The sequence below is a fragment of the Streptomyces sp. NPDC050674 genome (genome assembly GCF_040654575.1).
GTDB lineage: Bacteria > Actinomycetota > Actinomycetes > Streptomycetales > Streptomycetaceae > Streptomyces.
The window spans coordinates 115,343-171,651 of sequence record NZ_JBFAIG010000016.1; the positions used below are offsets into that span (position 1 = coordinate 115,343).

A 56,309-nucleotide genomic window follows, 5' to 3' on the forward strand; every position below is an offset into this window, starting at 1 on the left:
GATGGAGGTCATGCTGAAGTCGCTCGGCGAGATCTATCCCAAGGTCGACATCCGCAAGCACATCATCGGCAACCCGGTGACCGTCTCCTGGGAGAACGAGCCCTACTTCATGGGCGCGTTCAAGGCCAACCTGCCCGGCCACTACCGCTACCAGCGGCGCCTGTTCACGCACTTCATGCAGGACCGGCTGCCCGAGGACAAGCGCGGCATCTTCCTCGCCGGCGACGACATCTCCTGGACGGCCGGCTGGGCCGAGGGCGCCATCCAGACCGCCCTCAACGCCGTCTGGGGCGTCATGCACCACCTCGGCGGCACCACCGACCCGACCAACCCGGGCCCCGGCGACCTCTACGACGAGATCGCGCCCGTCGAGCTGCCGGAGGACTAGCCCCGGAGCGGCGGTCCGGCCAGCGGTGTGAGCAGCATGCGCCCCGCGAAGCCCACCGCCGTGTCCAGGCGTTCCGTGAACTCCTCCGCCACATCGGGGAGTTCACGCAGGACCCACAGCGCCCGGGCCGCCGTCCACGCGGCGTCCCGGGCCCGCTCCAGACTCCAGGAGCCGAGCAGATGGGTCAGCGGGTCCGCGATCCGGAACAGGTCGGGGCCCGGCATCAGATCGTCGCGGATGCGCTCCTCCAGCGACACGAGGAGATCGCCCACCATGTCGAACTCGTCCTCCAGATCGACGGGTGCGCAGCCGAGCGTACGGCAGGTGTCCACGACGGCCAGCGCGAGATCGTGCCCGATGTGCGCGTTGATGCCCGCCAGCGCGAACTGCAACGGCCGTACCCCGGGATGGCGGCGCAACTGGAACAGCGGCCGCCAGCAGGCGGGCGGACGCCCCCCGTCGGCCACCGTCTCGACGGCCTCCAGATACCGCTGCGCGAACCGTACGTCCAGCGTGATCGCGGCGTGGGTGTCCGCGAACCGCCCGGTGTCGACGCAGCGGTCCACCGCCTCCGTCACGGCGAGGTAGACGCCGTTGAAGACCGCCACCCCGTCCCTGGGATGCAGGCCGTCCCGGAGCGCGCGCATCCGGGAGATCACTGCGTCGACCGGAGTGTCCACGGCTGGGGGGACTTGTTCGCATCGCGGCATGCGGGCAGAGTCGCAGCTCTAGGCTGGCGGAGGTACCGGCGGGCCCGGCGCTTCCCCGAAACGGGGGAACACCGCCCGCCGCAGGGGGAGGGGGAGCAGCACCGTGTCAGGCTCGCGCGCCCGGCGCCTGGCCGCCCGCAAGGCCGAGCGCAGGCGGGCCGCCCGGCGCGCCGCCATGGTCGCGACGGCCTCGCTCGTGGTCGCGGCCGGCGCGGTCGCGGGGGTCCTCGCCGCGTTCGACGACCGGCGGGCCCCAAACGAGGCCGCGCCGCCCCAGGTGTCGGCGTCGCCGCACCCGGTGCCCCTGCCGGCCGTGCCGTCGTCCTCCGCGCCGGCCGCCGACCCGTCCGCCACCCCCTCGCCGTCGCCGACCGCGCGCCGTACGCGCAGCTCCGCGCCGCCGAGGACCGAGAAGAAGCGGGAGCGCGCCACCACCGTGGCCGGTCGGCTGTACCGCCACCCCGACTCCCAGGTGCTGGAATGGGTCCGCTCCCATGCCGGCGACCCCCGGCAGGCGGTCATCGCGTCCCGTATCGCCGAGCAGCCGGCGGCGGTCTGGTTCGCCGACTACTCCCCGCAGACCGTCACCGCCCGGGTCGCCGCGGTGACCTCGGGCGGAGCCGCGCTGGGCCGGGTGCCCGTCGTGGTGCCCTACGCGATCCCCGGCCGGGACTGCGGCGGCCACTCCCAAGGCGGGGCGCCCGACCTGGACGCCTACGACGCCTGGATCGACCGGTTCGCGGCGGGGCTGGGCTCCGGCGAGGTCGTCGTCGTCCTGGAGCCGGACTCGGTCGCCCAGACCGAGTGCCTCTCCGCCGGTGACCGCGCGGACCGCTTCGCCTCGCTGGCCCGGGCCGGCCGCGTCCTGAAGGCCGCCAACCCCCGGGCCCGGGTGTACTTCGACGCGGGACACTCGGGCTGGAACGCGCCCGGCAAGCAGGCCGCCTGGCTCCGGCAGGCCGGTGCCGCCTCGCCCGAGGCGTCCGACGGGATCTTCAGCAACGTCTCCAACTTCCACACCACCGCCGACGAGGTCGCCTACGACCGGCGGGTCCTCGACGCGCTCGGCGGACCGGCGAGCCTCGGCGCCGTGATCGACACCAGCCGCAACGGCAACGGCGCCCCGCCCGACGGCCAGTGGTGCGATCCGGCGGGCCGGGCGCTCGGCCGGTCACCGACCCTGACCACCGGCGAGGCCCGCATCGACGCCTACCTGTGGGTGAAGCTGCCGGGGGAGTCGGACGGCTGCAAGGGCAGCCCCGGGACGTTCACCGCGTCCTACGCCTACGACTTGGCGTCGTCGTAGGAGGAGGTGCCCTCGTCCAGCAGCGGCGTCTGCGTCTTCAAGTGGGCCGGGGCGAAGGCCCGCAGGGCGTGGTAGCCGGTGATGACGACGATCGTGCCGAGCGCGATGCCGCTCAACGAGAACGTGTCGGTGAACTTCAGGGAGACGTTGCCGACACCGATGATGATGCCCGCGGCGGCCGGGACCAGGTTCAGCGGATTGCGCAAGTCCACCTCGGCGTTGATCCAGATCTGCGCGCCGAGCAGGCCGATCATGCCGTACAGGATGACGGTGATGCCGCCGAGCACCCCACCCGGGATCGCCGCCACGACCGCCCCGAACTTCGGGCAGAGGCCGAACAGCAGGGCGAAACCGGCGGCGGCCCAGTAGGCGGCCGTCGAGTACACGCGGGTCGCGGCCATCACGCCGATGTTCTCGGAGTACGTGGTGTTGGGCGGGCCGCCGACCGCGGTGGACAGCATCGAGCCGACGCCGTCGGCCGCGATCGCCGTACCGAGCTTGTCGTCCAGCGAGTCGCCGGTCATCTCACCGACCGCCTTCACGTGCCCGGCGTTCTCCGCGACCAGCGCGATGACGACCGGCAGGGCGACCAGGATCGCCGACCACTCGAACGACGGGGCGTGCAGGCTCGGCAGCCCGATCCAGTCGGCCGTCCCCACGCCGGACAGGTCCAGCCGCCAGTGGTCGGTGAGCCTGCCGCTCGCGTCCACCGAGTGGATCTTGCCGAAGACCAGGTCGAACACCCAGGAGATGCCGTACCCGAAGACCAGCCCCAGGAAGATCGCGATCCGGGACCAGAAACCCCGCAGACAGACGACCGCCAGACCGGTGAACAGCATCACCAGCAGGGCCGTCCACTGGTCCTGCGGCCAGTACGTCGAGGCCGTCACCGGTGCCAGGTTGAAGCCGATCAGCATCACCACCGCGCCGGTCACGATCGGCGGCATCGCGGCATGGATGATCCGCGCCCCGAACCGCCGCACGGCGAGCCCCACCAGGAACAGCGCGCCCCCGACGACGAACACCGCGCCGGTGACGGTCGCGCTGCTGCCGCCCTGCGCGCGGATCACGGCCGCCACACCGACGAAGGACAGAGAGCACCCCAGGTAACTCGGCACGCTGCCCCGGGTGGCGAGCAGGAACACGACGGTCGCGACGCCCGACATCATGATCGCGAGGTTCGGGTCCAGACCCATCAGGACCGGGGCCACGAAGGACGCCCCGAACATGGCGACGACATGCTGGGCACCGAGCCCGGCCGTGCGCGGCCAGGAGAGCCGCTCGTCGGGGCGGACCACCGCGCCGGGCGCCGGGGTGCGCCCGTCGCCGTGCAGTTTCCAGCGGACGCCGAGATCCATGGTGCGGTTCGCTTTCGTCGTACGTGCGAGTGTCCGGACCATTGTCGGGGTGGGCTGCGTGTGGGGGTGACCGGGGTGTTCTGGTGTCGTGCCGGGTCGGGGGCCCGGCACGGGGTGGGCCGGTCACGAGCGGGCCGGCTCAGAGCCGCCGTCGGCCGACGCCCCACGTCGGCTCAGCTCGCGTGTCGGTCACGACCGAGGCCGGCTCAGGACCAGGCCGACGCAGGACCCGGCCGACTCCGGATCGGCCGGCTCAGGACCGGGCCGACGCAGGACCCGGCCGGTTCAGGACCGGCCCGTTCAAGGGCGCTGGTCGGCGACCGCCGTGTCCGGGTGGCCGATCTTCGTTCGCTCGCCGGGGCGCAGCACCCCCGCGAACGCCACCAGGCCGCACGACAGCGCCGTCACGAGGCAGAACGACACCATCAGGCTGGTCGCCTGGGCCAGCATGCCGATCGCGCTCGGCGCGACCAGCCCCGAGGTGTAGGTGATGGTCGCGACGCCCGCGATGGCCAGGCTCGGGTTGGCGCCGCTGCGGCCCGCCGCCGCGAAGCACAGCGGTACGACGACGGCGATGCCGAGCCCCATCAGCGCGAACCCGCTCATGGCCACCGCCGGATGGTCCGCCAGGACGATCAGCAGCCCGCCGAGGACGGCGAACACACCGCTCGCCCGCACCGTGCGCACGGCCCCGAAGCGGTCCACGATCTTGTCACCGGCGAGCCGGGCGACGGCCATGGTGAGTGTGAAGCCGGTCGTGCAGGCCGCGGCGAGACCGGGCGAGGTCTCCAGCTGCTCGCGCAGGTACACCGCCGACCAGTCCAGGCTCGCGCCCTCCGCGAACACCGCGCAGAACCCGATCGCGCCGATGAGCAGCGCCGAGCGGGGCGGCAGTGCGAACCGCGGCGGCGGCTCCTCGTCCTCAGCGGGCTGGAGGTCGAGCACCCACTGGCAGGACAGCACGCCGACGGCGGTGAGGATCGCCGCGGCCAGGACGTGATGCAGCCGGGCGTCCGAGCCCAGGTGGGCGGCGAGCGTGCCGGCCGCCGAGCCGACCAGGGTCCCCGCACTCCACATGCCGTGCAGCCCGGACATGATCGACCGGCCGAGGCGGTTCTCCACCTCGACCCCCAGCGCGTTCATCGCCACGTCCGCCATGCCCGCCGTAGCGCCGTACGTGAACAGGGCCAGGCAGAGCGTCAGCAGGTTCGGGGCGAGGGACGGCAGGACCAGCGACAGCGTCCACAGGGCGATCAGACCGCGCAGCGCGTTGCGGGCGCCGAAGCGGTGGCTGATGCTGCCGGCGAGCGGCATCGCCACGGACGCGCCGAGCGCGGGGAAGGCCAGCGCGATCCCCAACTGGCCCGCGCTCACGCCCGCGTGATCCTGGATCCAGGGCACGCGGGTCGCGAACGAGCCGGTGACGGCGCCGTGCACGGCGAAGACGGCGGCCACGGCGTACCGCGACCGCCTCACCTCGCGCTGTTCGTCGACCACGTTGCCCATTCTGCGGTCCCCCTCCGGGTCTCTGCCGTGCTCGTGGCTGGTCCGCGCGTAAACTATCAGGAACCCTGCCTGATAATAAGAGGGTCTCCCCGGCGGGCACGGCCGACGGTCCCGCCGATCTGGAAGGATCCCGGCATGCCCGCATCCCCGAGCACCGCCCGGGCCATCAACGACCGGCTCGCCCTGCGTCTGCTCCAGCAGGAAGGCCCGTTGACGGCAGGGCGGTTGAAGCAGCTGACCGGTCTGTCCCGGCCGACCGTCGCCGACCTCGTCGAACGCCTCACGGCCGCCGGACTGATCACGGTGGTCGGCGAGACGGGGGAGCAGCGGCGCGGTCCGAACGCCAAGGTCTACGGCATCGTCGCCGACCGGGCCCACCTGGCCGCCCTCGACGTCCGCACCGAGGGCGTCGCCGTGGCCGTCGCCGACCTGGTGGGCCGGGTGCTGGCCGAGGCTTCGGTGCCCATCGGTGGCGACACGGGGACCGGCCCCGCCGTGGAGCAGGCGGTCACCCTGGTGGAGTGCGCGGTCAAGGAGGCCGGTGCCGATCGCCTGCACACCGTGGGGATCGGGGCGCCCGGTCTCATCGACCCCGCCAGCGGTGAACTGCGTGACTCCACCGGGCTGCCGGAGTGGCACCGCCGGCTCGTCGCCACGCTCCAGGAACGGCTGCCCGAGGCCCGCGTCAGCGTCGAGAACGAGACCAACCTCGCGGCGGTGGCCGAACAGCGCGACGGGGCGGCCCGGGACCGGGACACCTTCGTCCTGCTGTGGCTGGGTCACGGAACGGGAGCGGCCGTGGTCCTGGACGGCGGTCTGCGCCGCGGCGCCTCGGGTGGCACCGGCGAGATCGGCTTCCTCCCGGTCCCGGGCACGAGGGCACTGCCGACCTCGACGGACTGCGAGGGCGGCTTCCACTCCCTGGCCGCGTCGGCGGCCGTGGTGGACCTGGCGGCCCGGTGCGGTGTCGCGGCCCCGGCGGGGCAGGAGGTCTCGGCGGTGGGCGTGGTGCGGGCGGCCGCCGGTGTGGTGCGGGAGGCGGTGGGCCGGGTGCGGGGTGCGGCCCTGCCGGGACGGACGGGCCCGGTGGCGGAGGAACCTGCACACGGCAGTGCACCCGCCGCCCGTTTCCTCGACGTCCTCGCCGACCGGGTGGCCGTCGGTGTCGCCTCGGTGGTCGCCATCCTGGACCCCGGGTGTGTGGTCCTCGGCGGGGAGGTCGGGCAGGCGGGCGGCGATGAGCTCGCCGCCCGCGTGCAGGACCGGATCGCCCGCATGACGCCGCTGCCCACGGAGGTGCGCGCCACCACACTCGGCGGCGGCGCCGTCCTGCGCGGCGCGCTGCTGTCGGCGCGTGACCAGGCTCAGGAGGAGCTGTTCGCACCGGGGGAGCGGGCGCGCCTGGGAAGGCCCGACGGCGGGCAAGGGCCGTCGTCACCGCCGCCGGGCCGGTCGGTGGGGGCCGGTCGGCTCTGACGCCGACCCTAGAAAGGACTAGACCACCCGTCAATAGGTGTGGACCAATGAGGAGCCTCAACGGGCCGGGTCGATGCGGAAGTTGAGCCGCCGGTCGCGCTCCGGCAAGGAGGCGGCACGTTCTGTGAGACAGCCCACACACCTCGCCCCTCTGAACGTGGATCAGGCGTGGCACACTGGCCGTGTACCAATAGCAGCGCACTCCGGGGTCGGTGAAAGTCCGAACCGGCGGTTACAGTCCGCGACCCGGTCGCCTCCAGCGACCGGTTGACCAGGTGAAATTCCTGGACCGACGGTTAAAGTCCGGATGGGAGGCAGTGCGCGGCGAGCGGGCATCCGTGCGCGCCGCCCAGAAGTCCGCCTTCGTCGGCGGACTCCGTCCGGCGTCGTCCTTGGTGTCCTGCTCGTATCTTCTGCCGTCATCGGCAGCCCCGGAGTCCGTGCCCGAAGAGGCAGGAGGACCCGGGAAGTGTTCACCGGAATCGTCGAAGAGCTGGGCGAGGTCACCGCCGTCGAGAACCTCGACGACGCCTGTCGCTTCCGCCTGCGCGGCCCCGTCGTCACCCAAGGCGCCAAGCACGGCGACTCGATCGCCGTCAACGGGGTCTGCCTCACGGTCGTCGACCACGAGGGCGACGAGTTCACCGCCGACGTCATGGCCGAGACGCTGAACCGCTCCAGCCTCGGTGCCCTGAAGGCCGGATCCCGCGTCAACCTCGAACGCCCCATGGCCGTCGGCGAACGCCTCGGCGGGCACATCGTGCAGGGCCACGTCGACGGCACCGGCGAGATCCTGGAGCGCAAGCCCTCGGAGAACTGGGAGATCGTGAAGATCTCCCTGCCCGCCGACCTCACCCGGTACGTCGTCGAGAAGGGCTCCATCACCGTCGACGGCATCAGCCTCACCGTCGTCGACGCCGGCCCGGACCACTTCACCGTGAGCCTCATCCCCACCACCCTCGCCCTGACCACGCTCGGCCACAAGCAGCCCGGTGACCCGGTCAACCTCGAGGTGGACGTCATCGCCAAGTACGTCGAGCGGATGCTCGGCGACCGCGCGCAGGGGGCGACCCGGTGAACACGCTGAACTCCGAGGCGTTCGTCCTCTTCGGCCAGCACATCCTCTGGTCCGACATGATCGGCAACCTCTTCGGCCTCGCGGCCCTCGCCCTCGGCTGGCGGCGCTCCATCTGGACCTGGCCCGTGCAGTTCCTGGCCGGCCTCATCCTCTTCGGCGCCTTCTTCGGCCACCTCACCGGCAGCGCCGGCAAGCAGGCGGTCGTCATGCTGGTCGCCCTGTACGGCTGGTGGCAGTGGCAGCGCGGCAAGGGGCAGGGCGAGGACGGACACATCGCCGTCCGGTTCGCCACCTGGCGCGAGCGCGCCACGATGGCCGCGGCGGCCGCCGCCGGCACCGTCGGGGTGGCACTGCTCTTCACGGCGTACCCGGCCCTGTCCTGGGATCCCTGGCCGGACGCCTACATCTTCGTCGGCACCGTCGTCGCCATGTACGCCCAGGCCCGCGGCATGGTCGAGTTCTGGTTCGCCTGGCTGCTCGTCGACCTCGTCGGCGTGCCCCTCAACTTCGCCAACGGCTACGCCTTTTCCGGCTTCGTCTACGTCATCTACGGCGCGCTCGTCCTGTGGGGCATGCGCGACTGGTGGCTTCGCTCGCGCCGGAGCGCGCGACCCACCCTGGAAGGAGCGCCGGCATGACCGCCCATCCGTCACCCGCCACCGCCCTGTACGGCTCCGACGACGTGGAGATCTTTGCTCTCGACCCCGTCGAGCAGGCCATCGCCGACATCGTCGCCGGCCGCCCCGTCGTGGTCGTCGACGACGAGGACCGGGAGAACGAGGGAGACCTCGTCATCGCCGCCGAGAAGGCGACCCCCGAGATCGTCGCCTTCATGATGAGCGAGTGCCGAGGCCTGATCTGCGCCCCCATGGAGGGCGACGAGCTGGACCGGCTGAAGCTCCCGCAGATGGTCGAGGACAACACCGAGTCGATGAAGACCGCGTTCACGGTCTCCGTCGACGCCTCCGCCGCCCACGGCGTGAGCACCGGCATCTCCGCCTCCGACCGCGCCACCACCCTCCGGCTGCTCGCCGACGGGGTCTCGGGGCCCGGCGACTTCGTCCGCCCCGGCCACATCTTCCCGCTGCGCGCCCGGCCCGGCGGCGTCCTCACGCGCAACGGCCACACCGAGGCCGCCGTCGACCTCGCCCGCCTCGCGGGCCTGCGCCCGGCCGGAGCGATCGTCGAGATCGCCGGCGAGGACGGCACCATGCTGCGCCTGCCCGAGCTGATCCCCTTCGCCCGCAAGCACGGCCTGACGATCATCTCCATCGAGGACCTGATCGCCTACCGCCGCAGCAGCGAGCCCACCGTCCGCCGCGAGGCCAGGACTCAACTGCCCACCGCCCACGGCACCTTCACCGCCTACGGCTACCGCTCCACCGTCGACGGCGTCGAGCACGTCGCCCTCGTGCACGGCGAGATCGGCGACGGCCAGGACGTCCTCGTCCGGGTCCACTCCGAGTGCCTCACCGGCGACGTCTTCGGCTCGGCCCGCTGCGACTGCGGCCCCCAGCTGGACGCCTCCCTCGCCCGCATCCAGGACGAGGGCCGGGGCGTCGTGGTCTACCTGCGCGGACACGAGGGCCGGGGCATCGGCCTGATGTCCAAGCTGCGCGCCTACGAACTCCAGGAGCGCGGCCGCGACACCCTCGACGCCAACCTCGAACTCGGCCTGCCCGCCGACGCCCGCGACTACGCGGCGGGCGCCCGGATCCTCGCCGACCTCGGCGTGCGCGGCGTCCGGCTGCTGACCAACAACCCCGACAAGACCGACGCGCTCCTCCGCCACGGCATCGCGATCAAGGCCCGCGTGCCGATGCCCGTGAGCGCCGGCGAGCACAACCTCCGCTACCTGCGCACCAAGCGGGACCGGATGGGCCACGACCTGCCCTGGCTGGACACGACCACCGTGCCGGCCTGCGGCAACCAGTAACGAAGCACAGAGGGAGCAACGTGAGCGGCAAGGGTGCACCGGAGCTGTCCGTACGCAATGTGGGTGACCTCAGGGTCGCCGTCATCGCGGCCCAGTGGCACGAGAAGGTGATGAACGGCCTGGTCGACGGCGCCCTGCGCGCCCTGCACGACCTGGGCATCGACGAGCCGACCCTGCTCAGGGTCCCCGGCAGCTGGGAGCTCCCGGTCGTCGCCAAGGTCCTCGCCGGCCGCGGCTACGACGCGATCGTCGCCCTCGGCGTCGTCATCCGCGGCGGAACCCCCCACTTCGAGTACGTGTGCCAGGGCGTCACCCAGGGCCTCACCCAGGTCTCCGTCGACACCGGCGTCCCCGTCGGCTTCGGCGTACTGACCTGCGACACCGAGGAGCAGGCCCTGGACCGTGCCGGGATCGAGGGCTCCAGCGAGGACAAGGGGCACGAGGCGGTGACGGCGGCGGTGGCGACCGCGGCGACCCTCCGCTCAGTATCCGAACCCTGGCACTGACGAAAGCCGTGTGTGGCATAGGCTGAGCGTCACCATGTCCAAGAAGACGTTCGAGGAGCTCTTCACCGAGCTCCAGCACAAGGCCGCCCAGGGCGATCCCGCCACTTCCCGCACCGCAGAACTGGTCGGGAAGGGCGTCCACGCCATCGGCAAGAAGGTCGTCGAAGAGGCCGCCGAGGTGTGGATGGCCGCCGAGTACGAGGGCAAGGAAGCCGCCGCCGAGGAGATCTCGCAGCTGCTGTACCACGTCCAGGTGATGATGGTCGCCCGCGGCATCTCCCTCGACGACGTCTACGCCCACCTGTAAGCCGCACCCGTCCCCGCACGCCACCACGCAAAGGAAGCCGACCTCATGCTGCGCATCGCCGTCCCCAACAAGGGTTCCCTGTCAGGCCCTGCGGCGGAGATGCTGCATGAGGCCGGCTACCAGCAGCGCCGGGAGTCCAAGGAACTGCGGATCGTCGACCCGGTGAACGAGGTCGAGTTCTTCTACCTCCGCCCCCGCGACATCGCCATCTACGTCGCCTCCGGGCAGCTCGACATCGGCCTCACCGGCCGCGACCTGCTCATCGACTCCGGCGCCGACGCCGAGGAGATCCTCGCCCTCGGCTTCGCCCGCTCCACCTTCCACTACGCCACCAAGCCCGGCACGATCAGCGGCCTGGCGGACCTCACCGGCAAGACGATCGCCACCTCCTACGAGGGCATCGTCGCGGCCCACCTCGCCGAGCACGGCATCGACGCCTCCGTCGTCCACCTCGACGGCGCCGTCGAGACCGCCATCCAGCTCGGCGTCGCCCAGGTCATCGCCGACGTCGTCGAGACCGGCACCTCCCTGCGCAACGCGGGCCTGGAGGTCGCCGGCGAGCCGATCATGCGGTCCGAGGCCGTGGTGATCCGCCGCACCGGCGCGGACCCCGACGACCCCAAGGTCCAGCAGTTCCTGCGCCGCCTCCAGGGCGTCCTGGTCGCCCGGACGTACGTGATGATGGACTACGACTGCCGCGTCGAGCAGCTGGAGAAGGCCGTCGCCCTCACCCCCGGCCTGGAGTCCCCGACCGTCTCCCCGCTGCACAACGAGGGCTGGGTCGCCGTGCGCGCGATGGTCCCCGCCAAGGAAGCCCAGCGGATCATGGACGACCTGTACGACATCGGTGCCCGGGCCATCCTGACCACGGCCATCCACGCCTGCCGTCTCTGAGGGGCGTACGCGAGATGTCCGATCTGCCCACCCTGCCCGTCACGTTCCGGCCGGGCAGCACTCGTGCGGTGCTGCTCGGCGCGGCCGTCGCCGTCTTCGTGGTGATCACGGCCGTGGCGATGCTGCTCGAGCAGCTCAGCCCCGGAGAGCGCGTCAGCTTCGTCCTCACGGCGCTCCTGCTGGACGCCGTGCTGCTGCTCCTCGCACGGCCCAAGGTCGTCGCCGACGAGGACGGCGTCACTGTTGTCAATCTCACGAACAAGCGCCGGCTGGAGTGGGCGGAGATCCTCCAGGTGACCCTCCGGCCCGGCGACCCCTGGGTGTTCCTCAACCTCAGCGACGGCACCAGCCTGCCCGCTCTGGGCATCCAGCCGGGCCTGGCCAAGCAGCGCGCGATCGCCGATGCCCGGGCGCTGCGGGCGCTCGTCGAGGCCCGTTCGGTGACGGACCCCGAGCGGCGTCAGAGCTGACTCGGAGAGATCCTCGAGGCGGTCACCCTGCCGCATCGGGCCATGTCTTGATTAATCTGTTTCCGGAAGGCGCGAACGGACGCGCCTCCGCCCCTGCCGCCCCGCCCGGTGCGCCAGGGGCTCCTGCTAACCGAGGAGTGACCCCTTCCGGCGATGGACGGATCGTCCTGCAGTACCTGCGCCGCCCCCTGCCGACATAGCGCGGACCCCGTTGCCGGGGTAAGCGACCGTGTGGAGGCGGCGGCATCATGACCACCCCCCTGCTGCTCCTGGCAGCCGCGTTCCTGCTGATTCTCGCCAACGGATTCTTCGTGGCGGCCGAGTTCGGACTCGTGACGGTCGAGCGCCCGGAGGCCGAGAAGGCCGCCGCCGAGGGCGACCGGCGCGCCCACCGTGTCGTGGAATCGCTCAAGGAACTGTCCTTCCAGCTCTCCGGCACCCAGCTCGGCATCACCATCACCTCGCTGGTCGTCGGCATGCTCGCCGAACCGGCGCTCGCCGAGCTGCTGCACGGACCGTTCACCGCGGTCGGCGTCCCCACGGGAGCCGTCTCCGGTGTCACGGTCGTGATCGGCATGCTGCTGGCCTCCGCCGTGCAGATGGTGATCGGCGAGCTCCTGCCCAAGAACTGGGCGGTGTCCAGGCCGCTTCAGGTCGCGCGCTTCGTCGCGGGCCCGCAGCACGTCTTCGCCCGGCTGTTCCGGCCGGTCATCGCCGCGCTCAACGCCGTCGCCAACCGGCTGGTGCGCGCCCTGGGCATCGAACCCGCAGAGGAGCTGGCCTCCGCCCGCACCCCCGGCGAACTCGTCTCCCTGGCCCGCCACTCGGCCCGGGCCGGCGCCCTGGAACAGGACACCGCCGACCTGTTCGTGCGGACCCTGTCCCTGGCCGAGCTGACCGCGCAGCACGTGATGACGCCGCGCGTGAAGGTCAGCGCCCTGCAGTCCTCGGCCACCGCCGAGGACGTGGTCAACCTGACCCGGGCCACCGGCCTGTCCCGCTTCCCCGTCTACCGCGAGAGGATCGACGAGGTCGTCGGCATGGTCCACCTCAAGGACGCCCTGGCCGTGCCGGTCCAGGACCGGCTGCGCACCCCCGTCGGACGCATCGCCCGCCCGGCGCTGCTCGTGCCGGAGACGCTGCCCGTGCAGCCCCTCCTCGCCCGGCTGCGCAGCGAGCAGCCCATCGCGGTCGTCGTCGACGAGTACGGCGGCACCGCGGGCGTCGTCACGCTGGAGGACATCGTCGAGGAACTCGTCGGCGAGGTCCGCGACGAGCACGACGGACACGACCTGCCCGAGCTGGCGGCCGCGCCGCCTGAGGACGGCAGGCCCGCCTGGGACGTCGACGGCAGCTGCCGGGTCGACACCCTGCGGCGCATAGGCCTCGAAGCGCCCGAGGGCCCCTACGAGACCGTCGCGGGCCTGATCGCCGACCTGCTGGGCCGTATCCCGGCCGTCGGCGACAAGGCGGAGCTGCCCGGCTGGCGCCTCTCGGTGCGCCAGGTCGGCCACTACCGCGCGGAACGGGTCCGGCTGGTGCGGACCGCTCCGGTCGTCTCCCTGGCGGAGGCCGTCCGATGAGCGTGCTCCAGCTTCTCTTCGCAGCGCTGCTCGTGCTCGCCAACGGCTTCTTCGTCGGCGCCGAGTTCGCGCTGGTCTCCGTCCGCCGCAGCCAGATCGAACCGCTCGGCACCGCCCGCTCCCGCCAGGTCCTCTACGGTCTGGAGCGGCTGCCGCAGATGATGGCGGCGGCCCAGTTCGGCATCACCGTCTGCTCGCTGACCCTCGGCGCGGTCGCCGAACCGACCGTCGCGCATCTGCTGGAGCCGGTCTTCGAGCGGATCCACCTGCCCGAGGGCGTGATCCATCCGCTGACCTACGTGATCGCCCTCGCCGCCGTGGTCTTCTTCCACCTCGTCATCGGCGAGATGGTCCCGAAGAACCTGGCGATGGCCGCCCCGGAGAAGGCCGCGCTGTGGCTCAGCCCGGGCCTGGTCTGGTTCGCCCGCTTCTGCAAGCCCATCACCGCCGCCCTCGGCGCCTGCGCCCAGGGCATCCTGCGGCTCTTCCACGTCGAGCCCAAGGACGAGGTGGAGGCCGTCTTCACCAGCGAGCAGCTCAACCGGCTGGTGGAGGACGCCGGCCAGGCGGGTCTGCTCAACCCGGAGGAGGCCGAACGACTGGAGGACGCCCTGGAGCTGGGCTCCCGCCCCGTGACGGACGTCCTGCTCAAGCGCGAGTCCCTGGTGACGGTCAGCCCCTCGGTCACCCCCGGGCGCATCGTGGAGCTCACGGCCCGCACGGGCTACTCACGGTTCCCGGTCGCCGCCGACAACGGCGTGTTCATGGGCTATCTGCACGTCAAGGACGTCCTCGACCTGGAGGACTCGGACCGGGCCGTCCCGCAGCACCTGTGGCGCTCCATGACGACCCTGCGCTCCGAGCTGCCGCTGGACGACGCGCTGACCGTGATGCGCCGCGCGGCCACGCACCTCGCCCAGGTGGCCGACAGGTCCGGGAAGGTGCTCGGACTGGTCGCGCTGGAGGACGTGCTGGAGCTGCTGGTCGGGGAGGTGCGGGACCCCGCGCATCGCGAGGTGCCGGAGGTCCGCGTCACCGAGCCTCGCAGCAACGAGGAGGCGTTGGCGTCGTAGGTGTTCGGCCGCGGGCGCGGGGGCCGATCGCACGGCTTTCCGCGCCCCCCGGACAGGTGGGCGCAGTTCGGCCGGCCTTCACCGCACCCACTCAGGGGCGCGGGGAACTGGGCGAGGAGCCCCCACCGGCCCGCGGCCGGCGAACTCACATCGCCGACGGATCCTGCGGCCCCCGCCCCGACAGGACCTCCCCGTACGCCTGCATCAGGTCCGGCAGCCGCAGCGTCGCCAGATCCTCCCGGCCCAGCACGCCGGGATACACCGACAGCCGCAGATCCCGGTACGCACAGCTCTTCTCGTACAGCGTCCGCAGGAACCGCCCGTTGCCCAGCTCGTCGATCCACCCCTGGTCCACCACGTGCCCGGCGATGGACCGCAGCTCGTCGAGGGCCTCCTCGTCCCACAGGTCGCCGTTCTCCGCCGCCAGCACCTTGCCGATCTCGGTGAGTTCCAGGGGCCGGTACGACGGGAAGTCGACGCGGGTGGTGAACCGGGACGACAGCCCGGGGTTGGCGGCGAGCAGGCGGTCCATGCCCTCCGGATAGCCGGCGAGGATCACCACGAGATGGTCGCGGTTGTCCTCCGCGCGCTTCAGCAGCACCTGGAGGGCCTCGTCGCCGTACGCGTCGCCCTTGCCGTAGCCCGAGTTGGACAGCGAGTAGGCCTCGTCGACGAAGAGGACGCCCCCGAGGGCGGAGTCGATCAGTTCGTTGGCCTTCACGGCCGTCTGCCCGAGGTACTCACCGACCAGGTCGGCCCGCTGGGCCTCCACGAGATGGTCGCCGCCGAGCAGCCCGAGGGCGTAGAAGACGCGGCCGAGGATGCGGGCGACGGTGGTCTTGCCGGTGCCGGAGGGGCCGGAGAAGACGAAGTGGCGTTTCGGCGGCTGGACCGGAAGGCCCTGCCCGGCCCGCAGCCGGGCCATGTTCAGCTGCGCCGACAACGCCTTGACCTGGCGCTTCACCGGCTCCAGACCCACCATGCGCTCCAGCTCGGCGAGTGCCTCCTCCAGTAACGCCGGGTCGGTCGGCCCGGCCGGCAGGGTGGAAGCCGGGCCGGCCCTCTCGCGCACGGGCGGGACGGTCACCGGCGGCAGGGGAGCGAGGGGCGGCTCGGGGTCGGGCAGCCTCAGATCGCGCCCTTCGAGGCCGAAGAGCGGATCGAACCCGTCCGGCCCGTCCACGACGTCCTGGCCCGCACCGGTGAGCGTGATCGCGGCGAAGTCCGTGGCGTCGTCGTACCCGTCGCCCTCGGCGATCGCGGCGAGCCGGGCGGAGGTGTCCATGAAGGCCGGATCGACCCGGTGCACGGCCCGGTACAGGGGGAGCGCGGCGGCGCTGCGGCCGGTGCCCTCGTGCGCCCGGGCCAGCCAGTAACGCAGCTCCTTGCGCTGCGGCTGCTCACTGCGGCAGCGCATCAACGCGGCGGACAGCAGCGGCTCGGCCTGGCCGTACATCTCCAGACGGACCCGGGCCATGCCGCCGAACAGGCCCGCCTCGATGCCGAGCATCGGGTCGTCGAGCAGCGGGTCGGTGTGGCGGACCAGCTGGTCCCAGTCCTTGACCAAGTAGGCGCGGCAGGCGTGCAGGAAGCGGACCTGGTGGTCGGTGTCCACCGGCGGCAGTCCGGCGAGCGCCCGGTCCAGTTCGGGGACGTGGCGCCCGTCCAGCCAGTGGGAGGCGTGCGCGAGCAGCAGGTCGCGGGGGCTCTCCAGCACGGGCTGCACCCACCAGCCCAGCCAGTACCAGGAGTTGAGCGTGCGACGGTAGCGGGAGCGCTGCTCCCCGAAGCGGTCCCGGTGCCGGAACATCCGCAGCAGCGCGGTTGTCGTGTCGACGCGCAGCGCGTGCAGTCCGAGCCAGCCGTCGGCCATCCCGGAGTCCATGCGCACGGCGGCCCGGAACTCCTCCTCCGCCTGCGGATAGGCCCCCATGGTGTAGGCGTCCACGCCTCGCAGCCAGGCGAGGTCGGCCGGGGCCTGAGGGCCCTGCGTGCCGAAGTCCATCACGTCCCCCACGAACCGTGCCCCCGTCGGTATGCCAACGAACCGTCCCCCGGCCGGCTGCCCTGCTCGAACCGCGCTGCCACGGACCGGAGTTGCACCGTGCGCCGGGCAACCGTCCGACAGGTCGCGACGAGGGCATCGTACCGTCGGGGGCCGCGCCCCCGTAGGGGGCCGCACGGGCCGTTCGGCGAGGTGGGAACGGGCGCGGCGTACTGCTCATGGTGACCCAGGGTGAGCATTCGGCGCCCCGCGGCGGCCGGAGAACCGCAAGAAGGCAGAACGAAGCCCCCGATCACGGGGGAACAACCGGGGGCTTCGCGTCTGGGGGCGGCTCCGATGCCGCTCATTGAGAACGTAAGACCTGTACGGCCCAGCGGTCAAGCGGAGTTGGAGCACTCCGGCAAGTTGTCCCGCAAGCCTCTTCACAAGTTCAGCACACTGCGGGCGGTCCGTCACCGTGCGTGAGGGGCTGGTCCGGTCCAACGGTCCCGGCGGGTCCCGCCAGCACCTCATATCCCTGGGCGCGCTGCCGTACCAGTAGGTCGGCGAACGGCCGCGAGGGATCGTCGGCGAAGTGCCGGCGCTCCGCCGCGACCCATCCGTTCCAGAACTCCCGCTGCTTCTCCCCGTCCCGCGACCGTCCCCGCGCCCAGGCCTGCTCGCGCGCCAGCTCCATCCACAGCAGCAGCGCCAGGTGGGGGCGCAGTGCCCGGCGGCCCGCTCCGACGCCCTCCACCAGGACCACCGGCGCGGGCGGGAGCGGCAGCGGCGGGCCGAAGCGGCGCTCGCGCCAGTCGTAGGGCGTGTAGTGCGCGGTCCGGCTTTGCGAGAGCGGTTCGATCACCTGCTCCCGCAGCCGCCCGGTCCAGTCGAAGAGCGCGTCGTGGCTGGCGATGTCGTCGAGGCGCAGCACCGGCGCGCCCCCGAGCGCCCCGGCCAACTGCCCGGCGAACGTGCTCTTTCCGGACCCGGCGTGCCCGTCGACGCCGACCAGCCGGACCGGACCGCAGGAGGGGGAGAGGCGGCGGATCCGGGCGGCCAGGTCGCGGACGGCGGGTCCCGGTACGGGGGAAAGTGGCGGATTCATCTCGCGCAGCACTCTAACGACGGGGGCCTGGGCGGATGCCACTGGTCGACGCCAATATTGGTGGGCGTGGCGCGCGTCGAAGTGCTGGCAGGACACGGCGGGCTGTGCTCATATGTGGCGCACGCACGGATCCGACGACCGTGCACGGACCTGCTCCTGCTCCTGCCCGACTCCGACATCCGGGGGTCCCCGCCATGCGCAGTGCCGAACAGCCGTCCCGCAGAACCGTCCTGGCCGCCGCGGTCGCCGCCGCCGTCACCTCCGGCGCGGGAACGGCGGCCGCCGACCCCGAGGCCCCCATGACGACCGACACCGCAGCCCCCGCCCGCGCGGTCCCGGCCCGCACCGTCGACAACCGGGCCTGGGTCTCCTACGGCGACTGGGGCGGCGGCACCGCCAAGGGCACCCGGGCCGTCGCGGGCACCCGCCCCGGCCTGGTGATCGGCAAGCCGGCCGGAACGGCCGACTACACGGACCCGCACACCGGCACCACGGCGGCGTGGCAGTACGGCACCTGGACCTCCCCGGTCCACCGCCTCACGGTCCCCGCGACCGAGGCCATCGTCTCCTGGAACGCGCACACCCCGGCCGGCACCTGGATCCAGATCGAGATCAAGGGCACCTACACCGACGGCACCGGTACGCCCTGGTACGTGATGGGCCGCTGGGCGGCCGGCGACCAGGACATCCGGCGCACCTCGGTCGACGGGCAGGGTGACGGCAAGAGCAGTGTCTGGACCGACACCCTGGCGATCGACGACCCGTCGACCGGCCTGCGCCTGGCCTCGTACCGGCTGCGCCTGACCCTCTACCGCAAGCCCGGCGGCAAGCTCACCCCCACCGTGTGGCGGCTCGGCGCGATGGGTTCCGACGTGCCCGACCGGTTCACCGTCCCGGCCTCCAGGCCCGGCCTGGCGAAGGAACTGGCCGTCCCGCGCTACTCGCAGGAGATCCACAAGGGTCAGTACCCCGAGTACGACAACGGCGGCGAGGCCTGGTGCAGCCCGACCTCCTCCCAGATGATCATCGAGTACTGGGGCGGCCGGCTCACCGAGAAGCAGCTCGCCTGGGTCGATCCGTCGTACGCCGATCCCCAGGTCTGCCACGCGGCCCGCTACACCTACGACCACCAGTACGCGGGCTGCGGCAACTGGCCGTTCAACGCCGCCTACGCGGCCACCTTCAAGGACCTCCGGGGTGTGGTCACGCGGCTCGGCTCGCTCACCGACCTGGAGACGCTGATCGCGGCGGGCATCCCGGCCATAACGTCCCAGTCGTTCCTGAAGGAGGAGCTGACCGGCGCCGGGTACGGCACCGCCGGGCACCTGATGACCGTCATCGGGTTCACCGCCGACGGCGACGTGATCGCCAACGACCCGTTCTCCGCGAGCAACGAGGCCGTGCGGCGCGTCTACCGCAGACGCGACTGGGAGAACATCTGGCTCAGGACGAAGCGGTACAACGCCTCCGGCAAGGTCGTCTCCGGCACCGGTGGCGTCTGCTACCTCTACTTCCCCGCGCGTCCCAGTGCTGCCCAGCGCAAGGCGCTGGCGGCCGTGGGCGTGCGCGTGTGAGCAAGCTCTCGGCCGCAAAAGCCGCTTGCGGTGGCAAGGTGGACAGGACTTCGGGGGGAGTCCGTCCGCACCGCCGACCTTGCGAGAAGCCATGACCGCGCACTCCGTCACCGCCCCCCGCGTCCGCACCGGAGGCCCCCGGGACGACGGCCCGAAGATCGTCGAGCACGTCATGGGATGGGCCCTCGTCGTGGTCGTGGCGATGCTCGTGACCCAGCTCGGGCTGCTGTGACCTGACCCACGGCCCCGGCGTGAGGCCTGCCATACTGCGAAGGTCCCACCCCGCCCGTTGAGACCAGGGTCGAAATTGAATATCAGCCCCCAGCCTGCCGCGCGTCCCAGAGCCCGCGGCACCGAGCGCTCGATGGCGCGCCGTGCCGAACTCATCGCCATCGGGCGGAGGTTGTTCGCCGACACCTCCTACGACGCACTGTCGATGGACGACATCGCCCGGCAGGCGCACGTCGCCAAGGGGCTGATCTACTACTACTTCCATTCCAAGCGCGGCTACTACCTGGCCATCGTCCAGGACTCGGTCACCGACCTGCTCACCCTCGCGGCGAGCGGTCCCGAACTGCCCCCGGTCGACCGGCTCCAGCGCACCATCGACAGCTACCTGCGCTACGCCGAGCACAACCAGGCCGCGTACCGCACGATCGTCAGCGGCGGGGTCGGCTTCGACACCGAGGTGCACGCCATCCGCGACGGCGTGCGCGAGGCCGTCGTCACCACCATCGCCGAAGGCGTCTACCGCCGTGTCGACATCGCGCCGCTGGCGCGGATGGGGCTGCTGGCCTGGGTGTGCAGCGTCGAGGGTGCGACGCTCGAGTGGATCGACCGCCCCGAACTGCCCCGCGACACCATGTGCGAGCTGCTGGTGAAGACCCTCGGCGGTGCGCTGCGCGCGATCGAGGAGCTCGACCCGTCCTACCCGGCCCCGCGGCCCGCCCGCCGGGGCGCGTGACACAGGGGCGGAGGGTCCGCCGCGGACCTCCGCCCCCGCTCGGGGTGTTACCTGATGGCCTTGATCAGCTCACCGTTGGCGGTGTCGCCGCTCAGCTCCCAGAAGAACGTGCCGCCCAGACCCTGCTGGTTCTTGTAGGTCATCTTGGTGCCGATGGTCGCCGGGGTGTCGTAACTCCACCAGTCGCCGCCGCACTTGGCGTACGCCGTGCCGGCCACCGTCCCGGTCGCCGGGCACTTGGTCCTGAGCACCTTGTAGTCCTCGATGCCCTGCTCGTAGGTGCCCGCAGCCGGGCCGGTCGCGGTACCGCCCGGGGCGGACTGCGTGACACCGGTCCAGCCGCGGCCGTAGAAGCCGATGCCGAGCAGCAGCTTCGAGGCGGGGATGCCGAGGCCCTTGAGCTTGGCGATGGTCGCCGAGGTGTGGTTGTCCGCCTTCGGGATCCCGGTGTACGAGGTCAGCGGCGAGTGCGGGGCCGTCGGCCCGGTGGCGTCCCAGGCGCCGAAGAAGTCGTACGTCATCGGGTTGTACCAGTCGACGTACGGGGCGGCGCCCGCGTAGTCCGCCGCGTCGATCTTGCCGCCCGGGGTGGCGTCGGCGGTGATCGCCGCCGTCACGAGGTTCTTCGGGCCGAACGTGCTCCGCAGCGCCTGCATCACGTTCTTGAAGGCCGCCTTGCCGCTGGTGTCGCAGGTGGCCCCGCAGGCGTTCGGGTACTCCCAGTCGACGTCGATGCCGTCGAAGACGTCGGCCCACTTGGAGTTCTCGACCAGGTCGTAGCAGGAGCGGGCGAAGGCGGCCGGGTTCTTCGCGGCCTCGCCGAACCCGCCCGACCAGGTCCAGCCGCCGAAGGACCACAGGACCTTGAGGTTCGGGTGCTTCTGCTTCAGCTTGCGCAACTGGTTGAAGTTGCCGCGCAGCGGCTGGTCCCAGGTGTCGGCCTTGCCGTCGACCGACTCGGCGGCGGTGTAGGCCCGGTCGGTGGCGGCGTAGCCGTCGCCCATGGCGCACCTGCCGCCGGTGACGTTGCCGAAGGCGTAGTTGATGTGGGTGAGCCTGCCGGCCGACCCGGACGTCTCGATGTTCTTGACGTGGTACTTGCGGTCGTAGGTGCCCCATTCGGTGAAGTACCCGAGGACCTTGGAACCGGCGGCATCGGCCTGCGGCGCGGCCTCGACGTCTGCGGCGGCCTCCTGAGCCGAGGTCGCCGCGGAGGCGGAGGTGCCCGCGCCGGCCAGCAGACCGGCGCCGAGGACGGCGCAGCACGCCGCGGACACGATGGCCCGGAAGCGGGAAGGGTGGGGGGTGTGCATCCGGTGTCTCCTCGTGGGGAGAGGGAACGCTCGCCGATTGGCATGAACGCGGTGAATCGGTGGAGCGAAACAGTAGGAGGACTAGACCAGTTGGGTCAATGGTTCGGACCAATTTCGCCTCCCGGGATGCGCTCGGCCCTTTCTTGAAGTAAGCGGTCGTTAACTGGTGACGGGATGCCTCCGATCGGGCATACTCACAGCGCACAGCCGCTGGTCAGCAGCGTCCGAGACCCGGGACTGCAAGCATCGGCCAGGCACCAGAACGACCCGGCGGCGTCGCCCCCACCCATGGGCCCGTCCGCCAGTGCCCGACAGGGAGGAGAGCGTCGCCATGCCCGACCGCGCCCCGCAGCCGGTGGACCGACAACTGCCCACGGAGGAGGCCCGGGACCTGATCTCGCTCGTGCGCGACATCGCGCAGCGGGAGATCGCCCCGAAGGCGGCCGAGGAGGAGGACGCCGGCCGCTTCCCGCGCGAGCTGTTCACCCTGCTCTCCCGCTCCGGCCTGCTCGGCCTGCCCTACGACTCCGAGTACGGCGGCGGCGATCAGCCCTACGAGGTCTACCTCCAGGTGCTGGAGGAGCTCGCCGCGGCCCGTCTCACCGTCGGCCTCGGCGTCAGCGTCCACTCCCTGGCCTCCTACGCCCTCGCCGCCTACGGCACCAAGGAGCAGCAGGTCGAGCACCTGCCCGCGATGCTCGGCGGCGGCCTCCTCGGCGCCTACTGTCTCTCCGAGCCGCACTCCGGCTCGGACGCGGCGGCCCTGCGCACCAAGGCCGTGCGGGACGGCGACGACTGGGTCATCAGCGGCACCAAGGCCTGGATCACCCACGGCGGCATCGCCGACTTCTACACGGTCATGGCCCGCACCGGCGAGGAGGGCCCGCGCGGGATCACGGCCTTCCTGGTGCCGGGCGACGCCGAGGGCGTGAGCGCCGCGGCGCCCGAGAAGAAGATGGGCATGAAGGGCTCGCCCACCGCGCAGGTCCACTTCGACGGCGTCCGGGTCGGCGACGACCGGCGCATCGGGGAGGAGGGCCAGGGCTTCGCGATCGCCCTGTCCTCGCTCGACTCGGGTCGGCTCGGCATCTCGGCCTGCGCGATCGGCGTGGCGCAGGCCGCGCTCGACGAGGCACTGGCCTACGCGGCCGAAAGGCGCCAGTTCGGCAAGCCGATCGCCGACTTCCAGGGGCTGCGCTTCATGCTCGCCGACATGGCGACCCAGATCGAGGCGGGCCGCGCCCTTTACCTCGCGGCGGCCCGGCTCAAGGACGCGGGCCGGCCGTTCGCACGGCAGGCCGCCATGGCCAAACTGCACTGCACCGACACGGCGATGCGGGTCACCACCGACGCCGTGCAGATCCTCGGCGGCTACGGCTACACCGCCGACTTCCCGGCCGAACGCTACATGCGCGAGGCCAAGGTGCTCCAGATCGTCGAGGGCACCAACCAGATCCAGCGCATGGTCATCGCCCGCCATCTCGTGGGTCCAGAGGGACGCTGAACTGGTCGAGCCCCCGCCAGGGGGCCGCGAGCCGCATCCACTCCGGGTCGTGACGACCCGGCAGGGTGCGGCCGCGCTCGGCCCACGCGCGCATCAAGTCGCGGTAGATCGGCGGGTCCTGGTAGCGGGGCGGAGTCGGCCGAACCGATTCTGCGGGCGGCGGGACGTACAGGAGGCGCTGACGCCCGGTCGCTGAGGAGATGGGGGTCATACCAGGGCAACGCGGCAGAGCCCGGACAGGTCACCGGACGGTGGAATCGGGCGTGCGTTCACCGCCGCCCGGCTCCCGGCGGCTCCGGACGCACTGATCCCGCACCACGGCGGTCTGCGGCCGTGGCGCGGGGCAGCTGGGGAAGGGAGCGAGCGGGCGAAGAGGGCCGCGCTCAGGCCGCCTGGCGGCGCATGACGGGGACCCTGATGGGGCGCGAGCCCGGTCCGCCGACGTGCGAGAAGGGCTGGGTCCGCCAGTCGAGCCCCTGAGGGAGCGTCAACAGCAGGGCGGTGTCCTGCTCCTGCGGTTCCACGGACTCGTCCGCCGGGCGGGCGTCCATGGCCCTGCGGCCGGTTCCGGCGCAGACCGTGAGTCCGAAGGGGTTCCACGGCGAGGCGCACATCGCGTGTTCCGGCAGAACCTCCTCGTCCGCCAGCAGGGCGATGGGCTGCGCGCAGTCCGGGCAGACGACCCGGAACATCTCGAACGTGTCGTAGTCGTCGAGTTCGTCGTCGTAGGCGTCGGGTTCGACGCCCTCCGGCTCGGGCTCGATGACGAGCTGCTGCCGCTTGGGTGCGGTGCGACCAGGGCGCTTAAGACTCTGCATTGGGTTCTCCCCCTCGGACTGGGCCGTATCAGGCACTGCGGCCTCGGCCACAGCAAGCACTTCCCGTCCCCCCTGGGGGGTAATCACGAGAACATCACGGAGCCTGTTCGAGGCGTGTGGCGTTCGTCACATGCCCTGCCCGGGTGTCCGCTGCGGTGCGTTTGTCCCCCGAACGGCTGACACCCGGCCGCCGGCCACATCACGAACCGGGCATGACCCGGGCTGCTCAGGTATCCGAGGAGATCAGCCGCCCTGTAGGTTCTTGCGCCATGGAGGAGCTGGACCGACAGATCGTGCAGCTGCTCGTCAAGGACGGGCGGATGAGCTACACCGACCTGGGCAAGGCCACAGGGCTGTCCACGTCGGCCGTGCATCAGCGGGTGCGGCGGCTGGAGCAGCGGGGTGTCATCCGGGGCTACGCCGCGGTCGTCGATCCGGAGGCCGTGGGCCTGCCGATGACGGCGTTCATCTCGGTGAAGCCGTTCGACCCCAGCGCGCCGGACGACATCGCCGACCGGCTCGCCGGGGTGCCGGAGATCGAGGCGTGCCACAGCGTCGCGGGGGACGAGAACTACATCCTCAAGGTGCGGGTGGCGACGCCGCACGAGCTGGAGGAACTGCTGGCCCGGTTGCGCTCGCTGGCCGGGGTGTCCACACGGACGACGGTGGTGCTGTCCACGCCGTACGAGGCGCGACCGCCGCGGATCTGACCGCCGATCGGCGCACGGGGGCGTCCGCGCGGTTCCCCGCGCCCCTGATGAGGGCGTCGCCCCCGCCCCTGTGAGACTGTGCTCCATGAGTGAGTCCACCACCCCGCCCAAGACCGTGCTTCTCCGCCGTGGAGAGGTCCACAGCCCCGCCGACCCCTTCGCCACCGCGATGGTCGTGGAGCGCGGACAGATCGCCTGGGTGGGGTCCGAAGGGGCCGCCGACGCCTTCGCGGACGGGGTCGACGAGGTGGTCGACCTGGACGGGGCGCTGGTCACCCCGGCGTTCACCGATGCGCATGTGCACACGACCGCCACGGGCCTGAGCCTGACCGGGCTCGACCTCTCCGGCGCGCCCACCCTGGAGGCCGCCCTCGCCCGCGTACGGGACTTCGCCGCCGCCCGACCCGACGACCGGGTGCTGCTCGGGCACGGCTGGGACGCCGCCCGCTGGCCCGGGGGGCGCCCCCCGACGCGGGCCGAACTCGACGAGGCCACCGGGCACCGGCCCCTCTACCTCAGCCGGATCGACGTCCACTCCGCTGTGGTGAGCACCGCCCTGCTCGACCTGGTTCCGGGGGTCACCCATGAGGACGGTCCGCTCACCGCCGACGCCCATCACGCCGTACGCGCCGCCGCGTTCGCCGCCGTGACGCCCGGGCAGCGCACCGAGGCGCAGCGCGCCGCCCTCGCGCACGCCGTCTCGCTGGGCATCGGCACGGTCCACGAGTGCGCCGGGCCGGAGATCTCCTCCGAGGACGACTTCACCGGCCTGCTGCGCCTCGCCGCGGCGCAGCCCGGGCCGCGTGTGGTCGGCTACTGGGCCGAGCGGGACGTCACCAAGGCACGGGAGCTGGGCGCGGCCGGAGCCGCGGGGGACCTGTTCGTCGACGGTGCCCTCGGTTCGCACACGGCCTGTCTGCACCAGCCGTACGCCGACGCCGCGCACACCGGCACCGCCTACCTGGACGCCGCCGCGGTCGCCGCGCACGTCGTGGCCTGCACCGAGGCGGGGCTCCAGGCCGGTTTCCACGCCATCGGCGACGCGGCCGTGGACGCCGTCGTGGAGGGCGTGCGCGCCGCCGCCGAGAGGCTCGGCCTCGCCCGGATCCGTGCGGCCCGGCACCGCGTCGAGCACGCCGAGATGCTCACCCCCGAGAGCATCGCCGCCTTCGCCGAACTCGGCCTCACCGCTTCCGTGCAGCCCGCCTTCGACGCCCTGTGGGGCGGCGAGGAGGGCATGTACGCACAGCGCCTGGGCGGGGAGCGGGCCCGCGCCCTCAACCCCTTCGCGGCCCTGCTGCGCGCCGGGGTCCCGCTCGCCTTCGGCTCCGACAGCCCCGTCACCCCGCTCGACCCGTGGGGCACGGTCCGGGCCGCCGCCTTCCACCGCACGCCGGAGCACCGTGTCTCCGTGCGCGCCGCGTTCACGGCGCACACGCGCGGCGGCTGGCGGGCCGTCGGACGGGACGACGCGGGCGTCCTCGTCCCCGGCGCCCCCGCCGACTACGCCGTCTGGCGCACCGGTGAACTCGTCGTCCAGGCGCCGGACGACCGTGTGGCGCGCTGGTCGACCGATCCCCGCTCCGGCACCCCCGGCCTGCCCGACCTCACTCCGGGCCGCGACCTGCCCGTCTGCCTGCGCACGGTGGTGGGCGGACGCACGGTCTTCGTACGGCCGGGCGAGTGATCTACGGGGGTGGCGCGCATGACGTCGTGCGCCGCGCCCCCGGCGCGCGACCTGCGTATCCTCCGCGCTGACCAGCGCTTTGCCGAACGATGCGCAGGTCGGACGGCTGTTGACACGCGGCCGCAGGAGGCCGGTAGGTTCGGCCGAGTCCACCACCGGACGCCCGACCGGGGAACGTCCGAGCACTCGCCGCGGCGCCGCCGGGTCAGGGACGGTGTGCCGCACCGGGGCACCGCCACTGGGAGCCAGGCTCAGGCCGGCGCAGCGCCGAGGGAACGTTCCGGCCGGTCGGGGAGGTGTGACCCGGGTGGGGCCCGGACGCTCAGTAGACAACGGCTTTCGGTCGATCCGCAGCCGGCGGATCCCAGGTCGGCCCGAAGGGCGCCGGGCCCCCATCCGCCGCACACGCGCACCCCGGAAGCGCGTTCTTACCCGCGTCTTGCGGATTCGACACCACGATTCGAACGTCCCGTCGCGTCGGCGCAGGCCGAGCCCACTATGGTGGACCTCTGCGTATGGACATGAAGGGGCAGTAGTGAACGACGGCGACGGAACCCTCGCGGCTGGAGCCCAGGGGAGGAAGTTCGGCCCGCTCGGCACGGCCTTGGTGATCATCCCGACCTTCAACGAGGCGGAGAACATCAAGAGCATCGTCGGCCGGGTACGCAAGGCCGTCCCCGAGGCGCACGTGCTCGTGGCCGACGACAACAGCCCGGACGGCACGGGCAAGCTCGCCGACGAGCTGACCGTCGAGGACGACCACGTCCACGTGCTGCACCGCAAGGGCAAGGAGGGCCTGGGGGCCGCCTACCTCGCGGGCTTCCGCTGGGGCCTGGAGCGCGACTACGGCGTGCTGATCGAGATGGACGCCGACGGCTCGCACCAGCCCGAGGAGCTGCCCCGCCTGCTCACCGCCCTCAAGAGCGCCGACCTGGTGCTGGGCTCGCGCTGGGTGCCGGGCGGCCGGGTGGTCAACTGGCCGAAGTCCCGCGAGGTGATCTCCCGGGGCGGCAGTCTCTACTCCCGGCTCGCGCTCGATCTGCCGCTGCGCGACATCACCGGCGGCTACCGTGCCTTCCGCCGCGAGACCCTGGAGGGCCTCGGCCTCGACGAGGTCGCCTCCCAGGGGTACTGCTTCCAGGTGGATCTCGCCCGCCGCGCGGTCAAGGCCGGCTACCACGTGATCGAGGTGCCCATCACCTTCGTCGAGCGTGAACTGGGCGACTCCAAGATGAGCCGCGACATCCTCGTCGAGGCGCTGTGGCGGGTCACGGCGTGGGGCGTGGGGGAGCGGGTCGGCAAGGTCACGGGGCGCGTCGGCAAGCCGCAGCAGCGGTAGCCGCAGGCCCGTCCCTCCGGCAGCCGCTGACGGAAACGGCTGGTGGCGGCCTTATCCCGTGCTGAGCCGGGGCCAGGCACACTGGAGGCATGACGACTGGCGCTCAGACCCCGCTGTCCCCTGCCCGGCCCCGGCGCTCCCGGCTGCGTACGTTCCTGCCGCTGGGCGTCGCCGCGTGGCTCGTGCTGGAGATCTGGCTGCTGTCCATGGTCGCCGGGGCGAGCAGCGCCCTGGTGGTCTTCCTCGTCCTGCTGGCGGGTCTCGTCCTCGGCTCGGTCGTCATCAAGCGGGCCGGGCGGCGCGCCTTCCGCAAGCTCTCCGAGGCCCTGCAACAGCAGCAGAGCGGTGTGCTGCCCGAGGACCGGTCGGGCAGCGAGGGCAACGGCCTGATGATGCTGGGCGGGTTGCTCCTGATCATCCCCGGCCTCGTGTCGGACGCGGTGGGCCTGCTCCTGCTGCTGCCGCCGGTGCAGAAGGCCGTGAGCCGGACCGCGGAGCGCACCTTCGAGCGCAAGCTCCGTCAGGCCCGTGAGGGCAGCCTGAGCGGCGCTTTCCAACAGGCCCGGATGCGCCAGCCCGACGGCAAGGTCGTCCAGGGCGAGGTCATCAGGGACGAGCCTGAGGACGCTCCGCGCCCGCCTCTGACCCACTGAGCCGTATGGGGCGCCCGTGCCCTGGTGCCCTGGACCCCGGGACGCTCCGGGGCCCGGACAAGCGGTGCCGGTGGCAGCGCGCACGCGGAAGACCGCGGGCGCCGTACTCTCGTACGGCGCCCGCGGTCTTCTGATGCGCTGTTACTTCGGCCAGACCTTGGAAGGACTATGCCGACTTGCGGCTGTCGCGCGGATGAACAGCGATGTTCATCGCACCGGAGCGCAAAACCGCCAGACGCTCCTCGAGGACCTCTTCGAGTTCCTCGCGGGTGCGCCGCTCCATCAGCATGTCCCAATGCGTACGCGCGGGCTTGGCCTTCTTTTCTTCAGGGCCATCGCCGTCCACGAGGAGTGCCTGGGCACCGCAGACCTTGCACTCCCACTCCGGCGGGATCTCCGCCTCGACCGAGAAGGGCATCTCGAAGCGGTGCCCCTTCTCGCATGCGTACTCCACGGCCTGGCGCGGGGCCAGGTCGATGCCGCGGTCCGTCTCGTAGCTGGTCACCACGAGGCGCGTGCCGCGAAGAGCTCGCTCACTCATGAATCGTGCCTCCCGGGCTTGTCGCCCACAGGACAGGTGTCGCTGTCGTCGTCATCCGGTCAACGTCCGGTCGGCGGTAAAGATTCCCGTTCCGAGTCCCGTTCCGGGTCATGCGTCGCCGTCGTAGCCGCCCTTGTTGTACCCACCAGCGCCCGGTTTGTCACATCTGATAACAGATGTAACCCAGCGTTTCGGCATCTTTGACGCGCAGTAACGGTACGCCTGGCAGGCCAAACGCGTACACTACAGCCCTTTCGCGTTCAGTGCTAAATCCTGTCCGGAACCGGGTTCCCCGCTTCGCCGATCGCACGCCGCACCGGAACGCGTGCGAGCAGCCCGAACCCGAGGACGAAGAACGCCACCAGCGAGATGATCGCGTCCCGGTAGCTTCCGGTCAGCTGATGGGTGACCCCGAACAGCAGCGGTCCCAGCCAGCTCATGCCGCGGTCGCTCACCTCGTAGGCCGAGAAGTATTCGGCCTCCTTGCCGGCCGGGACCAGATGGGAGAACAGGGACCGGGACAGCGCCTGGCTGCCGCCGAGGACCAGACCGATCCCGGCGGCCAGGACGAAGAACCACACCGGAGCCCCGGCCGGCAGGAAGTACCCGGCCGCCAGCGTCACCGTCCACGCGACCAGCGAGCCGAGGATCGTGCGTTTGGCCCCGTACACCCGGGCCAGCCGGCCCATGGCCAGCGCGCCCGCCACCGCCAGCACCTGCACCAGCAGGACGGCGCCGATGAGCGTGGACTGCCCCAGCCCCAGCTCCTCGGAGCCGTAGACCGACGCCTGGGAGATCACCGTCTGGATGCCGTCGTTGTAGACGAGGTAGGCGAGCAGGAAGGCCAGCGTCAGCGGGTGCCGGCGCATGTCGCGCACCGTCGCCGCGAGCTGCCGGAAACCGGGCAGGGCCGCTTCCCGGCCGACGGCCCGGCGGTCGCGCAGCCGCCGCAGCGGGACGAGGGCGAACGCGCCCCACCACAGCCCGGCCGACGCCAGGCAGATGCGGACCGCCGCGCTCTCGGACAGGCCGAAGCGCTCGTGCCCGGTGTACAGCACCAGGTCGGCGACGAGGACCAGCGCGCCCGCCGCGTAGCCGAAGGCCCAGCCGCGGGAGGAGACCGCGTCCCGCTGCTCCGGTGGGGCGATCTGCGGCAGATAGGAGTTGTAGAGCATCATCGCCACGGACTGCGCGGCGTTCGCGACGACGAGGAGTGCGCCGCCGAGCAGGTAACGGTCGCCGTCCAGGAAGAACATGGCCGCCGTGGCCGTCGCGCCGGTGTAGGCGGCGGCCGCGAGCAGGGGCTTCTTGCGCCCGGTGCGGTCGGCGGCGGCGCCCACCAGGGGCATCACCAGCACGGCCACGATCACCGACAGGGACACCGAGTACGCGAAGAAGGACCCGGCCCGCACCGGGAGGCCGAGAGGGTGCACGTACCCGTCGGCGTCGGCCGCCGACTTGGCGACCGAGGTCAGGTAGGGGCCCAGGAACACGGTGAGCACGCTCGTCGAGTAGACGGAGCAGGCCCAGTCGTAGACGTACCAGCCGCGCTGCTCGCGCCTCAGCTGTGCGGCCTCGTCGGCCGGTGGTGTCCGCACGGTGTCGTGGCCCACCCGTGCCCTCGCTTCCCCGTGAGCGTGCGCAGGGACGGCCCCGGGTCTCAGACCCAGACGCCGCGGTCCTCCATGACCTGGCGCAACGTGTCGATGTGATCGGTCATGATGCCATCCACGCCCAGGTCGAGAAGCCGGTGCATGCTCTCGGCGTCGTTGACGGTCCACACGTGCACCTGGAGACCGTGCGCGTGTGCGGCGTCCAGGAAGCGCCGGTCCACCACCTGGATGCCGGACTGGACCTCGGGGACCTGGGCGGCCACCGCCGAGCGGCGCACCGCGGCCGGCAGCCCCCAGGAGCGCAGCCGCAGGTTGAGCACGCCCCGCGTGCCGTACGAGGTGGCCAGGCGCGCGCCGGCCAGCCGCTGGGCGCGCACCACACGGGCCTCGGAGAACGAGCCCAGGCAGATCCGGTCCCAGGAGTTCGTGCGCCCGGCCAGGTCGAGGAAGGGCAGCAGCGCGGCCTCGGCCTTGACGTCCACGTTCCAGCGCACGTCGGGGAAGGTCTCCAGCAGCTCCTCGAAGAGGGGGAGGGGCTCCTCGCCCGCCACCCGGGCCTGCCGCACCTCCTGCCAGGGCAGGTCGGCGATCCGGCCCGCCCCGTCCGTCACCCGGTCCAGGGTCGCGTCGTGGAAGGCGACGAGTGCGCCGTCCCGGGTGGTGTGGACGTCGGTCTCGATGTACCGGTAACCGGCCTCGACGGCACACCGGAACTGCCGCACGGTGTTCTCCCGGCCGTCCGCGGCCCCGCCCCGGTGAGCGAAGGCGATCGGGCCGGGATGGTCGAGGTAGGGGTGGCGTATCCGCGAGGTCACGGACGCAGTATCGCCCCTCGGGGTCGAGCGGTGGCAACGACCGTGCTGCCGCCGGATGCAGCGGGCACGGCGAACACCCGCAGGAACGCCTGGACCAGGGGGCCGATCGCCAGCGCGTACAGCAGGGTGCCGATCCCGACGGTGCCGCCCAGGGCGAAGCCGGTCGCCACGACCGTGAGCTCGATGCCCGTGCGGACCACCCGGACCGAGACGCCCGTGAGCCGGTGCAGTCCGGTCATCAGGCCGTCGCGCGGGCCCGGGCCGAAGCGCGCCGCGATGTACAGGCCCGTCGCCGCGCCGTTCAGGACGATCCCCACCACCATCAGCGTGATGCGCGGTGCCATGCCGTGCGCCTCGGGCATCAGGGCCAGTGTCGCGTCCATCGCCATGCCGATGACCAGCACGTTGGAGATCGTTCCCAGGCCCGGCCGCTGGCGCAGCGGGATCCACGCGAGCAGCACCGCGGCGCCCAGCAGGGTCAGCACGACGCCGATCGACAGGCCGGTCCGCTCGGACAGGCCCTGGTGCAGCACGTTCCACGGCTCCAGGCCGAGCCCCGAGCGGACCAGCAGCGCCGAACTCACGCCGTACAGCGCCAGACCGGCGTAGAGCTGGACGAGTCGCCGGGCCAAGAGCCCTCGCGTGAACATGATGTGCCCCCCTGTGGTGGTAGTGGACTGCTGCATGACACGATGTGGCTTGGATGGAGAGGCCATCCATGGCCAATCCGGGGAAGGTGGACTGATTTCGATGGCGGAGTGGACTTCGGCCGTGGGGGCGGCGCAGCTCGCCCGGCTCCTCCAATCCCAGCAGGACCGCCCGGCAGGACCCGGCACGCGCCGGCCGCCGGCCTACCGCGCGCTCGCCGACGGCATCCGCCTGCTGGTGCTCGAAGGGCGCGTCCCGGTGGCCGCCCGGCTGCCCGCCGAACGGGAACTGGCCCTCTCCCTGTCCGTCAGCCGTACGACCGTCGCCGCCGCTTACGAGGCGCTGCGCGGCGAGGGTTTCCTTGAGTCCCGGCGCGGCGCGGGCAGCTGGACCGCCGTCCCGGCCGGGAAACCGCTGCCCGCGCGAGGGCTCGAGCCCCTGCCGCCGGAGGCCCTCGGCTCGATGATCGACCTCGGCTGTGCCGCCCTGCCGGCGCCCGAGCCCTGGCTCACCCGGGCCGTCCAGGGCGCCCTGGAGGAACTGCCGCCCTACGCGCACACGCACGGCGACTATCCGGCCGGGCTGCCCGCGCTGCGGGCGATGATCGCCGACCGCTACACCGCGCGCGGCATCCCCACCATGCCCGAGCAGATCATGGTGACGACCGGGGCGATGGGCGCGATCGACGCCATCTGCCACCTCTTCGCCGGGCGGGGCGAGCGCATCGCGGTCGAGTCGCCCTCCTACGCCAACATCCTCCAGCTGATGCGGGAGGCCGGGGCCCGGCTCGTGCCCGTCGCCATGGCCGAGGGACTCACCGGCTGGGACATGGACCGCTGGCGGCAGGTCCTGCGCGACGCCGCGCCCCGTATCGCCTATGTCGTGGCCGACTTCCACAACCCGACCGGGGCGCTCGCGGACGAGGACCAGCGCCGGCGGCTGGTCGACGCGGCGCGGTCCGCGGGGACCGTGCTGATCGCCGACGAGACGATGAGCGAGCTGTGGCTCGACGCGGACGTGCGGATGCCGCGGCCGGTGTGCGCGTTCGACCCGGCCGGGTCCACGGTGATCACGGTGGGCTCGGCGAGCAAGGCCTTCTGGGCCGGGATGCGGATCGGGTGGGTGCGTGCCGCGCCGGACGTGATCCGCAGTCTGGTCGCCGCACGGGCGTACGCCGACCTCGGTACGCCGGTGCTGGAGCAGCTGGCCGTGAACTGGCTGTTCGGGACCGGCGGCTGGGAGCAGGCCGTGGAGGTGCGGCGGGAGCAGGCCCGGGCGAACCGGGACGACCTGGTGGCCGCGGTACGGCGGAGGCTGCCCGGGTGGGAGTTCGAGGTGCCGCGGGGCGGGCTGACGCTGTGGGTGCGCACGGGGGGTCTGTCCGGGTCGCGGCTGGCCGAGGCGGGGGAGCGCGTGGGAGTGCGGGTGCCGTCCGGGCCGCGGTTCGGTGTGGACGGGGCGTTCGAGGGGTATGTGCGGCTGCCGTTCACTGTGGGGGGCGCGGTGGCCGAGGAGGCGGCCGTGCGGTTGGCCGCGGCCGCGGGGCTGGTGGAGAGCGGAGCGGTCGGGAGCGCGGAGGCGCCGCGCACGTTCGTCGCGTAGAAGGGGGGAGCGGACCGCCCGCAGCCAGAGGCTACGAGCGGTCCGCGTCCGACGGTTTCGTCAGGATCGCGACCGGCTCGGGCAGGGGGCCTTTCCCGAGGACCGGGGCCGCCTCGGGTTGCGGGTCCGGCGCGGTCGGCCCGGTTCGTACCACGACGGGCCTCGGCTTCGATTCCGGCGCGGTCGGCCCGGCGGACGCCGTCACCGGCTCGGGCTTCGGTGCCGCTGACCCGGTCCGCACCGCCACCGGCTTCGGCTCCGGGTTCGGCGCGGGTGGCCCGGCGGGCACTGTCACCAGGCTCGACGCGGTCGGTCCGGCGGGCACCGTCACCGGCTCGGGCTTCGGCTCCGGTGCGGTCGGCTCCGAGGACGCCGCCACCGCAACGGCCACCGCGACAGGCTCCGCTTCCGTGGGCCCGGCCGGCTTCGCCACCGGCTCCGGTTCCTCGTCCGCCGGCACGGGTACCGGCTGCGGCCCGCCCGCCGGCTGGTCCTGCTCCGGGATCGTCTCCCCGTCCGCCGGGGTCGTCCGGGGCGGGAGGAGGTCCAGGACGGCCTCGCACAGGGCGTCGGGCGTCGCGTCGTCGTAGGGGTTCGGGGTGGCCGGGACCTGGAGCCGGTGGACCGGGCCCGCGCCCAGGCGGGCGTAGCCGCGCCCGGGCGGGAGCTGGTCGATGGGAGTGGTGTGCGGGGGCGCGCCCAGCACCGACTCGAGCTGCTCCGCCGTCGCCGGGCCCAGGACCACGCGGGCGCGGGTGTGCTGGCGGACCGGATCGCTGAGGGCGTCCATGCTGTCCAGCTGGTCGGCCACGACCACCGTCACGTTGGCGGGACGGCCGTGCCGGAGGGGGACCTGGAGGAGCGACTGCGGATCCTTGCGGCCGTCCGCGGCGGCCAGATGGGTGAAGGCCGTCGGGCGGTCGAGCAGGATCCACAGCGGGCGCTTGGTGTCCTCGGGCGGCGGGTGGCCCGCCTGGTGAGCGCGGTTGGCGGCGATGAGGCGGCGTTCCGTCTCGGTCGCGGCCCACTCCAGGCTGGCAGTGACCCCGGCGAGCCCGGCCTCGACGGCGAGCACGCCGTCCCGGCCGGTGAGGCAGGCGTACTCGCCGGTGCCCCCGCCGTCGACGATCACCACGTCGCCGTGCTGGAGGGCCTGGAGCGCGATGGACCGCAGCAGCGTGGAGGTGCCGCTGCCGGGCTGGCCGAGGGCCAGCAGGTGCGGCTCGGTGGAGCGCAGGCCGGTGCGCCAGACGACCGGCGGCACGTCCCGCTGCCGTTCCCCCAGGGTGACGGGGAGGGTGCGCTGGACCCGGGTGGGGTCGGTGAAGCCCAGGACCGTCTCGCCGGGGGTGGTGACGAAACGCTGGGCGGCGATGTCGACCGGCAGTGGCAGGAGCACGCCGACCGTCAACTGGTTGCCTTCCTCGTCCCACGTGAAGTGGTATTCACGGCCCCGGCCCGACTTGGCCGCGAGGAGGTGCTCGATCCGGGCGCGGGCCTCGGCCTCCCCGTCGGTGAAGTACGCCGGGTAGCGGACCACCAGGTGCGAGATCCGGCCGCCGCCGTCGAAGGCGTAGGTGGGGAAGGCCTTGTCCCACGCGCCGCCGTGGGAGTACAGCGGCTCGGGGTCCTCGGCGGTGGAGAAGTACGGTACGAGCGCCTCGTACAGCGACTTCAGGCGCTCGGACTGCGACTCGTCGGGCCCGTCGGAGGCCGCCGTGGAGCGGTCCCGGCCCTGCCAGGCCGCCGCCGCCATCAGGGTGATGGCGGCGAGCAGCGGCCCGTACGGCGCGAGCGCCACGACCAGGACCACGGAGGCCACCAGGAACAGCAGCGCCCCCCGCCGCTCCTTGGGGGTCTCGGTCCATCTGCGCCGCCCGGCCGCCGCCAGCCGGCGCAGACCCCGCGTGATCGTGATCAGCGGGTGGAGGACGTCGGTGGCGCTGTCGGCGGCCGTCCGGGCCAGCTCCCGGCTCCGGGCGAGCTGCGCGCTGCCGTTGCTCAGAATGCGGGGGAGGGGGCGCCGGGCCACTACTGCCTCCAGGGAGTGCGTACGGGCGGGATGCGTACGGGGGACGGCCTCGTCAGAACTTGATTCCGCCGAGGAGGCTCGCCAGGCTCTCGCCGCCCGCCTTGATGCTCGGGGCGATGGCCGTGCTCGCCAGATAGAAGCCGAACAGCATGGCGACCACGGCATGCGACGCCTTCAGTCCGTCCTTGCGGAAGAAGATGAAGACGACGATGCCGAGCAGGACCACGCCTGAGATGGAGAGGATCATTTGAGGTCTCCTGGTTCGCGGGGACAGTCACCATGAGTACTTCCAGGCTCACAGCTTGTATCCATACGATAAAAGGTGCAACTGGGTGAAATCTGGACGATTTCGCCCTTGCGGTGGTGTGGTCCCGGGTCCGGTCCGGCCGGTTGTCGCGCTGGTCCGGGTCTGTGCTGATCTTTACCTCGGGCACATCGGGTCATGTGCCGCGCGAGCCAGTACCCTGGCGATTCACTCGTACGGCTGCGCCCTCGCAGGCGTACGCCCCTGAGCAGACGCGTAGTGGAGAGGCGGTCCGGCCGATGACCGAAGTCCCCGACCCCGAGGTCGTGGAGCTGGCGACCAAGATCTTCGATCTGGCCCGGCGGGGACAGACCGAGGCGCTCGTGGCGTACGTCGACGCGGGTGTTCCGGCCAACCTCACCAACGACCGCGGCGACTCGCTCGTGATGCTCGCCGCCTATCACGGCCACTCCGACGCGGTGCGCGCGCTGCTGGAGCGCGGCGCCGAGGCCGACCGGATCAACGACCGAGGCCAGACCCCGCTCGCCGGCGCCGTCTTCAAGGGTAAGACGGACGTCATCAAGGCACTTCTGGAGGGCGGCGCGGACCCGTCCGCCGGCACGCCGTCGGCGGTCGACACCGCCCGGATGTTCGGCCGGACACAATTGCTCGAACTGTTCGGCGAGCACTGAGCCGACCGGTCTGACCAGCAACGACACCGAAAACGGGGGAGGCGGTACAGGGCCGCCGAAATTTCGGTCGCGGCGGACGAGAGTGCCGAGTCATCATGACGACGTGGTTCACGGACGTGATGGTTGGGCAGGGGTTGCCGCACCGCGCGGGCCGTGACGCGGTCCGCAAGGGCCACCGACGAGAGGCAGAGGAAGATGGTCTACAGCAAGCAGGAAACGGCGGACACTCCGACGTGTTGTCGCGCGGCCAGGTAAGTACACGTCCCCGGTTGCGTCGACGCTTGATGTGAGGCTGTTTCCCATGTTCGATCCGGTCATAGCGCCCAGCGGTACGCTGCTCGGCCTGCTCCAGCGGGGCCGCGGCGACGGCACGCTGCACGCGCTCACCGCCCCGCGCCCCGAGGCGCTGGCGGCGCTGAACCACTGTGTGCTGCGCGATCCCCGCCACGACTGGCAGGTGGAGAACCGCTCCCTCTACTACGCCCGCCTCTTCCTCGACCTGAACGGCGAGCTGGACGAGGTCGAGGCCCACCTCTTCGGCGCCGAGGACGTCCTCGACGGCGACGAGTCCCGCACCGGGCTCGCCCTCGCCGTCCTCGGGCACCTCGCCTCCTACGGCAGGCGGGACGCCCTCGAACTGCTGCGCAGGTACGCCGCCCACGGTTCCAACTGGGCCTGGGCCCTCGACGAGCTCGCCCTCAGGGACGACGACGCGGGCCTGCGCGCCCTCGCCGCGCCCGTCCTCGCCCGGTTCCCGGCCGGTCCGGAGGGCGACGCCGAGCTGGCCGCCACCGTCCGGGACGCCTTCGAGCCCCGGCCGTGGCGCCTGTGGGCCGAGGATCCGCGCGCATCCGTCGCCACGCGGGTGCGGGCCGCCCACGAGACGGGCAGTTTCGACCGCTGGCAGCGGCAGATGCGGCCGACCGGGCCCCGACCCGGGTGGAGTGTGCAGGCCGTCTTCGAGTGGGCCCAGCAGGGTATCGAGCGCGGGGCCGCTCTCCATGTGCCGGCCGCCCGCTGTCTCACCGCCGTGGCGGGGCCCGAGGACCGGGCCGAGATCGTCCGTGCGGCGAAGGACGGTATCGACGGGGCCCGGTGCACGGCCCTGCGGTATCTCGCCGACGGCAACGATCCCGAGGCCCTCGACCTGATCGAGGGGGCCGTGGCCACCGGCTCGACGCTCGTGGTGGACGCCGCCGTCGACGCCTTCGAACGGATGCGCTCACTGGCGGCCGTGGACCGGGCCCGCGGCTGGGCTCGGCGGCCGGACGTGCTGGGCGCCGCGGCCGGACGCCTGCTCGCCTGCCTAGGCGGGGTCCAGGACCGCGAGCTGGTCCTCGCGGCGCTGCGGGAGGCCGTGCGGGGCGAGGGGCCCGACGCGCCGACCTTGTGGACCCTCGTGGACGGCACCGGACGGCTCGGCATCGCCTGCGCCGCCCCCGTGCTGCGCCACGTCTACCGCGAGACGGCCTCCTCCCATCTGCGCGGCAGGGCCGCCCGGGCCCTCGCCGCCACCGACCCCTCCTTCGCCACCGGCTTCGCCGTCGAGTGCCTGTGGGACTGCGAGGAGACCACCCGCGAGATCGCCGCCCGGCACGCCGAGACCGGGGACACCCGCGTCGTCGAGCGACTGCGCCGGCTCGCCGCCGACCCGGCCGAGGAGGCCGAGGTGCAGACGGCCGTACGCAGCAGGATCGGTCCCGAGGAGACCGCTGTGTGACCCCCACCCCGACGGGATGCCGAGGCGGACCCGCGCCGCCAGGGTGAACAGGGGACGACTCACGGGCCAGGGCGGGATGGACACGGCCTGACCTGCGCGGGTGCGCATCGCAACGCTCACGGGACGTTCCTCGCGCGGAAAGGTCCCCGTCGACGCGGCCACGTCCGGTACGGCCACAACACCGGTATGCGTGTCGTCATCGTGACCGAATCCTTTCCCCCCGATGTGAACGGCGTGGCCCACTGCGCGCTCCAGACCGCCCGGCACCTCGTCGATCGCGGTCACGCCCCCGTCGTCGTCGCCCCGGCACCGGCGCCCGGCCACAAGCCCGACGCCTTCGCCCCGTGCCCCGTCGTCCACGTCCCCTCCCTCCCGCTGCCCGGTTATCCCCAGGTCCGCGTCGCCCTCCCCAGCCGCCGCCTGGCCGCCACTGTCATCGGGCACCGCCCGGACGTGGTCCATCTCGCCGGCCCCTTCGTCCTCGGCGTACGCGGCATGGCGGCGGCCGCCCGCCTCGGCATCCCCGCCGTCGCCGTCTACCAGACCGACCTGGCCGGTTACGCCCGTACGTACATGGGCGCCGGAGAGGCCGCCGCCTGGCGGCGCATCCGCTCCGTCCACGGTGCCGCCGACCTCACCCTCGCCCCGTCCAGCGCGGCCCTGCACGACCTGGAGACCCACGGGGTGCCCCGGGTCCGGCTGTGGCCGCGCGGCGTGGACACCGAGCGCTTCCGGCCCGGCCGGCGCGACGAGGCCCTGCACCGCGAACTCGCCCCGAACGGCGAACTGATCGTCGGCTACGTCGGCCGCCTCGCCCCCGAGAAGCAGGTCGAACTCCTCGCCGGGGTATGCGGCCTGGAGGGCGTCCGGGTCGTGATCGTCGGCGACGGCCCCAGCCGGCCCGCCCTGGAGCAGGCGCTGCCCGGGGCCGTCTTCCTCGGCCGGCGCACCGGTGACGACCTCGCCCGGGTCTTCGCCTCGTTCGACGTCTTCGCGCACACGGGCCCCTTCGAGACCTTCTGCCAGACGGTCCAGGAGGCCATGGCCAGCGGCCTGCCCGTGGTGGCACCCGCGGCGGGCGGACCGCTGGACCTCGTCGCCCACGGGCGCACCGGGCTGCTGGTGCCGCCGCGCGACGCCAGCGCCGTACGGGACGCTGTGCGGTCCCTGGCCGCCGACGCCGGGCTGCGGGCCGCTTTCGGCACCGCCGGGCGCGCCGCGGTCGAGGGCCGCACCTGGGCGGCCGTCGGCGACCGGCTGCTCGGGCATTACACGCAGGTGCTCGCCGGGCGCCGGACGGCGGTGGCGGCATGAGCGACGCGCCCGCGCACGGCAGCGGCGGCCGGCCGCTGCGGATCGTCCGGCTCGCCAACTTCGTCGCGCCCTCGTCGGGCGGTCTGCGCACCGCGCTGCGCGAGCTGGGCAAGGGCTACAGGGCGGCCGGGCACAAACCGGTCCTCGTGGTGCCCGGCGAGCGGGCGGGCGAGCGCGAGACCGAACAGGGACGGGTGATCACCCTCCCCGGGCCGCTGCTGCCCGGCACCGGCGGCTACCGCGTCCTCACCGACAAGCGGCGACTGGCCCGCCTCCTGGAGGAACTCGCGCCGGACCGGCTGGAGGTGTCCGACCGGACGACCCTGCGATGGACCGGGAAGTGGGCGCGGCGCGCCCGGATCCCGGCCGTGATGGTCTCCCACGAGACGGCCGACGGGGTGCTGCGCACCTGGGGCCTGCCGGAGGGAGCCGCCCGGCGGGCCGCCGACGCCCTCAACGTCCGTACGGCCCGCACGTACGCGCGCGTGGTGTGCACCACCGAGTTCGCCGAGCGGGAGTTCGTGCGGATCGGCGCCCGCAACGTCGTCCGGGCGCCACTCGGCGTCGACCTGGTGCGGCGGCACCCGGCGCTGCGCGCCCCGGAGGTACGGGCACGGTACGCGCGCGAGGACGATGTGCTGCTCGTGCTGTGCTCGCGCCTGTCCGTGGAGAAACGGCCCGGCACGGCGCTGGACGCCCTGGAGGCGCTGCGGCGGCGCGGCCGCCGAGCCGTCCTGGTGGTGGCCGGGGACGGCCCGCTGCGCGCCCGGCTCGAACAACGGGTGCGGGCGAGCGGTCTGCCGGTCACCTTCCTCGGTCATGTCATTGACCAGGGCCTGCTCGGGGCGCTCCAGGCGTCCGCCGACATCGCCCTGGCGCCCGGGCCGGCCGAGACCTTCGGGCTGGCCGCGCTGGAGGCCATGGCATGCGGCACACCCGTGGTCGCGAGCGCGTCGTCGGCGCTGCCGGAGGTGATCGGCTCCGCCGGGGCCGTCGCGGTGGATCACGCAGAGGCGTTCGCGGACGCCGTGGACCTGCTGCTGGAGCGTCTGGAGGCGGACCGGCGCGAGGCGGCACGCGCGCGTGCGGAGTGCTTCGGGTGGAACGCGGCGGTCGACGCGTTCCTCGCCGCGCACGACGCCGCCGTCCCGGTCCATCCGGCTGCGCCGTTCGCGCCCGGGGGCGTGGCCTGACACACCCGTGCTGAAGGGGCCGCCGCGGTTGGCGGGCGGCCCGCCGAAGATGACCCGGCGCCGAGGAGCCGCGGCACCGCGCCAGGGGCACCAGCGCCCGGCTCGGTCCGCAGGCCCCGGCGCGGTGTCGGCCGCGCTCGCCGAACTGTCGGCGGCGGAGCGGGCGGACGGTGCCTGACGGGCCCTCCATGGGGTCTAATGGCGGCGTACGGCCACGAAGCGGACCGGCGTGCCGGGAACCGCCTGGGCGGCGGCCGGGAGGTCGGCGGCGCGGACCACGGCGATGACCGGGTAGCCCCCGGTGGTCGGATGGTCGGCCAGGAACACCACCGGCCTGCCGTCCGGCGGGACCTGCACGGCACCCAGCACCATGCCCTCGCTGGGGAGTTCACCCGGCCGGGCCCGCTCCAGGACCGGTCCCTCCGTGCGCAGCCCGATGCGGTTGCTCGCGGAGGACACCCGGTAGGAGCGGGAGACGAAGGTGCGGACGGCCTGCGGCGTGAACCAGCCGTCGCGCGGGCCGAGTGTCACCCGCAGCACCAGCTCGGCCGGCGGCGCCGGCTGCGGGGCGACGTCCACGCGCGCGTGCACGCCCGTCGGGCGGCCCAGGGGCAGCACCGCGCCGTCCGCGAGCGGGGGCGGGCCGAGCCCCGACAGCAGGTCCGTGGACCGGCTGCCGAGCACCGGCTCCACCGCAATGCCCCCGCAGACGCCCAGGTAGGCGCGCACGCCCGACACCGCGGGTCCGACGTCCAGCAGCGCCCCCGCCGGCACGCGCACCGGCCCGCCCCAGGCGACGGGCCGCCCGTCCACCGTGACCCGGCAGGGCGCGCCCGCGACCGCCACGGTGACGTCCGAACGGGGGCGCACGGCACAGCCGTCGAGGGTCGTCTCCAGCACGGCCGCCCCGGGCCGATTGCCGACGAGCCGGTTGGCCAGGTCGGCGGCGGGCCGGTCCAGAGCCCCGGAGCGGGGGACGCCCAGATGAGCGTGGCCGGGGCGGCGGCCCTCGTCCTGCACGGTCGTCAGGGCCCCGGCCCTGACCACGGCGAGCGCACGGTCCGTCATGACCCCGCCTCGGGCACGAACCGCACCCGCGTGCCCGGCGACAGCAGCGCCGCCGGCACGCGCGCATGGTCCCACAGGACGGCATCGGTGCTGCCGATCAGCTGCCAGCCGCCCGGGGACGAGCGCGGGTACACGCCCGTGTACGGGCCCGCCAGGGCCACCGAACCCGCCGGGACGGCCGTGCGCGGGGTGGCCCGGCGCGGAACGTCGTAGCGCGGCGGCAGCCCCGTGAGGTAGCCGAAGCCGGGTGCGAAACCGCAGAAGGCGACCCGGAACTCGGTGGCCGCGTGGACGCGGGCGACCTCCGGCACCGGCACCCCCCAGTGCGCGGCGACGTCGGCCAGGTCCGGGCCGTCGTAGCGCACCGGGATCTCGACGACCGCGTCGGCCCGCGGGGGAGCGGGCGGCAGCTGCGCGGCGGCCAGTTCGGCGGCCAGCCGGGCGGGGGCGTCGAGACCGTCCAGGAGGACCGTACGGGCCGCGGGCACGATCTCGCGGGCCGGGAGCGAGCCCTGCGCGCGGCGTCGCAGCAGCTCGGCGTGGAGCGCCTCGGCCTCCTCGCCCGAGGCCACCTCGACGAGCAGGGCGTCGTCGCCGACGGGCAGGACCCTCATGCGAAGGCCTCCACCCGGACGCCCGAGGCCTCCAGCCGTTCCCGCACCCGGCGCGCCAGCTCCACCGCGCCCGGGGTGTCGCCGTGCAGGCAAAGAGACCGCGCGCGTACCCCGACGCGCGTCCCCGAGCGGGAGACGACCTCGCCGGAGCGGGCCAGGCGCAGGGAGCGTTCCACCACGGCGTCCGGCTCCGTGATCACGGCGCCCTCCAGAGCCCGCGGCACCAGGGTGCCCTCGTCGGTGTACGCCCGGTCCGCGAACGCCTCGGTGACCACCGGCAGCCCGGACTTCCCGGCCAGCTCCAGCAGGCGCGAGCCGGGCAGTCCGAGGACGGGCAGGGCGGCGTCCGCGAGGAGGACGCCGTCGACGACCGCGGCGGCCTGCTCCTCGTCGCGCACCACCCGGTTGTACAGCGCGCCGTGCGGTTTGACGTAGGCGACGCGGGAGCCGGCCGCCCGGGCGAAGACCTCCAGGGCGCCGATCTGGTAGGCGACCTCGGCCGCCAGCTCGGCGGGCGGCACGTCCATCGCGCGCCGCCCGAATCCGGCCAGGTCGCGGTAGGAGACCTGGGCGCCGATCCGCACCCCGCGCTCGGCCGCCAGCTCGCACACCCGGCGCATGGTGACGGCGTCACCGGCGTGGAAGCCACAGGCCACATTGGCGCTCGTGACGACGGACAGCAGCCCTTCGTCGTCGGTGAGCCGCCAGCGGCCGAAGCCCTCGCCGAGGTCGGCGTTCAGGTCGATGCAGGCCATGAATCCAGTGTCTCCTGTCAGGCCACGCGGTACTGCTCGTCGCGGGCGTCGGTGAGGAACATCTGCCCCGGGGCGTGGGTGAGGGCGAACGGCGGACGCGAGGCCATGACCGCCGCCTGCGGGGTCACCCCGCACGCCCAGTACACCGGGATGTCGTCCGGCTCGGCGTCCACCGGGTCCCCGAAGTCGGGGCGGCCGAGGTCGGCGACACCGAGCCCCGAGGGGTCACCGCAGTACACGGGGCTGCCGTGCACCGCCGGCATCAGACTGCTCTCCCGGATCGCCGCCGCCAGCCGCCGGGGCGGCACCGGCCGCATCGACACCACCAGCGGGCCGTGCAGCCGGCCCGCCGGACGGCACTGCCGGCTCGTGACGTACATCGGGACGTTGCGGCCCTGCTCGACGTGGCGGAGGGGCACGCCCGCCTCGCCGAGCGCCCACTCGAACGTGAAACTGCACCCGATCAGGAACGACACCAGGTCGTCCCGCCAGTACGCCCGCACATCGGTCGGCTCGTCCACCAGCTCGCCGTCCCGCCACACCCGGTAGCGCGGCAGGTCGGTGCGCAGGTCCGCGCCGTCGGCCAGCACGGTCGTCCAGGATCCGGCGTCCGTGACGTCGAGGACCGGGCAGGGTTTGGGGTTGCGCTGGCAGAACAGGAGCATGTCGTAGGCCCAGTCGGCGGGCACCGAGATCAGGTTGGCCTGGGTGTGACCCGCCGCGACCCCGGCCGTGGGGCCCGTCAGGCCCTCCCGGAAGCGGGAGCGGGCCGCTCGGGGGCGCCACGCGTGGGCGCGCTCGTCGACGAGGAGCACGGGGCGGTCCTCGGTTCCGGTGCGGTTCACGCCAGCTCCTTCCCGCGCGTCTCCGGCAGCCCGAGCAGCGCCAGGGCGGCGATGCCGTAGCCGATCGCGCCGAAGACCAGCGCGCCGCCGACACCCCAGCTGTCGGCCAGGAACCCGACCGTCGTCGGGAACACGGCACCCACCGCGCGCCCGGTGTTGTACGTGAAGCCCTGCCCCGTGCCGCGGACCGCCGTCGGGTACAGCTCGCTCAGGTAGGAGCCGAAGCCGCTGAAGATCGCCGACATGCAGAACCCGAGCGGGAAACCGAGCACCAGGAGCAGGGTGTTGGCCCCGCTCGGGATGTTCGCGTACGCCAGGATGCACAGCGCCGACAGCAGGGCGAAGAGCCAGATGTTGCGCCGCCGGCCCAGTCTGTCGGTGAGGTACCCGCCGGTCAGATAGCCGATGAAGGCGCCCGAAATGAGGAACGCCAGATAGCCGCCGGTGCCGACCACCGACAGGTCCCGCTCGGACTTCAGGTACGTCGGCACCCAGGTGGCCAGCGTGTAGTAGCCGCCCTGGACTCCGGTCGAGAGCAGCCCCGCGAAGACGGTGGTCCGCAGCAGGCCGGGCTTGAAGATGGCCGCGAAGCGGCCCTTCTCCGCGCTCTGTTCGCGCGCCGCGGCGGCCTCGGGGGCGTCGTGCACATTGCGCCGCAGCCAGATCACGAGCAGCGCGGGCAGCGCCCCGGTCCAGAACATGACGCGCCAGGCCAGATCGTCGCCGGCGACGGAGAACACCAGGGTGTATACGACCACCGCCAGGCCCCAGCCGACGGCCCAGGAGCTCTGGACCGCGCCGAGCGTGCGCCCCCGGTGGCTGGCGCTCGCGTACTCGGCGACCAGGATCGCGCCGACCGCCCACTCACCGCCGAACCCGAGGCCCTGGAGCGCGCGGAAGACCAGCAGGGTCTCGTAGTTGGGCGCAAAACCACAGGCGACCGTGAAGACGGCGTACGTGATGACGGTGACCATCAGGGCCTTCACCCGGCCGACGCGGTCCGCGAGCACGCCCGCGAGGGCGCCGCCGATCGCCGAGACCACCAGCGTGACGGTCGTGAAGAGGCCCGTCTGACCGCTGTTCAGACCGAAGTACGCGGAGAGCGCGACCATGCTCAGCGGCAGCGTGAAGTAGTCGTACGAGTCCAGGGCATAGCCGCCGAAGGCACCGGCGAACGCGCGGCGGCCACGCGGGCCGAGGGCGCGCAGCCAGCCCAGCGCCCCGTCGTCCGGGGTGCGTTCGGAGGTCACGGGACGGGGGCGGTCGGTCGGGGCCTGCGGTGGAGGGGTCGTGCTCATGGGCACCTCGCAGAGGGAGGACGGAGGGTGCTTCGGAGTGAGCCGTGCCGTGCGGAAACCGTCGGCGGCGCGGTGGGGAGTCGACGCCGTGACAAGCACCGTAGAGGATTGTTCAACGATCCCTCAATACCCATGTTGGTTCGTTCTTGGGATCTGCGGTTGAATTCCGGCATGGCAGAGCAGCTGAAGGACCTCGCCGACGACCGGGCTCTCCTGGGGCGCACCAGCACCGCGGAACGGGTCTCGGACATCCTCCGGAGCCGCATCGCCGAGGGCTACTTCCCGCCCGGGACCCGCCTGTCGGAGGACAGCATCGGCGGCGCCCTCGGTGTCTCCCGCAACACGCTGCGCGAGGCGTTCCGGCTGCTCACACACGAACGCCTGCTCGTCCACGAGCTGAACCGGGGCGTCTTCGTCCGGGTCCTGACCGTGGAGGACGTCGAGGACATCTACCGCACCCGCCGGCTCGTCGAGTGCGCGGTCGTCCGGGCCCTCGGGGAGCCGCCCTACGGGCTCGGAGGCTTGGCCGGGGCCGTCGAGGAGGGGCGGACGGCGGCCCGCGAAGGTGACTGGAAGGCGGTGGGTACCGCCAACATCCACTTCCACCGGGAACTGGTCGCCCTCGCCGCGAGCGAGCGCACCGCCGAGCTCATGCGCAGCGTCTTCGCCGAACTGCGGCTGGCCTTCCACGTGGTGGACGAGCCGCAGCGGCTGCACGAGCCGTACATCGCACGCAACGTCGCCATCCTGGAGGCCCTTCAGGGAGGCGACCGCGAGAAGGCCGAGCGGCTGCTCGCGGGATATCTCGACGACTCGCTGGAGCGCGTGGTCGAGGTCTACCGGCGGCGGGTCGGCGAGGACGGCTGAAGGACGGCGGCTCCCAGGGCGCACCGCGTCGTTTGGGCCGATGTCGGACCCAGGACCTAGTCTGTGCACCGTGACTTCGCCTGCATCGACGGACAGCGTTCCGCCCCAGCTCAGCGCGGGGCCGCGCCCCGCGCCGGGGCCGGCCGCCGACGAGGGGCTGGCGCGGCGCCTGCGCGCGCTCGCCTGCACCGCGCCGCTGCACGACCTGGACGCGCGCAAGGCCAACCTCGCCGGTGAGTACTCGGTGTACGGCATGGCGGAGGTGGCCCTCGCGGCCATCGACCTGGTCACCCTCAACATGGACTTCGACACGGGCGCCGACCACGACCAGGTCGTCGCCCGCCTCGTCCCGCGCATCGCCGCCCAGGCCCCCCGGCGCCCCACCGCCGAGCACGAGCGGGTGGCCCGCTGGGTCCTGGAGAACCTGATCAACGTCGGCAGCGTCGACCGCGGCTTCCGCGCGGTGTACGGCACGTTCGGCGCGGACGGCACCTATGTGCGCCGTGACTACGACTTCAAGCTGATCGAGGAGGTCCCGGGCCCCGGCGGCACGGTCTACCTGCGCACGACGGACGAAGCGGTCAACGTCCTCGTCGGCGCCCTCGACACGGACGTCACCAGCGCGCAGATCGCCGCCGAGGTCAAGCTGGAGGTGCTGATCAGCCGCGGCCGGCTCGCCGACGCCCAGCTCGCGGCCGAGCAGGCCCGCTACCGCACCGTGCAGTACTCGGAGACCCTGCGCCGCGCCCTGGACGCGACCCGGCGCAACGTACGCGCGGTGGACTGGCTCGCCACCGTCCCCGACATGATCGCCGAGGCGCTGGAACACGTCGCCGACCGCTACCGCCACGAGAACGCGATCCTCACCAACATCCGCAAGGCGCGTGACGAGACCGAGGAGCCGGAGCACAAGCGCCGCGCCGCCGACCTCGTCGACATCGTGAAGGACTGCATCCGCCGGCACACCCAGTTGCAGTCCCGGCTGCTGGAGGCCGGACCGCTCTTCCGCGCCGAGCAGGACCGGCAGGCCTTCGCCACCCCGATGACCACCTCGGGCACCGATCTCTACGGACACCTCCTCTCGCCCGTGCTGCCGCTGCCGCTGGAGCAGGCCGTCCGGGTCACGGACGCCTTCTTCGGCCGCGGCACCGGGCTGCGCACCCCGGTGTCCGTCCGCGTCGGCGACCTGGTCGACATACTGCTGACGCCGCCGGTGGAGCGGGAGCACCTCGGCGCGGAGATGCCGGAGCCCGACCTGATCGCCACGCCGGACGACAGCCGGTTCAGCGAGGAGCAGCTGGCGGCGGCGCAAGAGCTGCTCGACCTGCCCGCGGACGCCCCGCGCCGGCTGTCGGGGCTGCTGGCGGACGCCCGCAGACAGGACCCGGAGCTGCCCTACCTGGTGGCCCTGCTGGCGGTGCACGCCGCCAGTCCGCCGGTCGGCACGGCCTATCGCCAGGGCGAGCAGAAGCTGCTGTTCGCCGTGGACGACGGGACCGAGCTCGACGATCCGGAGTTCGGCGGCGCGGACCTGATCGTCGGTACCGCGCTGCTGGACGCGGCGGGGATGGCGGCGGACCGGACGGAAGCAGCATGAGTCAGTACGAGTGGCGCAAGGAGTCCCGACCGTGAGCGAGCATGTCGAGTGGAGCGAGCCGGACGGGCCGGCCCCGGCGGCCCCCGCCGCCGTCACTCCCGCCGACGCCGCCGACGCGGCCCGGCTCGTGTCGTTCGGGTTGCAGCCCAAGTTGCAGCCCGCCCGCGACCAGGAGTACGCGGACCTGCTGCGGCGCTACCGCGAGGACCCGCCCTTCGCGCGGCTCGCGGACGCCGTGGCGACCGGTCTGGGACTGATCGTGCTGGAGGTGTCCCCGCGCGCGGGAATGGCCGTCACGGCCGCCGAGGACTCGGTGTTCGCCGTCCGCATGGGCGACTACGCGCGTCGCACGTCCGCCGACGGCGGCGACCGGTTCCTGCACGGACTGGCCCATCTCGCCGTCGCCGCCCTGGCGTTCCCGCGTCCCGAGGACCTCGCCGACGACGGCTACATCGGCCGGGTCTCGGTCAACGGCGTCGACGCCTTCGTGCGCCAGGCCTGCCGCCGGCTGGAGGAGCGCGCCGCCGAGCAGGGCGAGAACACCGACCCGGCGACCGACGCGCCCGGCCTGGAGGCCGCCTGGCGGATCTGGGTGCGGCGCAGCGCCACCGGCGCCACCAAGGACGCCCGCCGCCTGGCCGGTTCGACCACCGGCATCGTCGCCAAGGCCGTCGCCTTCCTCACCGACTCCGGGTTCCTTCAGCGCACCGGCGACGACCACGGCGGCACCTACCGCACCACCGCCCGCTACCAGCTCCAGGTCCGCGACATGGCCGGCAGCGCCGCCCTGGCCGAGCTGCTGGAACTGGGCGTCGTCCCGGTCACCGACGGCACCCCGACGCTGCTGCCCCCCGAGGAGGGCGACGACCTGGAGCTGGTCGCCGACGCCGGGCTGCCCTTCCACTCCGCCTGACCCCCCATCTCACGAAGATCTACGAGAGTCCGCCATGTACGAGCTGTCCCGGGTCCGCCTCTACTCGATCGGGCCCGCCGGTGCGCGCTACGCCGACACCGTGCTTGACCTGCGGGGGGTGGGCGAGATCGTGCCCGACCCCGCGCCCACACAGGCGGAGTTCTTCGAGGACGAGCCGGTCGGCCCGCCGCGCAGGCCGGCGCCCGCGGGCGTGCTCTTCCTGGAGAACGGCGGCGGCAAGTCGGTGCTGCTCAAGCTGATCTTCTCCGTGATGCTGCCGGGTCACCGCAACACCCTCGGCGGAGCCAGCTCCGGCGTCCTGCGCAAGTTCCTGCTCGCCGACGACTGCGGACACGTGGCCTTGGAGTGGCAGCACGTGCTGACGGGCGAGTGCGTCGTCGTCGGCAAGGTCAGCGAGTGGCGCGGACGGCAGGTCTCCAACGACCCGCGCAAGTTCGCCGAGGCCTGGTACTCGTTCCGCCCCGGGCCCGGACTGAGCCTCGACAACCTCCCCGTGGCGGAGGCCACCGCCGTACGCGCCCAGGTCGAGGGCCAGTCCGGGGCACGCGGCCGGCGCCGCACCATGAAGGGCTTCCGCGACGCCCTCACCGAGGCGGGCAAGACCTACCCGCACCTGGAAGTGCACTGGGAGGAGACCCACGACCGCTGGATCGAGCACCTCGGCGACCTCGGCCTCGACCCCGAACTCTTCCGCTACCAGCGTGAGATGAACGCCGACGAGGGCGAGGCCGCCGGTCTCTTCGCGGTCAAGAAGGACGCCGACTTCACCGACCTGCTGCTGCGCGCCGTCACCGACACCCGCGACACCGACGGGCTCGCCGACCTGGTCAGCGGCTTCGGCAACAAGCTCGGGCGGCGCGCCGAGCTGATGGCCGAACGCGACTTCACCGCCGGGTCGGTGGACCTCCTCGGGCGGATCGTCGAGGCCGCCGAGGCCCGCTCCCGCGCGCGCGACGTCCACGCCGGAGCCGAGCGCCGCACCCGGACCCTGGCCCGCAGGCTGTCCGCGCGCGGCGCGCAGGAGCGGGTCCGGGCCGCCGACCTCGCCCAGCGGGTCACCGCCGCCGCGTACGCCGTGACGCACGCCGAGGCGGCCCGCGAGCGCAGCGCGCTCATCTCCGCCGAACTCGCCTACCGGCACGCCTCCCTGGCCCTCGCCGCGGCCGAGAAGTCCGCCGCCGCGCAGAAGCGCGAGCTCGCCGACGCCCGCACCCTGTACGCCGCCTGGCAGGCCGCCGAGGTCGTGCTGCGACACCGAGCCGCCTCGGACCGCGTCGCCCGCGTGTCCGCCGCGATCCAGGAGGCCGAGCGGGACGCCGCGCCCGCCCTGGCCGCCCGCTCCAAGGCCGCCGTGGACCTCGTCCGGGCCCTGCACGCGGCAGCGGAAAAGGCGGAGAGCCACGCCAACGAGGAGGAGGAGCGCTCCGCCGCCCTCCAGGAGGTCAGCGACGCGGCCTACCGGGACTCCACCGCCGCCGCCACCCAGGCACAGCGCGCCCGCAGCGAGGTCGGCCACCTCAAGCAGCGCCTCGCCGAGGTCGAGCAGGAAACCGCCGAGGCGGTCCGGGCCGGCTGGCTCGACGACTCCGCGCCCGACGCCGACCCCGCCCGGGCGGCCCTCGCCGCCAGCGACGCCGAGAAGACCGCCGTCGCGGCCTGGGACGCGGCCCGCGAGGCGTCCCGCCGGGCCACGGAACACGCCCGCGAAGCCGCGGCCACCGAGAGCCGCGCCGAACTGACCGCGGCCCGCGCGGCCGACGCCGCCACGGCGGCGGAGCGGTCGTACGACGCCGAGCGCCGCACCGCCGAGGCACTGGCGGGAGAGGAGCGGCTTGCCGAACTGCTCGGCCTGACCCCCCAGAGCCGCCCGGGCATCCCCCAGCCCCGCCACGGCACGGACAGCGAGCCCGCGGCGCAGCCGGCCGGCGGCGCACAGGGACTCACCGCGGAGGAACTCGACCGCTTCGCCGACGAGCTGCGCGACCTCCTCGACGACGCCGTCTCCTCGGCCGAGCGGCAGCTGTTCGAGCTGCGGACGGCCGCCGCCGACGACTCCCGCATCCTCGGCGCCCTCGGCGACGGCGGACTGCTGCCGCCCGGCCCGGACGTGCTGGCCACGGTCGAGTTCCTCGGCGAGCACGGCATCCCCGCCCTCCCCGGCTGGCGCTACCTCGCCCAGGCCGTCGACCCGGCCGACCACGCACGCGTGCTGGCCGCCCGGCCCGAACTCGTCGACGGTGTGATCATCACCGACCCCGACTCCCACGCCCGGGCCCGGCAGGCGCTGGGCGACGCGGCCCTGCTGCCCCGCTCCGCCGTGGCCGTCGGCACCGCCGCCGCCCTGCTCGCCCCCACCCCGGCGCCGGACGGCGACAGCGGGGACGTGTTCCTCGTGCCGCCGAACCCGGCCATGCACGACGAGCACGCCGCCGACGAGGAGCGGCAGGCCCTGCGCGCCCGCGCCGCCGAGCGGGACGAGGAGATCCGTACCCTCGCCGCCCGGCTCGGCAAGGACCGCGAACTGGCCGCCCGGCTCGCCTCCTGGCGCACCGGCTGCCCCGCCGGCCGGCTGGCCGAACTGGCCCGCGCGGCCGGGGACACCCGGGAGTTCGCCGAGGAGGCCGAGGCCGAACTGGCCGAGGCCCGGACCGTGCGGGCCGAAGCCGACGATGTCGCCGCCGAGGCCGCGCGCGTCCGGGACGAGCGCCAGGAGGCCGCCCAGAAGGCCCGCCGCTCCGCCGACGCCCTCGCCGGACTCGCCTTCCGGCTGCGCGAGCGGGCCGGCTGGCAGGTCAAGGTGCGCGAACTGACCGACGAGGCCGCCGAGTCCGAGGCCGGAGCCCAGGCCTGCCTGGAGCGGGCCCGGGCCGCCGACGAGGACCGGCGGGCCGCCCAGCGCGCCGCCGACGACGCCCGCCGTACCGCCCGCGCGCTGCGCGCCGAGCGCTCCGAGATCGCGGGCGCCCCCGACGACGTCCCACAGGACGACGCCCCGGCCCCCAAGGCCTCCCTGCCCGCCCTGCGCGAGGCCTACCGGGCCGCCTCCCAGCTGTACGAGAAGGTCGGCGTGGGGGCCGACCTGCGCGCCGAGCAGGCCCGTGCCGAGAGTGACGAGAGCGCGGCCCGCTCCGAGCTGGACCGCCTCAGCAACAAGGTCCGTACGCGCGCGGAGCAGCTCCTCGAATCCCCCGACGGCTCTGACGGCCCCAGCCGCCAGGCAGCCGCCGCCCGCGCCGAGGAGCTGGTGCAGCTCCTGGAGACCCGGATGTCCACCGCGAGCGAGCAGCTCGGACGGCTGCGCGGCGAGGCCGAGCGTCTCGCCCCCGAGGACGGCGAGGCCCACACCGGCCTCCCCGAGGACCTCCAGCCGCGCGACGCCGAACACGCCCAGGCCCTGCTGCGCACCGCCACCGCCGAACTCGCCTCCCGCACCGAGGCGCTGAACCAGGCCCGCGAGGCGCACGCGGAACTCCTCGACGCCCACCGCGCCGCCGAGGACGCCGCGAGCGGCTTCGACGAGATCGCCGCCATGCTCCGCGACCTGCTGCGCGAGCACGGCACGGACGAGGAGCACGAAGAGCCCGAGCCCTACCCCGGCAGCCCCGAAGAGGCCCGGCAGGCGGCCGCCGAGGCCCGCCGCTCGCTGCGCGGCTGCGCCGCCGACCTGTCCGCCGCCGAGTCCGCCGTCCGCGAGGCGAGCGACATCCTCGTCCGGCACGCCAACTCCACGCGCTACGAGCAGGTCCGCACTCCGGCCCGCCAGCAGATCCGCGAACTGCCCGCCGCCGCGCTGCCCGAGCACGCCCAGAAGTGGGCGGACGCCTTCGCGCCCCGCCTGCGCGTCCTGACCGACGAGCTGGCCCAACTGGAGCGCAACCGCGACTCGATCGTGGACCGCCTGCGCGGCCTGGTCGAGTCGGCCCTGGCCACCCTGCGCTCCGCCCAGCGGCTCTCGCGCCTCCCGGAGGGGCTCGGCGAGTGGTCGGGACAGGAGTTCCTCCGCATCCGCTTCGAGGAGCCCGACCAGGCCACGCTCACCGAGCGGCTGGGCGAGGTCGTCGACGAGGCGACCCGCGCCGCCGTCAAGAAGAACTCCGACCTGCGCCGCGACGGCATGTCCCTGCTGCTGCGGGGCGTCGCGGCGGCCCTTCACCCCAAGGGCGTCGCCGTGGAGATCCTCAAGCCCGACGCCGTGCTGCGCGCCGAGCGCGTCCCCGTCGGGCAGATGGGCGACGTCTTCTCCGGCGGCCAGCTCCTCACCGCCGCCATCGCCCTCTACTGCACGATGGCCGCCCTGCGGTCGAACGACCGGGGCCGCGACAAGCACCGGCACGCCGGCACCCTGTTCCTCGACAACCCCATCGGCCGGGCCAACGCCACGTACCTGCTGGAACTGCAACGGGCGGTGTCGGACGCCCTCGGTGTGCAGCTCCTGTACACCACGGGCCTGTTCGACACCACCGCACTGGCCGAGTTCCCCCTGGTCATCCGCATGCGCAACGACGCCGACCTGAGGGCGGGCCTGAAGTACATCAGCGTCGAGGAACACCTCCGCCCGGGCCTGCCGCAGCAGCCCCGGGCGGGGGAGGCGGTCCACAGCGAGATCACGGCGACCAGGATGTACAAGCGCCCGGTCTCCTAGGCCGTGTCCGACCTGGGCCCGGGCGTGCTCCCGTCGATCGGCGCACTTCTCGCCTCGGCGGTCATCCTTCAGTCGGCCGTCGGGGTGGCGGCGGGAGCGGCCGGGGTCTCGGAGCGGTGCTCGGCGAGCACGCCGGTGCGGTGCCGCTGGACGAACCAGTAGTAGGCGAAGCCGCCGCCCGCGATGACGGCGACGAACAGCACCGCGCCCCAGCGCAGGTACCAGTGGTAGGGCGCCGTGGCGTTGTAGACCGCGGCCCGGGGCCAGATCAGGTTGAGGGTCATGGCCACGCCCCACAGGACGGCCAGGACGTTGACCGGCAGGCCCCAGCGGCCCAGCGAGAACCGCCCCTCGCCGGCCGGCTGCCACCTCCCGCGCAGGCGTGCCACCAGCAGCGGCACGGTGACGCCCAGGTAGGCGAGGTAGATCATGACGATGCCGATGCTGGTCACGACCGTGAAGATCTGCGGCTGACGGATGTTGACCACCAGGATCGCCAGCGCCAGGATCCCGATGATCACGGTCGGCAGGACCGGCGTCTGGAACCGCGGGTGGCACTTGGCCAGTTTCGAGGACGCCGGCAGGTTGTTGTCGCGGGCCATCGCGAACGCCAGCCGGACCGCGGCTGTGTGCACCGCCAGGGCGCACACCGTCACCGCGATCAGCACGCACCACAGCATCGCCTTGCCGGCCGTCGGGCCGAGCACGTCCAGCACGATGTACTGCAGGCCGTCCGTCGAGAGCTTCTCGCCGTTCAGGCTGGACACGCTCATCAGCGCCAGGAGCAGGACCAGGCCGCCCAGGACGAAGGAGGCCACGATCGCCCGGATGATGGCGCGCGGCGCGTTCCGGGTCGGGTCCAGGGATTCCTCACCGAGCGAGGCGGCGGTGTCGAAGCCGTACATGACGTACGCCGAGGCCAGCGAGGCCACCAGGAAGGCGCCCAGGTAGCCGTTGCCGTAGCCCGCGCCGGTGCCGTGCGTCTCCATGACGACCTGGGGGCCGCGCGTGATGTGGACGGCGAACAGGACGATCAGCACGACGGTGGCGATCAACTCGATGAACACGCCCGCCGTGTTGATCCGTGCCATCAGCTTGACGCCGAAGGCGTTCACGAGGGTCGTGAACAGGATCAGCACCGCGGCCAGGATGACCGCGTTGGTCGCCACGTCGTACCGACCGGTGCCGTCCCCCACGAACTGGAAGAACGACGAGATCTGCGGCAGCGTCAGCTGGTAGGCCAGCGCGACGGCCGAGATGGACACGATCGAGGCGATCAGCATCATCCAGCCGGCGAGCCAGCCCAGATGCGGATTGCCCGTCTTCTTCGACCAGTTGTAGACGGAGCCCGCCACGGGGTAGCGCGCGGCGAGCTCGGCGAAGCACAGGGCGACCATGAACTGGCCGGCGAAGACCATCGGCCACGACCACCAGTACGCGGGGCCGCCGCTGCCGTAGCCGAAGTAGAACAGCTGGAAGGTGCCGGTGAGGATCGAGATGTAGCTGATGCCCGCGGCGAAGGTGTGGAAGGTGCCGAGGGTGCGTTTGAGCTCGGGTCTGTAGCCGAACTCCGTCAGTTCGGCGTCGTCCCTGCCGTGTGGGCCGGTCGGCTCTGCGGTTGTTCTCATGGGCGGTTCCTCAATGGGTGTGCCCCGGGGCGGGGTCGGTCGGTCGGACCAACCCTGGCGCGTGGGACGGGTGTTGTGCCAGACGTGCTTCGTCCCGTGGTGCCTCACCGGTGACGAGCAGATCGCGCACGACCGCCTCCCAGCCGCTCGACGAGCCATTCGTGGAAGATCCGGATGTGGTGCTCGGTGGGCACCAGCACACCGCCCTCGCGGTACGCGCGGGAGGACATCGCCGGCTGCGTGCGTTCACAGGCTGCGAAGTCCTGCTCGTTGACGCGGTGGAACAGCTCCACCGACCTCGACACGTCCGCCCCGGACTCCACCACCTCGGGCGCGTACAGCCAGTCGCACTCCACGACCGTGCGGTCCTCGGCGAGCGGGAACAGGCGGTGCAGGATGACGTGGTCGGGGACGAGGTTGACGAAGACGGCCGGCTTGACCGTGAGGGCGTAGTAGCGGCGGTCCTGATCGGGGCTCACGTCCGGAAGCCTGCCGAAGCCCTCGCCGCCGTCGACGGTGAAGCCCTGCACCTGCTCTCCGAACGCGGCGCCGTGCCCCACGTAGTACTGGGCGGCGTAGCCGTCGGCGAACTCCGGCAGCACCTCGGTCAGTTCGGGGTGGATCGCCGCACAGTGGTAGCACTCCATGAAGTTCTCGACGATCAGTTTCCAGTTCGCCCTCACGTCATAGGTGATGCGTGTGCCGAGCGCGAGGTTCTCCGTGCCGTAATGATCGATCGCCGCGACGTCCCCGAGCCGCTCGACGGCCGCGTGCACGACCGTCTCCTCGAAGGACGGCGGCTCGTCCGCGAGGCACACCCAGGCGTAGCCGAGCCACTCGCGCAGCGCCACTTCGATCAACCCGTACGCGGCACGGTCGACGTCCGGCATCTTGACCAGGTGGGGCGCCGCGATCAGCTTGCCGTCGAGGTCGTACGTCCAGGCGTGGTACGGGCATTGGAGTGTGCGGCGGACCTGGCCCGACTCCTGCGTGCACAGCCGGGCGCCGCGGTGCCGGCACACGTTGAGGAAGGCGCGCAGTTCGCCCGTGCGCGTGCGGGTGATGATGACGTTCTCGCGACCGGCCTGGACGGTACGGAAGACGCCGGGCCGGTCGAGGTCACGGCTGCGGACCGCGCAGAACCACAGCGCCTCGAAGATGTGCTCCTGCTCCTGCCGGAAGACGTCCGGGTCGGTGTAGTAGCGCCCGGGGAGGGTGGCGATCAGGCTCGGGGTGGTCGGGGTCGTCGTCACGTGGGTGCTCCTCGAAGAGGCCAAGGCGTGTCCCCTAGCGGCGGATGCGCGTCATCTGCGGGTCGAACAGTGGCTCGTCCGCGACCGTGGCCGGGACCTTCTCGCCGAAGTACTCGATCTGCACACCGGTGCCCGCGGTGAGACCCGCG

General features: G+C 72.9%; 50 protein-coding genes and 1 riboswitch (2 of these 51 running past the window's edge). Of the genes, 29 read left to right on the top strand and 21 right to left on the bottom strand.

What is annotated here, in order from left to right:
- Nucleotides 1-388, top strand: the end of a protein-coding gene (locus AB0I06_RS25390) for an NAD(P)/FAD-dependent oxidoreductase (protein ID WP_363121141.1). Its footprint begins 1,310 nt before the window's first position; 388 of the gene's 1,698 nt are visible here — the last part of the coding sequence; the start codon falls outside the window, past its left edge; its stop codon occupies nt 386-388.
- Here AB0I06_RS25390 and AB0I06_RS25395 read toward each other — a convergent pair.
- Nucleotides 385-1,098, bottom strand: a complete 714-nt coding sequence (locus AB0I06_RS25395) for a DUF5995 family protein (protein ID WP_363121142.1) — start codon at nt 1,096-1,098, stop codon at nt 385-387. The genes AB0I06_RS25390 and AB0I06_RS25395 overlap by 4 nt on opposite strands.
- A gap of 175 nt (nt 1,099-1,273) precedes the next feature.
- Here AB0I06_RS25395 and AB0I06_RS25400 point away from each other — a divergent pair, with 175 nt between their 5' ends.
- Nucleotides 1,274-2,404, top strand: a complete 1,131-nt coding sequence (locus AB0I06_RS25400; protein ID WP_363121204.1) for a glycoside hydrolase family 6 protein — start codon at nt 1,274-1,276, stop codon at nt 2,402-2,404.
- Here the strand turns inward: AB0I06_RS25400 and AB0I06_RS25405 are convergent.
- Together AB0I06_RS25405 and AB0I06_RS25410 are read right to left on the bottom strand one after the other, a co-directional pair.
- Nucleotides 2,383-3,762, bottom strand: coding sequence for a solute carrier family 23 protein (locus AB0I06_RS25405; protein ID WP_363121143.1), 1,380 nt, complete (start codon nt 3,760-3,762; stop codon nt 2,383-2,385). The genes AB0I06_RS25400 and AB0I06_RS25405 overlap by 22 nt on opposite strands.
- Nucleotides 3,763-4,062: 300 nt before the next feature.
- Nucleotides 4,063-5,268, bottom strand: a complete 1,206-nt coding sequence (locus tag AB0I06_RS25410) for an MFS transporter (protein WP_363121144.1) — start codon at nt 5,266-5,268, stop codon at nt 4,063-4,065.
- Between the two features lie 135 nt (nt 5,269-5,403).
- Here AB0I06_RS25410 and AB0I06_RS25415 point away from each other — a divergent pair, with 135 nt between their 5' ends.
- The 10 genes from AB0I06_RS25415 (at nt 5,404) to AB0I06_RS25460 (ending at nt 14,591) form a co-directional block, all read left to right on the top strand.
- Entirely contained in the window at nt 5,404-6,744 is a 1,341-nt protein-coding gene (locus AB0I06_RS25415) for an ROK family transcriptional regulator (RefSeq protein WP_363121145.1), read from the top strand.
- Nucleotides 6,745-6,938: 194 nt separating this feature from the next.
- Nucleotides 6,939-7,069, top strand: a riboswitch (FMN riboswitch).
- A 144-nt stretch (nt 7,070-7,213) separates the two neighbouring features.
- Nucleotides 7,214-7,822 (top strand): riboflavin synthase, encoded by a 609-nt coding sequence (locus AB0I06_RS25420; RefSeq protein WP_363121146.1) that lies wholly within the window; start codon nt 7,214-7,216, stop codon nt 7,820-7,822.
- The gene (locus tag AB0I06_RS25425) at nt 7,819-8,460 is read left to right on the top strand and encodes a nicotinamide mononucleotide transporter family protein (protein WP_363121147.1); all 642 of its coding nucleotides are present in this window, start codon (nt 7,819-7,821) and stop codon (nt 8,458-8,460) included. The genes AB0I06_RS25420 and AB0I06_RS25425 overlap by 4 nt, the downstream gene beginning before the upstream one ends.
- On the top strand, nt 8,457-9,758 hold the full coding sequence (locus tag AB0I06_RS25430) for a bifunctional 3,4-dihydroxy-2-butanone-4-phosphate synthase/GTP cyclohydrolase II (RefSeq protein ID WP_363121148.1): 1,302 nt from the start codon (nt 8,457-8,459) through the stop codon (nt 9,756-9,758). The genes AB0I06_RS25425 and AB0I06_RS25430 overlap by 4 nt, the downstream gene beginning before the upstream one ends.
- A gap of 20 nt (nt 9,759-9,778) precedes the next feature.
- Nucleotides 9,779-10,264, top strand: a complete 486-nt coding sequence (gene ribH / locus AB0I06_RS25435) for a 6,7-dimethyl-8-ribityllumazine synthase (RefSeq protein ID WP_363121149.1) — start codon at nt 9,779-9,781, stop codon at nt 10,262-10,264.
- 34 nt (nt 10,265-10,298) lie between these two features.
- Nucleotides 10,299-10,571, top strand: coding sequence for a phosphoribosyl-ATP diphosphatase (locus AB0I06_RS25440; RefSeq protein WP_019983911.1), 273 nt, complete (start codon nt 10,299-10,301; stop codon nt 10,569-10,571).
- 45 nt (nt 10,572-10,616) lie between these two features.
- Nucleotides 10,617-11,465, top strand: coding sequence for an ATP phosphoribosyltransferase (gene hisG / locus AB0I06_RS25445; RefSeq protein WP_363121150.1), 849 nt, complete (start codon nt 10,617-10,619; stop codon nt 11,463-11,465).
- Between the two features lie 14 nt (nt 11,466-11,479).
- Entirely contained in the window at nt 11,480-11,935 is a 456-nt protein-coding gene (locus AB0I06_RS25450) for a PH domain-containing protein (protein ID WP_363121151.1), read from the top strand.
- Between the two features lie 248 nt (nt 11,936-12,183).
- On the top strand, nt 12,184-13,518 hold the full coding sequence (locus AB0I06_RS25455) for a hemolysin family protein (RefSeq protein WP_363121152.1): 1,335 nt from the start codon (nt 12,184-12,186) through the stop codon (nt 13,516-13,518).
- Nucleotides 13,515-14,591: a hemolysin family protein gene (locus AB0I06_RS25460; RefSeq protein ID WP_363121153.1), complete on the top strand. Its 1,077-nt coding sequence runs from the start codon at nt 13,515-13,517 to the stop codon at nt 14,589-14,591. The genes AB0I06_RS25455 and AB0I06_RS25460 overlap by 4 nt, the downstream gene beginning before the upstream one ends.
- Nucleotides 14,592-14,736: 145 nt before the next feature.
- Here the strand turns inward: AB0I06_RS25460 and AB0I06_RS25465 are convergent, their stop codons facing one another.
- On the bottom strand, nt 14,737-16,596 hold the full coding sequence (locus AB0I06_RS25465) for an AAA family ATPase (protein WP_363121205.1): 1,860 nt from the start codon (nt 16,594-16,596) through the stop codon (nt 14,737-14,739).
- A gap of 430 nt (nt 16,597-17,026) precedes the next feature.
- Nucleotides 17,027-17,683: a hypothetical protein gene (locus tag AB0I06_RS25470; protein ID WP_363121154.1), complete on the bottom strand. Its 657-nt coding sequence runs from the start codon at nt 17,681-17,683 to the stop codon at nt 17,027-17,029.
- A gap of 194 nt (nt 17,684-17,877) precedes the next feature.
- Between AB0I06_RS25470 and AB0I06_RS25475 the strand changes: the two genes are divergently transcribed.
- The 3 genes from AB0I06_RS25475 to AB0I06_RS25485 all read left to right on the top strand — a co-directional run bounded on the left by AB0I06_RS25475 (nt 17,878) and on the right by AB0I06_RS25485 (nt 20,221).
- Complete coding sequence (locus AB0I06_RS25475) at nt 17,878-19,257, top strand: peptidase C39 family protein (RefSeq protein ID WP_363121155.1); 1,380 nt, start codon at nt 17,878-17,880, stop codon at nt 19,255-19,257.
- A 91-nt stretch (nt 19,258-19,348) separates the two neighbouring features.
- Nucleotides 19,349-19,489: an SCO1431 family membrane protein gene (locus AB0I06_RS25480; RefSeq protein ID WP_363121156.1), complete on the top strand. Its 141-nt coding sequence runs from the start codon at nt 19,349-19,351 to the stop codon at nt 19,487-19,489.
- A 75-nt stretch (nt 19,490-19,564) separates the two neighbouring features.
- A complete protein-coding gene (locus AB0I06_RS25485) occupies nt 19,565-20,221 on the top strand; it encodes a TetR/AcrR family transcriptional regulator (protein ID WP_363121157.1) in 657 nt (218 codons plus the stop codon).
- 47 nt (nt 20,222-20,268) lie between these two features.
- On the opposite strand, the gene AB0I06_RS25490 is transcribed toward AB0I06_RS25485, so the two are convergent.
- The gene (locus AB0I06_RS25490; protein ID WP_363121158.1) at nt 20,269-21,534 is read right to left on the bottom strand and encodes a glycoside hydrolase family 18 protein; all 1,266 of its coding nucleotides are present in this window, start codon (nt 21,532-21,534) and stop codon (nt 20,269-20,271) included.
- A 331-nt stretch (nt 21,535-21,865) separates the two neighbouring features.
- Between AB0I06_RS25490 and AB0I06_RS25495 the strand changes: the two genes are divergently transcribed.
- Nucleotides 21,866-23,038, top strand: coding sequence for an acyl-CoA dehydrogenase family protein (locus AB0I06_RS25495; RefSeq protein WP_363121159.1), 1,173 nt, complete (start codon nt 21,866-21,868; stop codon nt 23,036-23,038).
- A 383-nt stretch (nt 23,039-23,421) separates the two neighbouring features.
- On the opposite strand, the gene AB0I06_RS25500 is transcribed toward AB0I06_RS25495, so the two are convergent.
- Nucleotides 23,422-23,856 (bottom strand): hypothetical protein, encoded by a 435-nt coding sequence (locus tag AB0I06_RS25500; protein ID WP_363121160.1) that lies wholly within the window; start codon nt 23,854-23,856, stop codon nt 23,422-23,424.
- A 269-nt stretch (nt 23,857-24,125) separates the two neighbouring features.
- On the opposite strand from AB0I06_RS25500, the gene AB0I06_RS25505 reads away from it, so the two are divergent.
- From AB0I06_RS25505 to fxsA, 4 genes are all read left to right on the top strand, one after another.
- Nucleotides 24,126-24,566, top strand: coding sequence for an Lrp/AsnC family transcriptional regulator (locus AB0I06_RS25505; protein WP_004002750.1), 441 nt, complete (start codon nt 24,126-24,128; stop codon nt 24,564-24,566).
- An 85-nt stretch (nt 24,567-24,651) separates the two neighbouring features.
- Entirely contained in the window at nt 24,652-26,253 is a 1,602-nt protein-coding gene (locus tag AB0I06_RS25510; RefSeq protein ID WP_363121161.1) for an amidohydrolase, read from the top strand.
- A 535-nt stretch (nt 26,254-26,788) separates the two neighbouring features.
- Nucleotides 26,789-27,592, top strand: coding sequence for a polyprenol monophosphomannose synthase (locus AB0I06_RS25515; RefSeq protein ID WP_363121162.1), 804 nt, complete (start codon nt 26,789-26,791; stop codon nt 27,590-27,592).
- Between the two features lie 89 nt (nt 27,593-27,681).
- A complete protein-coding gene (fxsA, locus tag AB0I06_RS25520; RefSeq protein ID WP_363121163.1) occupies nt 27,682-28,245 on the top strand; it encodes an FxsA family membrane protein in 564 nt (187 codons plus the stop codon).
- Nucleotides 28,246-28,411: 166 nt separating this feature from the next.
- On the opposite strand, the gene AB0I06_RS25525 is transcribed toward fxsA, so the two are convergent.
- The 4 genes from AB0I06_RS25525 to AB0I06_RS25540 all read right to left on the bottom strand — a co-directional run bounded on the left by AB0I06_RS25525 (nt 28,412) and on the right by AB0I06_RS25540 (nt 31,900).
- The gene (locus tag AB0I06_RS25525; RefSeq protein ID WP_003977404.1) at nt 28,412-28,786 is read right to left on the bottom strand and encodes an RNA polymerase-binding protein RbpA; all 375 of its coding nucleotides are present in this window, start codon (nt 28,784-28,786) and stop codon (nt 28,412-28,414) included.
- A gap of 266 nt (nt 28,787-29,052) precedes the next feature.
- Nucleotides 29,053-30,399, bottom strand: a complete 1,347-nt coding sequence (locus AB0I06_RS25530; RefSeq protein ID WP_363121164.1) for an MFS transporter — start codon at nt 30,397-30,399, stop codon at nt 29,053-29,055.
- A gap of 47 nt (nt 30,400-30,446) precedes the next feature.
- Nucleotides 30,447-31,214, bottom strand: a complete 768-nt coding sequence (locus tag AB0I06_RS25535) for a glycerophosphodiester phosphodiesterase (protein ID WP_363121165.1) — start codon at nt 31,212-31,214, stop codon at nt 30,447-30,449.
- Nucleotides 31,211-31,900 (bottom strand): hypothetical protein, encoded by a 690-nt coding sequence (locus AB0I06_RS25540; RefSeq protein ID WP_363121166.1) that lies wholly within the window; start codon nt 31,898-31,900, stop codon nt 31,211-31,213. The genes AB0I06_RS25535 and AB0I06_RS25540 overlap by 4 nt, the downstream gene beginning before the upstream one ends.
- Before the next feature lie 64 nt (nt 31,901-31,964).
- Here AB0I06_RS25540 and AB0I06_RS25545 point away from each other — a divergent pair, with 64 nt between their 5' ends.
- A complete protein-coding gene (locus AB0I06_RS25545) occupies nt 31,965-33,464 on the top strand; it encodes a PLP-dependent aminotransferase family protein (RefSeq protein WP_363121167.1) in 1,500 nt (499 codons plus the stop codon).
- Nucleotides 33,465-33,495: 31 nt separating this feature from the next.
- Here AB0I06_RS25545 and AB0I06_RS25550 read toward each other — a convergent pair whose 3' ends face one another.
- Both AB0I06_RS25550 and AB0I06_RS25555 read right to left on the bottom strand, forming a co-directional pair.
- On the bottom strand, nt 33,496-35,496 hold the full coding sequence (locus tag AB0I06_RS25550) for a hypothetical protein (protein ID WP_363121168.1): 2,001 nt from the start codon (nt 35,494-35,496) through the stop codon (nt 33,496-33,498).
- A 52-nt stretch (nt 35,497-35,548) separates the two neighbouring features.
- Nucleotides 35,549-35,743: a hypothetical protein gene (locus AB0I06_RS25555; protein ID WP_030843336.1), complete on the bottom strand. Its 195-nt coding sequence runs from the start codon at nt 35,741-35,743 to the stop codon at nt 35,549-35,551.
- Between the two features lie 296 nt (nt 35,744-36,039).
- Between AB0I06_RS25555 and AB0I06_RS25560 the strand changes: the two genes are divergently transcribed.
- From AB0I06_RS25560 to AB0I06_RS25575, 4 genes are all read left to right on the top strand, one after another.
- Entirely contained in the window at nt 36,040-36,432 is a 393-nt protein-coding gene (locus AB0I06_RS25560; RefSeq protein WP_363121169.1) for an ankyrin repeat domain-containing protein, read from the top strand.
- Nucleotides 36,433-36,733: 301 nt separating this feature from the next.
- Nucleotides 36,734-38,152, top strand: coding sequence for a HEAT repeat domain-containing protein (locus tag AB0I06_RS25565; protein WP_363121170.1), 1,419 nt, complete (start codon nt 36,734-36,736; stop codon nt 38,150-38,152).
- Between the two features lie 186 nt (nt 38,153-38,338).
- Nucleotides 38,339-39,466 (top strand): glycosyltransferase family 1 protein, encoded by a 1,128-nt coding sequence (locus AB0I06_RS25570; RefSeq protein ID WP_363121171.1) that lies wholly within the window; start codon nt 38,339-38,341, stop codon nt 39,464-39,466.
- Nucleotides 39,463-40,659, top strand: a complete 1,197-nt coding sequence (locus AB0I06_RS25575) for a glycosyltransferase (RefSeq protein WP_363121172.1) — start codon at nt 39,463-39,465, stop codon at nt 40,657-40,659. The genes AB0I06_RS25570 and AB0I06_RS25575 overlap by 4 nt, the downstream gene beginning before the upstream one ends.
- A 195-nt stretch (nt 40,660-40,854) precedes the next feature.
- Here the strand turns inward: AB0I06_RS25575 and AB0I06_RS25580 are convergent, their stop codons facing one another.
- From AB0I06_RS25580 to AB0I06_RS25600, 5 genes are read right to left on the bottom strand one after another with little or no spacing between them, the layout of a single operon-like run.
- Nucleotides 40,855-41,727: a biotin-dependent carboxyltransferase family protein gene (locus AB0I06_RS25580; RefSeq protein ID WP_363121173.1), complete on the bottom strand. Its 873-nt coding sequence runs from the start codon at nt 41,725-41,727 to the stop codon at nt 40,855-40,857.
- Entirely contained in the window at nt 41,724-42,341 is a 618-nt protein-coding gene (locus tag AB0I06_RS25585) for an allophanate hydrolase subunit 1 (protein ID WP_363121174.1), read from the bottom strand. Before AB0I06_RS25585 ends, AB0I06_RS25580 begins: the two co-directional genes overlap by 4 nt.
- Complete coding sequence (locus tag AB0I06_RS25590) at nt 42,338-43,096, bottom strand: 5-oxoprolinase subunit PxpA (RefSeq protein ID WP_363121175.1); 759 nt, start codon at nt 43,094-43,096, stop codon at nt 42,338-42,340. The genes AB0I06_RS25585 and AB0I06_RS25590 overlap by 4 nt, the downstream gene beginning before the upstream one ends.
- Nucleotides 43,097-43,113: 17 nt before the next feature.
- Complete coding sequence (locus AB0I06_RS25595) at nt 43,114-43,941, bottom strand: putative hydro-lyase (RefSeq protein ID WP_363121176.1); 828 nt, start codon at nt 43,939-43,941, stop codon at nt 43,114-43,116.
- Nucleotides 43,938-45,239 (bottom strand): MFS transporter, encoded by a 1,302-nt coding sequence (locus AB0I06_RS25600; protein WP_363121177.1) that lies wholly within the window; start codon nt 45,237-45,239, stop codon nt 43,938-43,940. Before AB0I06_RS25600 ends, AB0I06_RS25595 begins: the two co-directional genes overlap by 4 nt.
- Nucleotides 45,240-45,410: 171 nt before the next feature.
- Between AB0I06_RS25600 and AB0I06_RS25605 the strand changes: the two genes are divergently transcribed.
- From AB0I06_RS25605 to AB0I06_RS25620, 4 genes are all read left to right on the top strand, one after another.
- On the top strand, nt 45,411-46,106 hold the full coding sequence (locus tag AB0I06_RS25605; protein WP_363121178.1) for a GntR family transcriptional regulator: 696 nt from the start codon (nt 45,411-45,413) through the stop codon (nt 46,104-46,106).
- A gap of 70 nt (nt 46,107-46,176) precedes the next feature.
- On the top strand, nt 46,177-47,703 hold the full coding sequence (locus AB0I06_RS25610; RefSeq protein WP_363121179.1) for a hypothetical protein: 1,527 nt from the start codon (nt 46,177-46,179) through the stop codon (nt 47,701-47,703).
- 31 nt (nt 47,704-47,734) lie between these two features.
- A complete protein-coding gene (locus tag AB0I06_RS25615; RefSeq protein WP_363121180.1) occupies nt 47,735-48,616 on the top strand; it encodes a hypothetical protein in 882 nt (293 codons plus the stop codon).
- A 34-nt stretch (nt 48,617-48,650) separates the two neighbouring features.
- Nucleotides 48,651-53,279 carry a hypothetical protein gene (locus tag AB0I06_RS25620; RefSeq protein ID WP_363121181.1) on the top strand — a complete coding sequence of 1,543 codons (4,629 nt, stop codon included), beginning with the start codon at nt 48,651-48,653 and terminating at the stop codon, nt 53,277-53,279.
- Nucleotides 53,280-53,347: 68 nt separating this feature from the next.
- On the opposite strand, the gene AB0I06_RS25625 is transcribed toward AB0I06_RS25620, so the two are convergent.
- The 3 genes from AB0I06_RS25625 to AB0I06_RS25635 all read right to left on the bottom strand — a co-directional run.
- Nucleotides 53,348-54,907, bottom strand: a complete 1,560-nt coding sequence (locus AB0I06_RS25625; protein ID WP_363121182.1) for an amino acid permease — start codon at nt 54,905-54,907, stop codon at nt 53,348-53,350.
- A gap of 104 nt (nt 54,908-55,011) precedes the next feature.
- Nucleotides 55,012-56,160 carry an aromatic ring-hydroxylating dioxygenase subunit alpha gene (locus tag AB0I06_RS25630; RefSeq protein WP_363121183.1) on the bottom strand — a complete coding sequence of 383 codons (1,149 nt, stop codon included), beginning with the start codon at nt 56,158-56,160 and terminating at the stop codon, nt 55,012-55,014.
- Between the two features lie 34 nt (nt 56,161-56,194).
- Nucleotides 56,195-56,309: the end of an FAD-dependent oxidoreductase gene (locus AB0I06_RS25635; RefSeq protein ID WP_363121184.1), read on the bottom strand. It continues 2,336 nt past the right edge of the window; 115 of the gene's 2,451 nt are visible here — the last part of the coding sequence; its start codon lies off the right edge, out of view; its stop codon occupies nt 56,195-56,197.

Bases quoted from the DNA above. Each gene is read 5' to 3' on its own strand.
- AB0I06_RS25565 (WP_363121170.1), top strand. From the start codon at position 36,734: ATGTTCGATCCGGTCATAGCGCCCAGCGGTACGCTGCTCGGCCTGCTC.
- AB0I06_RS25620 (WP_363121181.1), top strand. From the start codon at position 48,651: ATGTACGAGCTGTCCCGGGTCCGCCTCTACTCGATCGGGCCCGCCGGT.
- hisG (WP_363121150.1), top strand. From the start codon at position 10,617: ATGCTGCGCATCGCCGTCCCCAACAAGGGTTCCCTGTCAGGCCCTGCG.
- AB0I06_RS25570 (WP_363121171.1), top strand. From the start codon at position 38,339: ATGCGTGTCGTCATCGTGACCGAATCCTTTCCCCCCGATGTGAACGGC.
- AB0I06_RS25450 (WP_363121151.1), top strand. From the start codon at position 11,480: ATGTCCGATCTGCCCACCCTGCCCGTCACGTTCCGGCCGGGCAGCACT.
- AB0I06_RS25415 (WP_363121145.1), top strand. From the start codon at position 5,404: ATGCCCGCATCCCCGAGCACCGCCCGGGCCATCAACGACCGGCTCGCC.
- AB0I06_RS25505 (WP_004002750.1), top strand. From the start codon at position 24,126: ATGGAGGAGCTGGACCGACAGATCGTGCAGCTGCTCGTCAAGGACGGG.
- AB0I06_RS25410 (WP_363121144.1), bottom strand. From the start codon at position 5,268: ATGGGCAACGTGGTCGACGAACAGCGCGAGGTGAGGCGGTCGCGGTAC.
- AB0I06_RS25600 (WP_363121177.1), bottom strand. From the start codon at position 45,239: ATGAGCACGACCCCTCCACCGCAGGCCCCGACCGACCGCCCCCGTCCC.
- AB0I06_RS25475 (WP_363121155.1), top strand. From the start codon at position 17,878: ATGCGCAGTGCCGAACAGCCGTCCCGCAGAACCGTCCTGGCCGCCGCG.
- AB0I06_RS25430 (WP_363121148.1), top strand. From the start codon at position 8,457: ATGACCGCCCATCCGTCACCCGCCACCGCCCTGTACGGCTCCGACGAC.
- AB0I06_RS25510 (WP_363121161.1), top strand. From the start codon at position 24,652: ATGAGTGAGTCCACCACCCCGCCCAAGACCGTGCTTCTCCGCCGTGGA.
- AB0I06_RS25495 (WP_363121159.1), top strand. From the start codon at position 21,866: ATGCCCGACCGCGCCCCGCAGCCGGTGGACCGACAACTGCCCACGGAG.
- AB0I06_RS25470 (WP_363121154.1), bottom strand. From the start codon at position 17,683: ATGAATCCGCCACTTTCCCCCGTACCGGGACCCGCCGTCCGCGACCTG.
- AB0I06_RS25580 (WP_363121173.1), bottom strand. From the start codon at position 41,727: ATGACGGACCGTGCGCTCGCCGTGGTCAGGGCCGGGGCCCTGACGACC.
- AB0I06_RS25625 (WP_363121182.1), bottom strand. From the start codon at position 54,907: ATGAGAACAACCGCAGAGCCGACCGGCCCACACGGCAGGGACGACGCC.
- AB0I06_RS25455 (WP_363121152.1), top strand. From the start codon at position 12,184: ATGACCACCCCCCTGCTGCTCCTGGCAGCCGCGTTCCTGCTGATTCTC.
- AB0I06_RS25465 (WP_363121205.1), bottom strand. From the start codon at position 16,596: ATGGACTTCGGCACGCAGGGCCCTCAGGCCCCGGCCGACCTCGCCTGG.
- AB0I06_RS25400 (WP_363121204.1), top strand. From the start codon at position 1,274: ATGGTCGCGACGGCCTCGCTCGTGGTCGCGGCCGGCGCGGTCGCGGGG.
- AB0I06_RS25405 (WP_363121143.1), bottom strand. From the start codon at position 3,762: ATGGATCTCGGCGTCCGCTGGAAACTGCACGGCGACGGGCGCACCCCG.
- AB0I06_RS25440 (WP_019983911.1), top strand. From the start codon at position 10,299: ATGTCCAAGAAGACGTTCGAGGAGCTCTTCACCGAGCTCCAGCACAAG.
- AB0I06_RS25585 (WP_363121174.1), bottom strand. From the start codon at position 42,341: ATGAGGGTCCTGCCCGTCGGCGACGACGCCCTGCTCGTCGAGGTGGCC.
- AB0I06_RS25545 (WP_363121167.1), top strand. From the start codon at position 31,965: ATGGCGGAGTGGACTTCGGCCGTGGGGGCGGCGCAGCTCGCCCGGCTC.
- AB0I06_RS25460 (WP_363121153.1), top strand. From the start codon at position 13,515: ATGAGCGTGCTCCAGCTTCTCTTCGCAGCGCTGCTCGTGCTCGCCAAC.
- AB0I06_RS25500 (WP_363121160.1), bottom strand. From the start codon at position 23,856: ATGCAGAGTCTTAAGCGCCCTGGTCGCACCGCACCCAAGCGGCAGCAG.
- AB0I06_RS25540 (WP_363121166.1), bottom strand. From the start codon at position 31,900: ATGCAGCAGTCCACTACCACCACAGGGGGGCACATCATGTTCACGCGA.
- AB0I06_RS25590 (WP_363121175.1), bottom strand. From the start codon at position 43,096: ATGGCCTGCATCGACCTGAACGCCGACCTCGGCGAGGGCTTCGGCCGC.
- AB0I06_RS25560 (WP_363121169.1), top strand. From the start codon at position 36,040: ATGACCGAAGTCCCCGACCCCGAGGTCGTGGAGCTGGCGACCAAGATC.
- AB0I06_RS25490 (WP_363121158.1), bottom strand. From the start codon at position 21,534: ATGCACACCCCCCACCCTTCCCGCTTCCGGGCCATCGTGTCCGCGGCG.
- AB0I06_RS25480 (WP_363121156.1), top strand. From the start codon at position 19,349: ATGACCGCGCACTCCGTCACCGCCCCCCGCGTCCGCACCGGAGGCCCC.
- fxsA (WP_363121163.1), top strand. From the start codon at position 27,682: ATGACGACTGGCGCTCAGACCCCGCTGTCCCCTGCCCGGCCCCGGCGC.
- AB0I06_RS25575 (WP_363121172.1), top strand. From the start codon at position 39,463: ATGAGCGACGCGCCCGCGCACGGCAGCGGCGGCCGGCCGCTGCGGATC.
- AB0I06_RS25395 (WP_363121142.1), bottom strand. From the start codon at position 1,098: ATGCCGCGATGCGAACAAGTCCCCCCAGCCGTGGACACTCCGGTCGAC.
- AB0I06_RS25525 (WP_003977404.1), bottom strand. From the start codon at position 28,786: ATGAGTGAGCGAGCTCTTCGCGGCACGCGCCTCGTGGTGACCAGCTAC.
- AB0I06_RS25555 (WP_030843336.1), bottom strand. From the start codon at position 35,743: ATGATCCTCTCCATCTCAGGCGTGGTCCTGCTCGGCATCGTCGTCTTC.
- AB0I06_RS25605 (WP_363121178.1), top strand. From the start codon at position 45,411: ATGGCAGAGCAGCTGAAGGACCTCGCCGACGACCGGGCTCTCCTGGGG.